Raw genomic sequence first — 57,671 nt, forward strand, 5'->3', positions numbered from 1 at the left:
CCGGAACCGCCGCCGTCCTCGGGTCGGGCATCGCACACGCCGACGAATGGCCTGTTCAGCAGCCCAACAGCCCCATCCAGGTATCGGAGGTCAAGTTCCTGACCGCCGACGACCCCAACTTCTGGAACCCCTTCGACATGCGCAGTCGGTTGAGCTCGCCGTACGGCAACAGCACCCGCGTCGTGTGCACCAGCTTCCACGGCAAGACCATGGAGTGCTTCCAGGCCGATCAGGACGGCAACCCGCACAAGCTCAAGGCGCTGCCGTTCAACTTCCCGAACATCACCGGGTTCGGCAATATCGCCGGTGGCACGCACTACGTGTACCCGGGCTTCATTCCCGGGCTGAGCTGAAGCCGGTAGGTCAGATCGGGGCCTGCTGCCACCAGGAATCGAGCAGGTCCCGGCCGGTGGTTCCGCCGTTCGCGTGAATCCAGCAGGACTCCTTGGCCGGTGCGTCGAATTCGATCAGCAGGACACCTTCCGTGGTTCCGATGGCCGGGCGGTCACCCCAGCGCAGGGTGCCGGACTCCGTACCGCGCTGCCAGACCTCATCGGCCCGGATGGTCGTATCGGATTCGGGTTCGGCGGCGGCATCGGCGGCGTCGGTACGGCAGGCCACCACGAATCGGTCCAGCGGGTCCCGGTTGCCCAGGCATCGGATTCGCGCGATGTCCGGAACGGAATCGGTGGCTGGGAGGTCATTTCCGGCGGCGTCGACCGGTCCACACCGGACACCGCCGTGGCCGCTGCGCACCGGGCTCGACGGCAGCAGATCCGGGAACCGTTGCACCACAGAGGCGTAGGCGCCCCAGGTGAGCCGGCCGGTCACCGGTACGCCCGTTACCGTCGTCGTGTCAGGTGCCACGTGCAGGCTGTCCGGCGGCGATTTCCTTTCCAGGACAACGGCTGCCGCGATCATCGCGAGAGTGAGACCGATGACCACGCAGGCCGCGAGAATTCGCTTCGACGCACGATGCGGGCCGGGATCCGCTCGCGTCGGTGCCGCGTCCTCGAGCGCGGCCGCGGCCGCCGACGCGAATTCACCGCAGCCGGAATAGCGTTCGGATGGATCCTTGGCCGTCGCGCGCGCAATCACCTCATCGATGGCCACAGGCAGATCCGGATTGAAGTCGGTCGCCTTCGGCAGGGGTTCATGGAGATGCGCCCACACCACCGATGCCGCCGCCGGATAAGGAAATGGCCTACTGCCGGTGAGTAATTCGAAGAATGTGCATCCGAGGGCGTAAACGTCCGCGGCCCGGTCCAACGGCAGATCCGAGACCTGTTCCGGGGCGGCATAGGCCAGTGTCGCCAGAACCGCGCCGGTCTCGGTGAGCGCGGTCGTCTCCGTTATGGGCCGGGCGATGCCGAAATCGGAGACGTAGACCCGAGGGCGGCTGCCGGAACGCGTCTCGAGCAGGATGTTCGCGGGTTTGACATCCCGGTGCAGAATGCCGAGCGCGTGCGCCGCGTCCAGCCCGTGCGCCGCTTCGGTGAGAATGTGCAACGCGACCGGCGCGGGCAGGCCGGACGGATTGCGCCGTATGAGCGCGGCGGCATCGGTGCCGTCGACCAATTCCATGGCGATCCAGAAGAATCCGCCCTCGAACCCGCGATCACGCACCGCAACCACATTCGGATGATCGAGCCGCGCAACCAGTTCCGCTTCCCGCGCGAAACGGGCACGGCGCTCCCGATCCAATCCGTGCTGCAGCGGCAGCACCTTCAATGCCTCGTGCCGGGGCAGACGTGGATGTTTGGCCAGGTACACCGCGCCCATTCCGCCGACGCCCAGCACCCGATCGATCCGGTACCCGGCGAAGACCTGTCCGGGGCCTGGTTCCGCCATCGATCACGCACCCGCGTTGACCAGAATTCCGTACTGCGCGGCGGCTTTTCGCCGCGCGGTCACGATATCGCCTGCCTTGATGTACGCGACATATCGGCCGACCAGCACGCGACAGCTCGAGCCGAGCGCGATGGTGGTGCTGTTCGGATCGACGGCACAGGTCGAATCCGCCACTCCCGCAGGGCCGTCCACCATTCGAATGGCGTCGTTGGCCGCTTCGACGCGATTCGAGTGGATGTAGGCCCTGCGGGCCGCCACCGCATCGACGTAGCGGAAAAGCACCACCGACCCGGTGATCGCGGTCCGCTCAGGGTGATTCTCCACCTCCGGTTCCCCCAGCCACAGCCAGCCGCCGCGCTCCCGGAACACCACCCCGATGACGTCGGCGGACGCGGCCCACCCGGCGTTGCGGTCAGCGGTGTTTATCGGAATCGCGGGATAGGACCAGCGATTCGGCGCATCCGGCACAGTTCGCCCCAGCATGCCGTCCGGATCGAGGGGCAGCGCCGCGAGCTGATCCCGGGGTGTGGGCGCGAAATCCGCCAGGCGGGGCAGCTGCCGGTCGAACGCGCCGGCCGCGAGTTCGGTCAGGGCGGACAGGTCGGTGGAGGGCACGGCAGCCAGCACGCTCACCACATAGCTGTCCCGGGCGATCGTGGCGGCCATCGTGGGCACGTTCGGACGCCAATGTGCTTGTGCCGCAGGGTATTGCGCGATCGGGACGGCGACGTTGTCGGAGTTGACCGCGGCATCCACCGCATCGATATCGCGCGCGGCCCGTTCCGCCGCCGCCGCATCAGGGAATCGCAATACGACCACCGTCAGCGTGGTCGCCGTTCCCACCACCGGACCGTCGACCGCATGCGGCCGGTCCGTGCGGCTGACCAGGGTTCCGGCCAGCATCTGCTCACGCTCCAGTACCGCGCGGACCGGCTCGGCCAGGAACATGGCCACCTTCACCGGGGTGGGCACTGGCACCACGCCCCAGTTCATGGTCGCGAAGACGAGACTCGGGTCCACCTCGACCGGGTCGACGGTCACCTCCGCCATCCGCACCGATTCCAGGACCCGGCCATAGGACTCGGTGCTGGTGTCCGGCGGGTCCAGCGGCCACACACTGTAGGCGCCGACATCGAGGGTGGCGGGATCCGCGTATTCCGGGCTCGGTGAGCCGGGTACGGTACAGCCCAGCGTGACGGCCATGACGGCGAGTACCGGAGCGAGCCTGTGACCGATATCAGAGCGGTGCATCGTTCCACCAGAGCCTGACCAGATCCTCGGGAGCCGAGACGACGCCCCACACCGAGATCCAACAGAAATTGCGTTCGGGATCGTCGAAGTACACATTCAACACGCCCATCCGCTGGCCGTACTTACTGCCGGCGGCGCCGACGATTTCGCTGCCCCAGAACAGGTTTCCGCTGCCCGTGGGCCTGGTCCACTGCAGGTTCCCCTCGATTCGGGTCAGGGGGCTGCTGGGCAGAATCGGCGTGCGATCGGGGTTGCATTCGATCATCACTGTCCAGGCAGGATCCGAGTTCCCGCTACAGAACAGCATATTCGTGGATTCCTCGGAGTCGGAGAAGGCATCGCACATGGAGAGCTCCTGGTAGCCCGCGGCCCAGGGGATGCCGGGCAGCAGGGTCGCGAAGGCTTCGGCGATATAGGCCAGCTCACCCCACTCCGCTGACTCGATGGTTCCGGTCACGGGCGGATTGGAGGTGGCGGCGACCGGTTGCGCCGCCCAGCGAAATCCGTTCCCGTCGAACAGCACAGCGGCAGCGATCGCCAGGGCGGCCACCAGCATCGCGACCGCCATCCGGTAGCCGAGCCGCCTCGATCCCGCTCGGCCGGTGCGGTTTCCGTGTAGCGCGGCCGCCGCTGCCGCCGCGAGCTCACCGCAACTCGAATAGCGATTCTCGCGACGCTTGGCCATGGCTTTCGCGATGACGGCATCGAATTCCGCGGGGATCGAAGGATTTCGGGCCGACGGCCGCGGCGGGGTCTCGTGCACGTGGGCGTGCACCACGGCCGCCGAATTGCTGTGCGGGAACGGCACCGAACCCGTCAGCATCTGGTAGAGGGTGCATCCCAGGGAGTAGGCGTCGGCCCGCTGGTCGATATGCTCGCCGAGGACCACCTCCGGCGCGGTGTAGGCGAGGGTTCCGGCGAAACCGCCCGCACCGGTCCGGTCGGTGGATTCGTCCGCCGGTCGCGCGATTCCGAAGTCGGTGACCAGCACACGATCCGGCTTACCGGGCTGCTCGGCGATCAGGATATTGGCGGGCTTCACATCGCGATGCACCAGTCCGGCCGCGTGGATCTCGTCCAGCCCCCGAGCCGCCTCGGTGAGAATGTGGATCGCACGGGGTGGATCCAGATCGTCCGGGCCGCGTGCGATCAGCGCGCGCACGTCGATGCCGTCCACATATTGCATGGCGATCCACAGGTGTTCACCCGTCTCGCCCCTGTCGTGGACCGTGATCAGATTCGGATGATGCAGGCGGGCGGCGAATTCCGCCTCGCGCAGGAAGCGCCGCCGGAATTCACCGCCGCGCACCGAATCGCCGGACAGCACCTTGAGCGCGTCACTGCGTGGCAGGCGCGGGTGCCGGGCCAGGTAGACCGTTCCCATCCCACCGGACCCGAGCCGGCGTTCGATCCGATACCCCGCGAAGAGTGTGCCTTCGGTCAGCTCCACGGCTCTCCCCCAGATCGGCCGCTTGTTCAGAACACGATACGCCGTCAGGCGGCAACCGGTGCGGTATCCCGAACGAGGAGATCAGCGTAGAAACCCTTGCGGGACAGTAGTTCTTCGTGCGTGCCGCGTTCGGCAACCCGGCCGCGATCGAGGACGATGATCTGGTCGGCGTCGCGGATGGTGGACAGGCGGTGGGCGATGGTGATCGTGGTGCGGCCGACGGCGAGTGCGTCGATGGCTGCCTGCACTTCCCGTTCGGTGCGGGTGTCCAGGGCGCTGGTGGCCTCGTCGAGGATCAGGACCGGGGGGTTGCGGAGGATGGCTCGGGCTACGGCGAGGCGTTGTTTCTCGCCGCCGGAGAAGCGGTAGCCGCGTTCGCCGACGAGGGTGTCGTAGCCGTCGGGGAGGCTCATGATGTGGTCGTGGATCTGGGCGGCGCGGGCGGCGGCGTGGAGATCCGCGTCGGTGGCATCGGGGTGGGCGAAGCGGAGGTTGTCGGCTACGGAGGCGTGGAAGAGGTAGGTCTCCTGGGAGACGACGCCCACCGTTGCCGCCAGGTCGGCGAAACTCAGGTCGCGGACGTCGATTCCGTCGATGGTGACGCGGCCGGCGGTGACATCGTAGAGGCGGGCGGCCAGGTAGCCGAGAGTGGTTTTGCCGGAACCGGTCTCGCCGACGATGGCCAGGCTGGTGCCCGCGGGGACGATGATGTCGATGTCGCGCAGCACCTTCCGGTCGGCGTCGTAACCGAAGCTCACGTGGTCGAAGCGCACCGCGCCGGGCGCGCGGGCGGGCAGCGCGACGGGCTGCGCCGGTTCGGCGATATCCGGTCGCAGATCGAGATATTCGAAGATGCGGGTGAACAACGCCAGGGAGCTCTGCACCTCGACGCCGGTGGACAGCAGCATGACGGCGGGGCGCAGCAGACCGGCCTGCAAGGTGGTGAAGGCCACCAGTGTGCCGATGGATACCAGTGGAGTGCCTGCGGCACTGGTCAATCCGGCAACCCAGTAGACGACGGCGGGCATGGCCGCCATGACGATGCCGATGGTGGACTGCCGCCAGCGGCCGGCCATATTGGCGCGGATCTCCAGGTCCACCAGGCCGCGTGACTCGTGCGCGAAATCATCGACGAGCGCGGGTGAACGGCCCATGGTGCGACCCAACAGGATTCCGCTCACCGACAGCGATTCCTCGACGATCGCGGACATGGACGCCAGCTGCTGCTGCCGCGCGCCGGTGATCCGGCGGCGTTCGGAGCCGACCCGGCGGCTGATCCACACGAACAGCGGCAGCATGGCCAGCGATACCAGGGTGAGCCGCCAATCCAGCGCGAACATGGCGATCACCGCCGCGAAGACGGAGGTGAAATTGGCGATCAGCGAGGTGGCCGTCGAGGTGACGGTGGACTGCATGCCGCCGATGTCATTGGCGATGCGCGACTGCACCTCGCCGGTGCGGGTCGCGGTGAAGAAGGCCAGCGGCATGGACTGCAGTCGCGCGTACACGGCGGTCCGCAGATCGTGCATGACCTCCTGCCCGACCGCCGTCGACATATAGGTCTGCCACACGCCGAACACCGCGGTGAGCGCGGCGACGGCGACCATGCCCAGCGCCAGCAGCGTCAGCAATCCGGTGCGGCCGTGCGGCAGCGCGTCGTCGAGCACGGCGCGCAGCATGAACGGCGACGCCAGCCCCACCAGTGAGGACAGACCCACGAGCAGACCCACCACGGCGAGCCGCCCGCGATACGGATGAAAGAGCCGGAGTATCCGGCGAAGTTCGGATCGGGCCACCATAGGCGCCCTCCTTCCTGCGAGAACACAGGCTGTAACTGAGCTTGCCTCATTATTGTTCCATCAAACAATGATCTAAGCTCAGAAATATGACGGACGCCTCGGACAGCGACCTCCCCGACCTCTTCTTCCGCACGGCCCGCCGCATCCGCCGGACCCAGCAGTCCGGCCTCGCCCCCCTGGGCCTCACCCCCGCCCAGGCCCGCGCCCTGCGCATCCTCGGCCACACCCCCGACCCGCTGCGCATGTCCGCCCTCGCCGACCGCCTCGGCATCGTCCCCCGCTCCGCCACCACCGTCGTCGACGCCCTCGAAGCCGCGGGCCTGGCCACCCGCACCCCCGACCCCGCCAACCGCCGCGCCGTGCTGGTCACCCTCACCGAGCAGGGTCGCACCGCGCTGAACCGGATGGCCGAGGCACGCCGCACCGCGGCCCGGGACCTCTTCGCCACCCTCTCCCCCGCCCGCCGCCGAACCCTCTACGAGATCCTCGCCGAACTCGACGCCTCGGATCAGGCAGGCGCGGAGGCCCACCAATCGACCAGCTGACGGCCGCTCGCGCCGCCGGAAACGTAGAGCTGGCAGAAGTTTCGCGCGGGATCCTCGAATCCGATCTGCAGGATGCCACTGGGCGCGCCGTTGAATGTGCCTACCGCCCAATACATCCGGCCGCGTTCGTTCCCGCGCTGCCAGTCTCCTTCGCCCTCGGGGGTGACCTCGGTGTCGCGCGTCAACATCGACGGACTGCGATCGGCGTTGCACAGAACGAGTGCCTGGCGCACCGGATTCGAATCACCCCGGCACCACAGGTGGGTGAGCGCGGGCGGCGGATCGGCAGGCGCCAGGGCATCCAGTTTCGCATCGACCGTCGCACACCGCAGCCCCTGATACCCGGACGTGAACGGGCCGGACGGCAGCAGCGCCGGAAACGCCTGCGCCATAAAGTCATACGAGCCCCAGGTGACGGGCGTGACCGGCGCGGTCGTCGTGGTACCGGAGGTCGGGGGAACCGAACTCTCCTGCGCGGCAACCACTCTCAGCCCGAACACCCCCGCCGTCACGACGGCGACGAGCGCCACGACCGCCGAGAGCAGTGCGCGCACGGACCGTGGCCGCGGTGCAGGCGCACCGGACGTCCCCATGCCGGTCGAGCGGTCACCGGGACGGTCGTCACCGGTACGGAGTCCACCGGGCACACTCGGATCCTCTTCCCCGGCAACCACTTCGCCGGGATGACACGCGGCCCGCGCCCCGCGCGCCAGCGCACCACAGGAGGCGTACCGCCGCGCCGGATCCTTGTCCAGCGCTCGAGCGATGACGGTATCCAGTTCCACGGGCAGATCCGCGCGCCGGGAGGTGGCCGTCGGCGCCGGGGCCAGCAGATGTGCCGTCATCACCTCCGCGTTCGAGGAGCGTGGGAAGGGCGGGCTGCCGGTCAGCAGTTCGTAGAAGGTGCAGCCGAGGGCGTACACATCGGTGCGCTGATCCAGGACGTCGGCCTCGATCTGCTCCGGCGCGGCGTAGGCGAGGGTCGCCATCACCATGCCGGGCGCGGTCAGCATCGCGGATTCGTTGGCTGCCTTGGCGATTCCGAAGTCCGAGACGTAGACCCGCTCCGCGCGGCCGGCGCGGCGCTCGAGCAGGATGTTCGCCGGTTTCACATCGCGGTGCAGCAGGCCCGCGCGGTGCGCGGCATCCAGGCCGTGTGCGGCCGCGTCGAGGATGCGCAGGGCGGTATCCACCTCGAGGCCCGCGGGATGGGCCTCGAGCAGGGTGTCGGCGTCCAGGCCGTCCACGTACTGCATGGCGATCCAGAGCCGCCCCTCCTCCACGCCGCGATCCCAGACCGCCACCACGTTCGGATGGTCGAGTCGTGCCGCGAGTTCGGCCTCCCGGTGGAAGCGGGCGCTGTATTCCGGATCCGCGCTGAGATCCGGGGACAGGATCTTGAGCGCGTCGTCGCGCGCCATCCGCGGATGCCGGGCCAGATACACCGTGCCCATCCCGCCCCGGCCGAGTATCCGCAGGATCCGATATCCGGCGAACACCGTTCCGGGCCGCAGGTCGAAGATCCGGCTCATACGCTGTTGATCAGCAACCCGTACTGGGCCGCCGCCTTCTCCAGCACCGCCGGCTCCTCGCGCGAGACCACGATGGCGTAGTACCGCCCGTGCTGCACCCGGCAGGTGAACCGCGGAGTGTCCCCGGTGCGGCTCTGGTCCTCGACACAGTGGATATCCGGTATGTCATTGGGCGCGTCCACTATTCGCGCGCCGGTCCCCGCAGCGTCCCGCTGCGACGCGAACAGGAACGCCCGGCGCGCCACCACCGCGCTCGGATAGCGGTAGAGCGTGTTGAGCACATTCACGGCAATGAGTTCCACCTCGTCGAAGACCGTACTGCGATTTCCCCACAGCTGCGCCCCGCGCCGCCCGAATACCAGGCCCACGCTCATGATCCTGGCGTCCCAACCGGCAGTGCGGGCGCCGGTGCTCGACACCACGGCGGGATACAGCCACCGTCCGGGCGCGGGCGGCACCATACGCCCGATCATGCCCTCCGGATCCAGCGGCAGCGCGGACAGCCGGTCAACCGGTGTGGGCTCGAACTCGCGCAGGCGTGGTAGCTGGGCGTCGAAGGTCTTGCGCGCCAGCGTGGTCATGGCGACGGTATCCGCGGCGGTGTGCCCGATCAGCAGGGTCACCACGAAGACACCGTCGGCCACCGTGGCCGCCATACTCGGCACGCCGGGCCGCCAATGTGCGTACGCCCCAGGATATTCCGTGATGCTCAGCGCCGCGTTCTCGGTGCTGACCGCCGCGTCCACCGCGTCGATATCGCGAGCCGCGCGGGCGGCCGCCGCCGCGTCCGGGAAGCGGAGCGCGATCACCGTCAGAACCTGCGCGGCGCCCACACCGGGACGCTTGCTGCCGAAATCGCGATCGGCGCCGTTGGAGGCGCAGCCGGCCACCATGCCCTCCCGCTCCAGCACCGCGCGTACCGGTTCGGCCAGCAGCATGCGCACCTTGCCGGGGGTCGGCAGCGGCGTGACCCCGTAGGTATTGGCCGCGAACTGCAGGCCGGGGTCGACCTCGACGGGGTCGACGATCGCGTCGGCCATACGGGCGGACTCCAGGACCCGGCCGTGCTCCACGTCGCCGGCGGGCGCGGCCAGTGGCTCGACACTGTAGGCACCAACCGGAAGCTCGGCCGGATCCCCATAGTCGGGTATCGGATTCCCCTGCACCACACAGCCTGTCGCGGTCAGCAGCACCGCGATCGGCACCAGCGCCCGCCACCGGGCACGACCGATCATCGATTTCGTCATGGGCCGCCCTTCCTACACCGGCGCGTTCAGCCACCAGCGGCTGCGCAGCTCGCTTCCGCTGACCAGATCGCCGAAAACCCGCATCCGGCAGAAGTTCCGGCCCGGATCGTCGAAGTACACGTCGAGGATCGCCGCCATCTTCCCGCCTATCGCGGCCACGTTGTCGGGGAAGACGTCCTTGCCCCAGAACAGGTTTCCGGTCCCCGACGCCCGGCTCCAGGTCTCGTGCCCTTCCACACCGGCGAGCAGTTCGTCGGGCAGGATCGGCGTGCGATCGGCGTTGCACGCGATCGTCACCACCCAGACGGGATTCAGATCTCCCATGCAGTACAGGTGATTCACCGACTGTTGTTTCGTGTCCAGGTAGACCTTCTCCTGGTCCTCTCCGACGGCGAAACAGCCGCTCAGATCCTGGTATCCGGCCCCGGTCGGGGTCGGCGGCAGCAGATCCGGGAAGACCGAGGCGATATAGCCGAGCTCACCCCATTCCCTGGCGTCGATCGTGCCGGTGACCGGAGTATTCGCGCTCGCGACCGCACCGGATGTCCCGCGCTCGCCCACCCCGAGGGCGATGCCCGCGCTCACCAGCGTGATGATCGCCGCCACCACCGCCACGCCCACCGCGACCCGACGCCGTCGCGGAACCCGCTGCCCAGCAGCCGGTTCCGCATTCCGCCGGGGACCGGCATTCGGCACCGATCGCCTACCGGAGCCGGATTCGAGCACCGCCCGCGCGGCTGCCGCCAGTTCCCCGCAGCTCGCGTACCGGTCCGCCGGATCCTTCGCCATGGCCTTGGCCACCACCGCGTCGAGGCCGTGCGGCACAACGGGATTGCGCTCCGATGGTCGCGGCGGCGACTCGTGCAGCTGCGCGTACAGGATGGCCGCGGTACTTCCGCGCGGAAACGGCACAGCGCCGGTGAGCGCGTGAAACAGCGTGCAGCCCAGCGCGTAGACGTCGGCGAGGTGGTCGAGTGTCTCCCCGCGGATCTGTTCCGGAGCCGCGTAGGCCAGCGTCCCGGCGATGTCGGGCGCATCCTGGTGCGCGAGTTCCGCCACGGCCCGGGCAATGCCGAAATCGGTGACATACACCCGATCCGGACCGCCCGGCTGTGCGGCGACCAGAATATTGGCGGGCTTCACGTCACGGTGCAGCAGTCCCGCGCCGTGGATCTCGTCGATGCCGTGCGCGGCCTGCTCGAGGACGGCCACCGCGCGGGCCGGATCCAGTCCACCGCCGCAGTGCCGGATCAGGGCCGCCAAATCGGGCCCGTCCACGTACTGCATGGCGATCCACAGTCGCCCCTGTTCGAAACCTCTGTCGCGCACGGCGACCAGGTTGGGATGGTGCAGGCGGGCGGCGAGATCGGCTTCGCGCAGGAACTTTCCGGGCAGGTCGGCGATCAGGCCGGAGCCCTCGGCGAGAATCTTGAGGGCGTCCTTGCGCGGGAGACGGGGATGCTGTGCGAGGTAGACCGCGCCCGAGCTGCCCGCCCCCAGTTTGCGTTCTATCGTGTAGCCCGCGAACGTCATGCCCCCGGCGAGTTCCATGAAACACCCTCCCCGACACACCGTTACCCGGGACTCAGCCTACGACACGAATCTCGCTGTGCCCCAACTACGGCGAGAGCCGCGCTTGACAGGCAAGCGCGGCTCCCACGGGATCGGCGATGGTTACAGGTACTGGCCGGTATTGGACTCGGTGTCGATCGCCCGGCTGGCCGAGGCGTTCTTGCCGGTGACGAGCGTGCGGATGTAGACGATCCGCTCGCCCTTCTTCCCGGAGATGCGGGCCCAGTCATCGGGATTCGTGGTGTTGGGCAGGTCCTCGTTCTCGGAGAACTCGTCCACGATGGAATCGAACAGATGCTGGATGCGCAGACCCGGGTTACCGGTTTCGAGCACCGACTTGATGGCGTACTTCTTGGCCCGGTCCACGATGTTCTGGATCATGGCGCCGGAGTTGAAGTCCTTGAAGTACAGGACCTCCTTGTCACCGTTGGCGTAGGTGACCTCCAGGAAGCGGTTGTCCTCGCTTTCGGCGTACATGCGCTCCACGACCTTCTCGATCATGGCCTGCACGCATTTGGCGTGGTCGCCGTCGAATTCGCCGAGATCCTCCGAGTGCAGGGGCAGCGTCTCGATCAGGTACTTCGAGAAGATGTCCTGTGCGGCTTCGGCATCCGGGCGCTCGATCTTGATCTTCACGTCCAGGCGGCCGGGCCGCAGGATGGCCGGGTCGATCATGTCCTCACGGTTGGAGGCGCCGATGACGATGACGTTCTCCAGGCCCTCGACACCGTCGATCTCCGAAAGCAGCTGCGGCACAACGGTGGTCTCCACATCGGAGGAGACGCCGGAACCACGGGTGCGGAAGATCGAGTCCATCTCGTCGAAGAACACGATCACCGGGGTGCCCTCGGACGCCTTCTCGCGAGCCCGCTGGAAGATGATCCGGATGTGGCGCTCGGTCTCACCCACGAACTTGTTGAGCAGCTCGGGGCCCTTGATGTTGAGGAAGAACGACTTGGCTTCCTTGGCATCCTCACCGCGCGCCTCGGCGATCTTCTTGGCGAGCGAGTTGGCCACGGCCTTGGCGATCAGCGTCTTACCGCAACCGGGAGGGCCGTAGAGCAGCACGCCCTTGGGCGGGCGCAGCGCGTACTCGCGGAACAGATCCTTGTGCAGGAACGGCAGTTCCACCGCGTCGCGGATCTGCTCGATCTGCCGGGAGAGACCACCGATGTCGTGGTAGTCGACGTCGGGCACCTCCTCCAGCACCAGATCTTCCACCTCGGCCTTGGGAATGCGCTCGAAGGCGAATCCGGCCTTGGTGTCGACGAGCAGCGAATCACCCGGTCGCAGTTTGCGAATCGGCTGGTCGGGATCGTCCATGATGTCGGCGTCGACGAGGTCGGCCAGCGGGCCGGCCAGCCAGACCACGCGCTCCTCGTCGGCGTGGCCGACCACCAGGGCGCGGCGTCCGTCGTCGAGAATCTCACGCAGCGTGCCGATCTCACCGATCTGGTCGAACAGCCCGGCCTCCACGACGGTCAGCGCCTCGTTGAGACGCACGGTCTGGCCGTAGGTGAGCGTGGTGGTGTCGATATTCGGCGAACAGGTCAACCGCATTTTGCGCCCGGAAGTGAACACGTCGACCGTCTGATCGTCATAGACACCGATCAGAACACCGTAACCCGAGGGTGGCTGGCCGAGGCGATCCACTTCCTCGCGGAGCGCGACCAATTGCTGGCGCGCTTCCTTCAAGGTGTCCATCAACTTGGTGTTGCGAATTGTCAGCGAATCGATGCGCGCTTCCAATTCCCTTGACCGATCCGGCGAGTCGGCGAGTTGCCTCCGGAGTGCAGCCGCCTCGGCACGTACCGCCTCGAGTTCCCTCCAGGCTGCCGAATCCGAATGTTCGATGGGGCTCATGATGCTGCTCCTCCCAGTCCCGGTCTATCAACGCTACCGGGCTCCAACCGTTCCCGCTTTCCGACATGGTTTCGTCGTGATCACATCTAGGCTGCGGCAGGCAGGCCACGCGGGCATGTTAGCCTGCCCTAACCTGTATCCGGCGAGTTAATCGCCGGCCGAGCCGAAAGGGTGCTGTCGATGCTCCTTCCCGGAAGTCGTACCCGTGTATCGGGCAACGTCACGCGGACGCTTCGTGTTTCCGTGGCTACCGTCGCCGCCGCGCTCGCCGTTACCGCCGCCCTGGCGGGCTGCGGTTCCGATGACAAGACAAGCTCTACCACCACGTCGGCCGGTACGACCACCACTTCACAAGATCGCGCGGCCGCGCCGGCGCCCACCAAGGAGCAGCTGCAAGCGCTGCTGACCAAGTTCGCCGACCCGTCGGTACCTGCCGCCGAGAAGACGAAACTCGTGGTGGACGGCGAAAAGCGCACAACCCTCATCGACACCATGAACAAGGGCCTGGCCAATTACACGGTCACGTTCACGGTCGGCGAAATCACCGCCGACGGCGCCGACAAGGCCACCGCCAAGGTCGCCGTCGCCTCCCCGCACGGCACCATGCCCGATGTGCCGATGGCCTTCCAGTACTCCGGCGGCGAGTGGAAACTCTCCGACGCCGGGGCCTGCACCATCCTCGGCATGGCGCGCGCCGCCTGCCAGCCGTAGTCCGCAGTACCGAACGACGAAAGGCACGTTCCCCCATGCTCGCTCGCTCCGCCCGCTTCACCCTGGCCGCCGCCGGCGTGGCCGTCGCACTGACCTCGTTCGCGGGTCCGGCGGTCGCCGCGCCCACGCCCTCGGCCGAGGAACTGCAGTCGACCCTGACCCGCTTCACCGACCCGAACGTGCCGTCGGCGGAGAAGCAGACGCTCATGGTCGGCGGCGACCGGCGCGCGAGCAATATCGACACCATGACCGGCAAGCTGGCCAACTACGGGACCATCGGCTGGGGCGTGTCGGGCGTGCAGGTCGACGGTGAGAGCGCCAACGCGTCGGTGGCCATCTCCTCGCCGCACGGCACCATGCCGGGCGTGCCGATGACCTGGGAATACGCCGACGGCAGCTGGAAGCTGTCGGAGGGCACCGCGTGCACCATCCTGGCCATGGGCAAGGCGGCCTGCTGAGTCGCGGTCCCGCGTCGAACCCTCGAACCCCCTCCGGTGCGCCGGAGGGGGTTCGGTCGTTTCCGGGGAGGAATCCGCGTCGACAGGGTAAGCAACTTGAGTTGACTAACCGCGATTTAGTCAACTACGGTTGCTTACATGCCCGCCCTGGAGATTCCCGATTCCACCGATCCGGCCGGACGGCTCGCGGCCGTTGTCGCCCTGCGGCGCTTGGCCGATCGACTCGAGGACGTCGCCGTCGAAGAGGCCATGCGCACCGGCTGGAGCTGGCCGCAGGTGGCCGAAGCCCTCGGCATCACCCGGCAGGCGGTGCACAAGAAACACGCCAAGCGGCTCATCGCCGCGGGCGTCACATTGAGGAGACGCTGACATGCAGTTGTTCGCCACCAAGGATTTCGACAGATACCTGCACGCCGTACTCGTCGACGCCGGACACGAAGCCCAGCAGGACGGTTCGGCCACCATCGAAGCCCAGCACCTGCTGCTGGCCCTCGCCGCACAGGACGGCACCGAGCCGCAGCGCATCCTGACCGCGGCCGGACTCGACCAGCCGGCCGTCCGCGCGGCCCTCGAGCACGAGTTCATCCAGAGCCTGGCACTCGCGGGCGTCACCACCACACCCGCCGACCTGCCGAAACCCAGTCCACGCCGGGGCCGCTTCCCCGGCCTGGGCGCCAGCGCCAAACTCGCCATCGACCGGATGGCAGGCGCCACCGCGAAAAACGAACTGCGCCCGGCACATCTGCTGGCGGCCGTTCTCGCCGCCGAGGTGGGCACCGTACCGCGCGCCCTGACAGCCGCCGGAGTGGACCGCACCGCCCTGCTCACCCGGGTGCGGTCCGCACTGGACGAGCCGAAATGAGCACCGGCATGGGATCGAGCAATTCCGCCCGCACCCCCGTCATGGCGGTCTCCGTCGTGTCCGACAACGTGGGATTCTGGAATTCTCTGAAACAGGCCCACGGACGGCTCCCGCGCGGCGCACGCTGGACACTCGCCGTGGCCGCCGCCGACGGCACCCGGGCCGTGAATGTCATCGAGGCCGAATCGGTCGACGCGGTCGCGGCATTTCTCGACGAATTCGCCGGACCCTACGCCCGCACCGACTATTTCGAGGCGGACGCCGCCAATGCGGTGGGTTTGCCGAAATGACAGTCGATATCGAGGCCGCGCGACAGCGGGTGGCCGAACTTCTCACGGAGTACCGGATTCCGAGCGCCGCGGTGGGCATCCGGCACGGCGGGCGGATCACCGAATTCGCCGTCGGCGTCCGGGATGTGACCACCGGCGCGCCCGCCACCGTCGACACCATCTACCAGTGCGGTTCCATGACCAAGACGTGGACGGCGCTGGCGTTCCTGCGGATGTGCGAACTGGGTCCGGTCGCGCTCGACGAGCCGGTGCGCACCTGGCTTCCCGAATTCACGCTCGCCGATTCGCGGGTGGCGGCGGCTCTCACGCCCCGGCAGCTGCTCAACCACACCAGCGGGATCGAGGAGTCCTTCGGCGATCCGGGCGAGGGCGAGGACGTCTACGCCCGCATGGTCGCGAACATCGCCGACGCGCCGCAGGTGTTCCCGCTCGGGCACACGCACGGGTACAGCCCCGCGCTCGGCTACGCGATCCTCGCGCGGATCATGGAGGTGGCCGGCGGCGCGCCGTGGCACGACATCCTGCGGCGGCTGGTGTTCGAACCACTCGGGCAGCGCGACACCACCTGCCTGCCGTGGGAGGTGGATCGCGAACGCGCCGCCACCGGACACGTGGTCATGTCACCGGAGCAGGGGCCGGTCCCCTCGCCCGTCGAGTACCTGCCGCGCGCGTACGGTCCCGGCGGCTGGGTGAATTCGACGGTGCGCGATGTGCTCGCGCTGGCCGGGGTATTCCTCGGCACGGGCGGCAGCACGACCGGGGCGGCGGCGCGGGCCGGGCGGGGGCCGGGGGCGCTACTCGCACCGGCTTCGGTTCGGGAGATGATGGATTCCCGTGTCCCCGTGCCTGATCCGTACCTGTTCGGGCCGGAATGGGCACTGGGGCTCATTGTCTGCGACTGGCAGGGGCACACCGTCTTCGCCAGCGACGGCAGCACCATCGGCCACAACGCGCGACTGCGGATCTTCCCGGAGCACGATCTCGCGATCACGGTGCTGACCAACGGTGGACCACGAGAGTCGTTCGCCGCCAGGGCATTCGACGCGATCCTCGCCGGTCTGGACGCGCCCCGGCCGCCGGAGCCGCCGAAACCCGATCCGGCACTGCGCCTGGACCCCGCCCGCTACGTGGGCGAATACAGCCGTCCCGGAACACGATTCGAGGTGACGGCGCGGGGCGATCGGCTGCGGCTGGCGTTGCTCCCTGATCCGGTGCACGCCCGGATCCTGGGCGGCACCGATCGGCTGGAATACGATCTGCTGCCGATCAGCGAGACGCATTTTCTCGTCCCGCCCAGCCACCCGGACGAGGATCCGCAGACCCTCGCCCTCTACGACTTCGGCGAGGGGACCGCGCGGTACCTGCACATCAACTGCCGAGTGCATCCGCGCGGCCCGGCCTGACCGCCGTTCAGCCCTTGGACGGGCGGCGCTGCGGTTTGGGGGCGGTGACGCCGTCGGCGAGGCGGCGGGCGCTCACCAGGAAGGCCGTGTGGCCCTGCATGCGATGTTCGGGGCGCACGGCCAGGCCGACCACGTGCCAGCCGCGGACCATGGATTCCCAGGCGCGCGGTTCGGTCCAGCAGCCCTGGCGGCGCAGGTGTTCGGTGACCTCGGACATCTGGGTGGTGGTGGCCACGTAGACCATGAGCACGCCGCCGGGGATGAGGGCCTTGGAGACGGCGTCGAGGGTGTCCCACGGCTTGAGCATGTCGAGGATGACGCGGTCGACCTGTTCACCGGAGTATTCGGCGACGTCGCCGAGGGTGAGTTCCCAGTTGTCGGGGCGTTCGCCGAAGAAGCGTTCGACGTTCTTGACCGCGTGTTCGGCGTGGTCCTCGCGGATCTCCCAGGAGATGACCTTGCCCTCGGGGCCGACCGCGCGCAGCAGCGAGCAGGTGAGCGCGCCCGAGCCCGCACCGGCCTCGAGCACCTTCGCGCCGGGGAAGATATCGCCCTCGTGCACGATCTGGGCGGCGTCCTTGGGGTAGATGACCGCCGCGCCGCGCGGCATGGACAGCACGTAGTCGGTCAGCAGCGGCCGCAGGGCCAGATACGGCGTGCCTTTGGCGGAGGTGACCACACAGCCCTCGTCCGCGCCGATCAGATCGTCGTGCGCGATATGCCCGGCGTGGGTGTGGAATTCCTTGCCCGCCTCGAGGATGACCGTGAACTTGCGCGCCTTGGCGTCGGTCAGCTGTACCCGGTCACCGATCTGGAAAGGGCCGGTCCGTCTGGCCGTCATGGATCTCCGTCCTGTGTTGTCTGTTTCGCCGCGTAGTTGCCGCTGAAATGTGGGCACACCTTGTCGGTGCCACCGTTTAGCTTGTCAGGTATGTCGGTACCAGCGATCACTACCGTTGCGTGAGCCTCAGTGTTTGTCAGCGCTGAGGCTCTTCCTGCGTCATTGACCAACGCCCGACCCCCAGAGGGAGTCGTGGTCTTACTTGGTCTCGGCCAGGCGTTTCACGTCTCCAGGGAACTTCCCGGCGAAGACCACATCGCCCAAAGCGAAATCGGACAACATGGCATCGAGCAGATTACCGGCCGCGTTGTGGTCACGATCATGGAGGACACCACAACCCGCGCATGTCCAGACACGATCAGCCAGTACCAGGCCGTGGTGGATCCGACCGCATGGCCGACACGTCTTCGACGACGCGAACCATCGATCGGCCTTCCACAAACGCGACCCATACCAGGCTGTCTTGTACTCGAGTTGTCGCACGAACTCGGCGAACCCAGCATCAGTAACCGCCCGTGCCAACCTCCGGTTGACGGCCATACCCCTTACGTTCAGTGTTTCCACCGCGATCGCCGACTTGGTTCTCGCCAACCTCGTGGTGAGCTTGTGCAGAAAATCGGTGCGTCTAGCCGAGATCCGCAGATGCAACTCGGCAACCCGTGCCTTGGCTTTGTGCCAGTTCTTCGATCCTTCCTGGCAGCGCGCGAGTTTCTGATTGGCACGCCGCAGCGTTCGCAGCGCGCGTCTCAGAGGTTTGGGCGCGGGGATCTCCTCAACGTTGCCGTCCCCATCGCGGATTGTCGCAAAGGTCTTGAGCCCCAGATCGATTCCGGATTGCGGAGCGTTGCCGGGCACTCGGCGGCGCTCGTTGAGCTCCGCGCGGTCGACTTCGAGTTGGAAGGACACCCACCAGCGACCCGATCGTTCGCGCACCGTCGCTCCCAGAATCCGGGCGGTTCCATCAACCAGGCGGTCGGTAAGCCACGCCATGTCCTCGCGCGTAGCGATCGTCCCTACGCCCGGCAACCAAACAGCCCTGGTACCGAGAGGTTTTGCACGGTCAGCGTCGTAACGGAACCGATTTTCGTGCTTGCGTGTGCGCCATTTCGGGAACCCTACCCGGGCACCCACCAGTTTTCCGGACCTGGATTTGAGGAAATTACTGAATCCAGCCGCGCGTACCCGACAGGCTTCTTTGGGCACCCGCGAAGACAGCTTCGCCGCTCCGAACCACGGAAAACGTTCGGGATGGGCTGCGCGCCACTCCCTTTCCAGTGCAGGCGCGGTCCATGGAACCTGGGTCAGCTGGTCGCCGGTGAATCCATAGGACTCCTCAGCTTTGCGCTGGGCCCACTTTTTTTGAACCGTTTCAAGACAGAAGTTCTCGACTACTCGCGACAGCCCGGCATGGCTTCCCATCGACTCCCGCTGCTGCAAGTCAGGTGCCAGTTCGTACCGCACCCCCTGTTTGTGGCGCACCCCGATCCCCCTGTCACCGCTTCGGAACTACCGAATCGAACACACAGACGATAGCCGATCAACACCAACTGACACACAGAGATGAGCCAGCATTTGCATACCCCAGAGTCTGCGGGCACCGCGCCGCGCAAGCTCGCGCTGTCCCCTTCTCGGGCAATCGATTTCAAGCAGTGCCCGTTGAAGTACCGGCTGCGTGCCATCGATCGGATTCCGGAGCCGCCGTCGCGGGCCGCGGTGCGGGGCACACTGGTGCACGCCGTTCTGGAGGATCTGTTCGGCCTGCCCGCGAGCGACCGCGACTTCGACCGGGCCGTCACCCTGATCGCACCGGCGTGGGCACGGCTGCTGGCCTCGCGCGCGGAGCTGACCGATCTGATCGCCCCCGAGGAGCTCGAGGGATTTCTCACCGAGGCGCGCGATCTGGTGAGCATCTACTTCCGGCTCGAGGACCCGTCGGCCTTCGATCCGGAATCCTGTGAGGCCTTCATCGAAGCCGAACTGCCCGAAGGGGTTCCGCTGCGCGGCTTCGTGGATCGGCTCGACCGCTCCCCCGCCGGAGACCTCCATGTCATCGACTACAAGACCGGCCGCGCGCCGGGCCCGGACCACGAGATGCGGGCCATGTTCCAGCTCAAGTTCTACGCGCTGGTCCTGTTGCACAGCCTGGGCACCCCGCCCGCCCAATTGCGCCTGCTCTATCTGACCGACGGCCAGACCCTCACCTATGAACCGGACGCCGACGAACTACGCCGCTTCGAGCGCGTCGTCGCCGCACTCTGGACGGCCATCAGCACCGCCGCGCACACCGGCGACTTCCCGCCCAGCCGCAGCTGGATGTGCCAGTACTGCGATTTCAAGGCCCTGTGCCCGGAGTTCGGCGGCACCCCGCCGCCCTACCCGGCCGATGGGGCCGACCGTGCGGTGCAGCTCTCCCTGGTGGTCGAACATCCGTGACGCATCCAGCGGCCGCGATGAGTTCCGCCGCCAGGGACCGTCCAACCGGGTGACCACAGCATTCGGAGGATGTCATGAACCTGGACCACCTGTCTCGCGCTCTCGATCAGATCGGCGCGCTCGTCGCCGGGGTGCGATCCGATCAGGCCGATGAGCCGACGCCCTGCGCCGCATGGCTGAGCCCATTGCGAAACGAAACCGCTTCACACAGTACCGATTTGGGCTAGCCTTCCCCTCGTTCGCACCCTCGCGGGTGTTCGAGGGGAAGGAAACCTCATGCGCAGACTCGTGCTCACCGCCGCCGTCGTACTCTCCATCGGATTCATCGCGGCTCCCGCCAGCGCGGCACCGCTCGACCCGCGTCCCGGCACGAGTCCGGCCGCGGCCGGACTCCAGGACATCGGCACCGGCTCCAGCACGGTGGACAACCTGCTGTGCTACCTGACCGGTCAGCACGCCGGGTCCTCCGCCAAGTACGTGCCGTGCGATCTCGGCTTCGGGTCGTCGCAGAGCGGCGATATCGGGGCGACGCCGCAGCCCGTCGGCACCCTGGTGCCCGAGACCGGGTCGTCGGGTGCGCTCAACGGGATCGTCTGTGCGCTGCAGAGCATTTCGGCGGCGCTGCCCTGCCTGAACACCTAGGCCGTTGCACAGCGAAACGCCCGGACCGTATTCACGGTCCGGGCGTTTCGGCGTGCTGCGGTTCAGAAGGCGCGGCAGGAGCGGATATCGGTGGCCAGGATGGCCTTCGCGCCGAGGTCGGCGAGCTGGTCCATGAGCTCGTTGCCGTTCTTGCGCGGCACCAGGGCGCGGATGGCGACCCAGCCGGGATCGGTGAGCGGGGAGACGGTCGGCGACTCCAGGCCGGGAGTGATCTTGATGGCGGCCTCGAGGAGTTCCTTGGGGCAGTCGTAGTCCAGCATCAGGTACTGCTGGGCGAAGACGACACCTTGGACACGGGCGACCAGCTGGTTGCGGGCCTTGTCGGTCTGGTCGGCGCCCTTGGCCTCGATGAGGACTCCCTCGCTGTCGCACAGGGATTCGCCGAAGGCGACCAGATTGTGCTGGCGCAGCGTGCGACCCGAGCCGACCACGTCGGCGATGGCGTCGGCCACGCCGAGCTGGATGGAGATCTCGACCGCGCCGTCGAGGCGGATGACCTCGGCCTCGATGCCGCGCGCGGCCAGATCGCTCAGCACCAGGTTCGGGTAGGAGGTGGCGATGCGCTTGTCGTAGAGGTCCTCGACCTTCCATTCGCGCCCGGCGGGCGCGGCGTAGCGGAAGGTGGAGCGGCCGAAGCCGAGCGAGAGGCGTTCCTGTACGGGCGCACCGGAATCCAGTGCGAGGTCGCGGCCGGTGATGCCGAGATCCAGTTCGCCGGAGCCGACGTAGATGGCGATGTCCTTGGGCCGCAGGAAGAAGAACTCCACCTGGTTGGCCGGATCGAGGACGCTCAGATCGCGGGAGTCCTTGCGGCCGCGGTAGCCGGCCTCGGACAGGATGTTGACGGCGGCCTCGGAGAGCGCGCCCTTATTGGGTACGGCGACGCGGAGCATAGGGTGTCCTTTCGGGACGGGATGGGGGGCGTGCGGACGACAGCGGTGGACGGGACGGGGCGGGCCGCACGGGTTGTGCGGTACAGCGTCGTTTCGTCACAGATGTCGGTACACGTCCTCGAGCCGCAGTCCGCGGCCCACCATCAGCACCTGCACCCAATACAGCAGCTGGGAGATTTCCTCGGCGAGGGATTCGTCGCTCTCGTGTTCGGCGGCCAGCCATACTTCGCCGGCCTCTTCGAGCACCTTCTTGCCCTGCGCATGCACACCGGCGTCCAGGGCGGCGACGGTACCGGACCCCTCGGGTCGGTTGACGGCACGATCCTGCAGCTCGGCGAACAGGGCCTCGAAAGATTTCACGGTGACTGATTCTCGCAGACCCGCGCACACCTACCGCAACTGCCCGGTATCGTGCGCGGGTTCGAACGCTTCGAGAAGTGACTCAGGCCATGGCGAAGCGCAGGAGTGCCTGCATATCGCCCTGCTTGATCTTGCCCTTGCGGTCGAGCACCTCGAGCTGCCAGTTGGGCCCGTTGCGGAAAGCGCGGGCGATGGCATTGGCGTTGTCGGCGCCCAGCAGCGACGGCCAGATGTCGGCGACCTGTGAGCTGCTGCCGCCGCTGGCGTCGTAGACCTTGAAGGAGATGTTGTTGGCCTTCTCGAAGGAGGTGCCCTTCTTGAACGCCGCGGCCACGAAGATGATGGCGTCGATGGCGGTGGGCACATTCCCGAAGGTGACGTGCACGGTCTCGTCGTCGCCGGTGGCCGCGCCCGTCTGCTCGTCGCCGGTGTGCACGACCGACCCGTTGCCCAGCGGATCGAGGGAATCGAGTCCCGCGAACCGGACCGGCTCGGCACCCTGCATGAGGATGGCGACCAGATCCAGGTCGACGCCTTTCTTCCGGCGGGCGATGCCGAGCAACCCGCCGCTGGTCCCCGCCGACGGATCCCAGCTGACCCCGACGCTCAATTTGCTGATGCCCGCGAGATCGGCTGCGCCGTCTTCCTTTCGAAGCGTAATCACGCGGTTCAGCGTACCGAGAATCGCCGGAGCCGGTCGGCCGCAGAGTAATTCATTATTCGCATAACTCCCGCTGTCCGGTGCGGCGACCGGACAGCGGGACCAACGGCTACTCCGCTGCGAGCAGAGCGGCGAGCTCCTCGGTCACGGTGCGCAGGTTGGCGGCGAAGGTGTGCATTTCGGCAGCAACCGATTTCGGGGTGGCGAGGTAGAGATTCCAGCGATCGGGCAACAGCACGTAGGCGATGCCGATGCATTTCGGGCTGGTGCAGCCGAAACCGAAGTACTGGATGTTCACCGACGGCGCGGAACTGGTGGACAGGTAGTCGTCGCGGGCGATGGTCCAGCCGGGACTGTCGAAGAACGGCATGGGCTCGGTGGCCCCGAGCTGCGCGCCGCGCCGGCGCTGGATCCACTGCAGTTCCCAGAGGTGCTGTTCCGGGGCTTCGCCGCGCTGGCATTCCTGCGCTCGGCGGACGTGAGCCTCGGCGGCGGTGCGGACGGCGGCCAGCTTCCGCGCGTCGTCGGCGGCCGGATCCTCCATGGTGGCAACGAAATCCAGGATTTCGGGGGTCACCACGCGCATGGCCTCGGTGCGGCCGTTGCGGAACTGGCGGGTGGCGATGGATTCGTAGGTCGCGCCCGTCAGGCCCTTCGAACGCCGGTGGGCCAGTTGGTAACTCAGCTGGGCGAAGGCGTCCGGGGAGATCTTCAGCTGTTTGGCCCGCTGGGTGCCGAAGTCGAAGGACACGGTGCTGGTGGCATTGTCGGCGGCGAACTGGGCGAAAGCCGCTGCCGCACCGGCGACTACGGACTTCTGGGCGGTGTCGAGGGTGAACTCCACCGGTTCGGTGGCGGGCAGGCCCTGCGGCTGCGCGCCCGCCTGCGCGGCGTGCGCGTCGACGGGCGCTTCCAGGAGGGCGTCCACGAAGGACAGGATCGTGGTGCCGTCCAGGCCGCAGTGTTCGACATTGATACCGGCCTGGCCGTCGGCGAACACGATGAACGAGACGGCCTTGTCGAACCAGCGGTTGCCGCTGTCGCCGTGCAGCAGTTGATCACACGCGTGCAGGGTGTCGCGCGGGGCGAAATCCTCCAGGCAGAGGCAGAACAGCGCGGTTTCGATGGTCTCGAAGGCGGCCGCGTTGGTCTCGTGCAGCTGTTCGTAGACCGGCGCCCACTCGACGCGGGCCAGGGTGGTGAGGTGGCCGGGCGAGGCGTTGGTGGCCGCGCGGCGCGCACCCGCCTTCATGACCGAGCGCAGTCCGGCGGCGAGATCCTCGGGCGTGTACGGCACGCCCTCGGGGCCGAGCACGTCCATCCGGAACATGTTGCCGCGGAAGAACACCAGGATGTGACGGGCCTCGGAGTGACCGGGCCAGTCCTCGCTGTAGGGCACCCGCACGGTGTCCTGCGGAATGCCGGGGATACGGGTCTCGGAGAACAGAAACTTGTTCTGCGCCATAGCGAGTCGCGTGCCGCGCTGGGTGGCCGGGGGGATCTCCTCGGCGTCCAGGCGCAGCTTGTAGTTCACCGAGGCGGCGACCAGCGCGGCGGCCCGTTCGGCCTGATCCGAGGTGGTGGACGCGGCCAGCGCCGTGTCGTCGCGGAAGAGGAAGAAGAAGTTGGCGTTCAACGCGATTCGGTCGCGGCGGCCGAGGTAGCGCGAGGGCCAGAACTCATCCAGCCAGCTCCCCACGCCGGGTTCGGCGTTGTAGCGCTCGAGATCCGCGTGCAAGGTGCGCGCCGGTCCGTCCGGGCGCAGCAGATCCTCGACGGCCGCGGCGGTGGCGGCGTACTCGTCGTCGGACAGCAGCGGTGCGCACCAGTGCAGGAAGCGGGTTCCGCTTTCCTCCAGGGTGGGCAGGGGAACGCGAGGGAGCTGATCGTCGTAGGCGAAGGTCCGTTCGCTCAAGGGATGTCCTCGTGATCGGTGGGTAGATTCAGGGCGGGGCGGGACAGGTAGAGCTGGGCGTACAGCCAGCCGTCGGATTCGCGACCGGCGGTGTCGATGCCGTTGGCTTCCAGAGTATTCAGCACCTGCGACTGTTCCGCAGGAGATGCGAAACGCCGCTGCCGGAAGGCGCCGGGCAGTCGCTGCGTACGGTAGCCGAGGGCGCGCAGCTCGGTGGCGATGGGTTCGAAGGAGAACATGCGCAGCACGAAATGCGCCATCCAGGGCGGGTTTTCGGCGCTGCGGGCGACGCGCAGCAGGGTGGAGCCGGTGACGTAGCCGACGCAGCCGGTGGAGATGACCAGGTCGGCGTCGGCGAGGACGCGCCGCTGCGCCTCGGTGGGGTCGGCGGCTTCCAGGTCGGCGTGCACGGTGTCGTGTAGGAGCCCGGCGGCGCGGGCGTAGTCGAGGGCGGGACGCGAGGCATCCATTCCGACGAACCGGACACCCGGCAGTTTGTCCCCAGCGGCCAGCCGGGACCGGTCTCGGGCGATGAGATCGCCTGTGTGCGAACGGTAGTGGTCGGCGAGATCACGAATCCCGGTGTCCCAGCGCAGCAGTGCCGCGTTCACCCCGTAGGAGCAGCCGATGTCGAGCACGGTCAATCCGGTGCCGCCCCGATCCTCCTGGCATTCGCGAATGAACCGCTGGAAGTAGGGTTTCGCCAATTCCGGTATGCGGTAATCCAATTCGCTCATGCGCGCATAGTATTCGCGCGGATCAGGTCGTTCGTAGATCTCGTCGAACGAGGCTTTTCCGGTGCTGTGCAAAGAAACCGGCACGTACATCCCCTCTCAATCCAGCGGTCGCGCTGCGCACCGTGGGGTCGCGTCGCCGGCCACCGAGGCGCACGCGTGTACCCAGCCCCCGGTCGCAGTACAGCGACCATTCTGACCAGGATGCGACGGGATTGCTCGGTTTCGTGGAGATTCACAACGAAGCAGCGCAACGTTGCTTTACTGCGCTACAACAGAATTCATGCGAGTTCGGGATCGACGTCGAGGGCCTTGGCGACCTCGTCGGCGGTCAGGTAGTCCGAGGTTCGCTCGAAACCGCCGATGGTCTGGGTCGGGTAGTCGGAGTAGCCGATGCGCATGAAGTCGTCGCCGGTGATCCCGTGCATCCCCCAGTCGAACATGGTCCGCGTCCGCGCCGCGAAGGTGCGCAGCGCGAACAGGTGGTAGCCGCGCGCCACGAATTGCGCTGGCGCACCGCTCAATCCGATGCCGAGCGGGCGGGCCAGCGCATCCCAGCGGCCGAGGTCGACCACCATGCCGAGATCGGGATGCTTATAGGGTTTGCGGGGTTTGCCGCGCAGGGCGGCCACCAGATTCTTGCCGAGGTGGCGTCCCTGCCGGATGGCGTGCTGCGCGGTGGGCGCGCACTTCACCTCACCGCCCTTGGTCAGATCGGGCACGGCGGCCGCGTCACCGCACGCCCAGACGCCCTCCAGCCCGGGCACGGTCAGATCGGTATCGGCCACGATCCGCCCCTTGACGGTATCCGCACCCAGATGCCCCGCGAGCGGGCTGGGCGCGACGCCGGCCGTCCAGATCACCGTGCGGGTCGGGATCACCTCACCGTTGGTGAGCGTCACACTGCGCGCGGTGACCTGGGCGGCCGACAGCCCCGGCACGAATTCGACGCCGCGCTTGGCCAGGATCTCCTTGGCGTCCGCGCCCAGGCGCTCACCCAGTTCGGGCATGAGCCGGTCACCGTGCGTGACCAGACGCCAGCGCACATGACTCGGGTCCAGTCGCGGGAAGTACCGTTTCGCCGCCGCCCGGGTGAGCCGGTTCAGCACGGCCGCGGTCTCGGTGCCCGCGTAGCCCGCGCCGATGGTGACGAAGCTGAGCCGCTCCCGGTCCTCCTCCTCGTCCCCGCGCACGGCCGCCACATCCAGCTGCCGCAGCACGTGGTCGCGCAGGTACAGGGCCTCGGCGAGGGTCTTCATGCCGAAGCCGTGCTCCTGCAGCCCGGGAACGTCGAGGATGCGGGTGATGCTGCCGGGCGTGAGCACGAGGTGGTCGTATTCGAGCGCGAGTTCCACCCCGGAGGCCCGGCGCACCACGCACTGGCGCGTCTTCGGGTCGACGCCCACGACCATGCCGGGCACGAATTCGGTGCGTTTGAGCACCCGGCGGGTGGAGACGGTGACCGCGCGCGGGCTGAGCACGCCGGAGGACACCTGCGGCAGCAGCGGTAGATAGAGCAGGCTGGAGCTGGGCGCGACCAGCTGTACGAAGGCCTCGTCCGGATGGAGTTTGCGCTCGAGCATGCGCGCGCATTCCACTCCGGCGAAACCACCACCGACGATGACAATCTTCGCTGGCCCCATCAGCCCACCGTAGCAATCGGATCGAGGCCCGCGGGTCGATGCGCGCGCACTTTCCGGGCGAAATCAGGCGGGTCCGCCGGTGCCGCCGCAGGTTTCGCCGAGGGCGCAGGCCGACAGCGCGGCCAGCGCCGGATCGTCGGCGGCGTGCCCGGCGGCGTCCATCGCCAGCAGGGCGTTGAGCAGCATGCCGCCGGCGATGAACTGCTGTGCGCGCTCGGGCGGGCAGCCGGTGCGCTCGACCAGCAGTGAGAACAGCGCCGACACGAAATGGCGTGCGGCGGCGGCGATCTGGGGGTGCGCGGCGGCGGCGCTGAAACCCTGCAGCAGGATCACCAGTACATCCCGGTCCTCGACGAAGCCGTTGTAGACGGCGGTGAGGCGTTCCCAGACGGCCGGATCCCCGGCCGTGCCCGGCTCGTCGAGTTCGGCGGTGAAGGCGGCCAGCAGTTCGGTGACGGCGCGGTCGAACACCTCTTGGAAGAGATCGGATTTGCTGCCGAACATGCGCACCACGTACGGCTGCGAGACTCCGGCTTCGAGGGCGACCATATCGGTGCTGGTCCCCGCGTAACCGCCGCGCGAGAAGGCTCGTTCCGCGGCCTCGAGGATCTTCTCCCGGCGTTCCGCCGCGCTCAGCCTGACCATGCCGACAAGCTATCACGCTGCACCGATTGACAAGTAATCGTTTGATTACTACGGTCTGGAATTGCGAAGTAATCGTTTGATTACTTACGCGAAAGATTACATTCCCGGCGATACGGAGGGGGCTCGCCGATGGCTGAGCACCGGTTCGACGACACACTCCCGCACAGCAGATCCGGCAGCGCCGTATGGACGCTGGTGGTGGTCTCGCTGTCCACCTTCATGCTCATGCTCGACCTGACGGTCGTGAACGTGGCCCTGCCCGACATCCGGCGGGCCTTCGACTCCACTTTCTCTGCCCTGCAATGGATTCTGGATGCCTACGCGCTCGGGCTGGCGGCCGTGCTGCTGGCGGCGGGGTCGCTGGCGGATCGGCTCGGGCGCAAACGCGTCTTCGATGTGGGCCTGATCGTCTTCGTGCTGGCCTCACTGGCCTGCGGGCTGGCGGTGAACGACCTCATGCTGATCCTGGCCCGGTTCGCGCAGGGGCTCGGCGGCGCAATACTTTTCGCGGTCGGCCCGGCGCTGATCGGGCACGAGTTCCGCGGCAGGGATCGCGGGATGGCCTTCGGCGTGTTCGGCGCGGTGGCCGGACTGGCCATCGCCTTCGGGCCGCTGATCGGCGGCGGGCTCACCGAGACGGCCGGATGGCGCTGGATCTTCCTCGTCAATGTGCCGGTGACGATCGCCGCGCTGGTGGTGGGCTATCGGAAGATCCGCGAATCCCGCAGCGACACACCGCCTCCGGTGGATTGGGCGGGGATGACGGCCTTCTCGGCGGGCCTGTTCTTCCTGGTGCTCGGCTTCCTGCGTGGCGAGGCCGACGGCTGGTCCAGCGCGCGCATCATCGGATACTTCGCGCTGGCGGGGGTCTGCCTCGCGGTCTTCACGATGCTCCAGATCACCCGTCCCGAGCGCGCGCTGTTCGATCTCACGCTGTTCCGCAACCGCACGTTCAACGGCCTCTCGGCCGTCACCACGCTCGGCCCGTTCGCGGTCATGTCCGCCATCTTCCTGCTGATCTCGTATGTGCAGAACGCGCTGGGGCATTCGGCGTTCGCCAGCGGACTGCGGTTCCTGCCGCTCACCCTCATGCTGTTCGTCGCCGCGGCGGCCACCGGCGCGCTGGTGGCCAAGGTCGCGCCCGCGCTGCTCATGGGCGCGTCGCAATTCCTGGTCGCGGCAGGCTTTCTCGCCATCCTGCTGGTCGACGCCGAATCCACGTGGACGGCGCTCATTCCGGCCATGGTGCTGATCGGGCTGGGCATGGGCATGTTCAATCCGCCCCGGGCCGCCTTCTCCATCGCGGTCACCACACCCGACCGGGCCGGGATGGCCTCGGGTGTCAACGAGACCTTCCAGCAGGCGGGTATGGCCATCGGCATCGCGGCGGTCGGCGCGTTCTTCCAGAACCGGGTCACCGCGGCCTTCGAGGAATCCGAGGTGGCCCGAACCGTGTTCGCGGACAGGACATCCGAGGCGGGCGAGGCGGTCGCGGCGGGCGGCCCGGCCGCGCTCACCGCCGAGCTACCCGCGGCGGTCGGCGCGGCGGTGCACGATGCCGCACAGGCCGCGTTCGTGAGCGGGCTGCACAGTGCCATGGTGCTGGCGGCGGTGGTCGCGACGATCGCCGGTGTGATCGCCCTGGCCACCATGCGCCGCGGCGATCTCGACGCGGCCGCCCTCACCACGCCCGGCGTTCCGGTCGACGAGCCGTCAGTCCAGCAGCCGGTCGCCACGCAGTGATTGCGCGGCATGGTGTTCGGGCAGCGTGCGGCCGAACAGCTGGCGGGTGCGCTCCGGGGTGCCGATGAGGCCGGGGGTGTCGGTGTAGGCGAAGATCGCGGAGTGGCGCTGGATGGTGCCGCCCACCGGCGCCACCCGGTGCAGCGAGAAGCGGCCCTGGAACAGTTGCAGGTCACCGGGTTTCAGGTCGAGGCGGCGGATCAGATGGTCGCCGTGGTCGGTGAGGACGGCGTTCACGTCGGCGAAGTTCTCGGCGGTGCGGCTGCGGATGTTCGGGCAGTACTCGAAGACGCCGCCGCACTCGGGCTCCTGGGTGAGCATGCTGACGGTGAATTCGTTGGTGTCGAAATGCCAGGGGTGCGACATGCCCGGGGCGACCACGTTCAGGGTGAGTCCGGCCAGCGGGTCCGGATATTCGTGGAGGGCGGGCAGATCGAAGCAGTCGGCCACGAAACGCTGGAAGTGCCGGTCGGTGTAGAGACGATGGATGATCGCCTCGGCGGGGATGAGATCCCGTGCCACGAAGGCGTTTCCGCGCCGCAGCACGTGGCGGCCGGGATGATCGGCGGGGAGTTCGGTGTCGAGCGGAATGTTGTAGGCGTTGACGCGCTCGACCGTGTAGTAGGCGTGCGGGGCCAGGGCGACACCCTCGGTGCGCAGGGTGTGCACGTACTCGGGGCGGATGAAGCCGCGTAGGACGGTACAGCCGTCGGTGGCGAGATCCGCGCGGGCCGCTGCCACGGCGGCGGCCCATCCGTCGCCGCCGGGCGCGTCCAGCGGATATCGGGCGGTATCCACCCAGGGTGCGGGGTCGCCCTGTCCCCCATCGTCATTCGCATCGCGTACGTCCAACCACACCCCGGTTTCAGCCATGCCGAACATTCTGGCGGCAGCATCGCCCGACACGCCCGGGATGAATCGTGAAATCGAGGTTCACGAATCCGGTTCCGCCGAGGTTTCGGCGAGAGCCGCCGCGCGCAGGCGATTTTCCAGCCGGGCCCGCACCTCCGGCCAGTCCTCGGCGATGATCGAGAACATCACGCTGTCGCGCACGGTGCCGTCGGCCCGCCGGAACTGACGGCGCAGGGTGCCCTCATAGCGTGCGCCCAGCCGGGCGATTGCCTGCTGGGAGCGCTGATTTCGAGTATCGGTCTTGAGCTGGACCCGGCCGGCACGCAGGGTGTCGAAGGCGTAGCCGAGCAGCAGCAGTTTGGCTTCCGGGTTGACCACACCGCCCCAGACCGACGGCGTGTAGAGGGTCGCGCCGATCTCGAGCCCGGCATCGTGCGGGCGCGCGTCCAGGTAGCTGGTGTAGCCGAGGATCGCGCCGGCGGGGCGGTCGCCGATTGCCCTGCGGGACCGCACGATCCACACGTGCCAGCCGGGATCGGCGGTCCGGGCCGCGAGGATCTGTTCGAGCTCGCCCGCATCGGCGGGGCGGCCCGGAACGTGCGCCCACACCCGATCGTCGTCGATGGCGGCGAACAGTCCGGCGGCGTCCGCCGCGGGATCGGCGGTGCGCAACTCCACCGAATCACCGGTCAGCACTGCGTCTTTCGGCACCGGCCACACCATGTCCGGCCAGACTTCGTCGTTCGGGCGGGGATCCGGCACCGGCTGGAAACGTTCCAGCTCCTCGATCTGCTGCACAACCGGACTATACGGTCTGCCCACCGTGACCCAGGTGATGCGCGGCGACCGTTTGACAGCGCCGTCAATCGGGGTACACCGGAAGGGAGAGGATCGAACATGAGTACGAATCGTTCCTGGGACACCATCACCCGCGCACTCACCCGCATCTCCGGTCCCGGCCGCCGCGGCGGCGACTGGACCACCTACCTGTGCCCCGTCCACGAGGCCGACGGCCGCCGCCATCACCCCTCCCTCGGCGTCGTCTACAACCATCAGAAGCAGCGCACGGTCATCAAATGCTTCGCGGGCTGCTCCGACGAAGCCGTACTGGACAGCCTCGGCCTGCACATCCGCGACCTGTTCGACCGCCCGCCGCCGGATCGCCGCAGTACTCCCCGTCACCACGGCCCCGCGCCGGAACTCGCCCTCGCGGATCAGGCGCTGCTGGCCGCCGGGCTCACCCTGGAGGCGCACAAACAGGATCGCGGCCGCCCGGTGGCGCGCTCACGCCAGGTGGCCGCCTACATCTACCGCTGGCCCGACGGCCGCCCCGCCGGCAAGGTCATCCGCTACCGCACCCCCTGCGAGTACGGCTACACCAAATCCTTCAGCCAGGCCCGCCCCACCGAATCCGGCTGGGAGCCGGGCGGTTTCCCCCGCCTGCCCTTCCGCCTCCCCGAAGTCCTACTGGCCGTGCGCCAGGCCCGCGACATCTATATCTGCGAGGGCGAATCCGATGTCCTCACCGCCGCCCACGCCGGTCTCACCGCCACCTGCAATGCGGGCGGGGCCACCAACTGGCATCCCGACCACGCCGCCTGGCTCGACGGCGCGATCCGAGTCTGGATCGTCGCCGACCGCGACGCCCCCGGCTACCGCCACGCCGCCAAAGTCGCCCACTCCCTCCGCAATTCGGTGACACAGCTGCGCGTGGTCCAGGCCCGCGACGGCAAGGACCTCACCGACCACTGCAATGCGGGCCACCACATCACCGAACTCGACCCGGTCCCCCTGCTGGACAGCTACTACCGCTCCCCCGCGCTCGAATCCAATTCCGCCACCAGACGTTTCAGCGCCACGGACCGATAGGCGTCCTCGATGATCTCCCCCACTTCGCCCCAGTCCACGGCCACATCCAGATAGACCCCCAGCCACCCCCGGTGCCCCACATACGGCGGGCGGAAGAACCGCCCGGGTTCGGCCGCCACCAGTTCCTCCTGCACGCCCGCCGGTGCCGCACACCAGAATCCGACCCGATCGTCGTGATGATGATCGGCGAACATGACGAACAGCTTCTTCCCGGCGAACCAGGCCGGTTCCCCGTGGCTGATCTTCTCCGTCACCTGCGGCAGCGCGGTGCACAGCGCCCGCACCGATTCGACCACGTCATCCATACCGGGAACGCTAGGTGATCGCCACGCACACCGCTTGGACGAATGAGAACCCCCGAATTCCGGGGGCCGGTCCGGACCTCAACCGTGCAGGCGGGCGAGGGCGAGCTGATGCAGATCGGGGATCGCCAGACCGACGAGGGACTCACGAAAGCCACGCCCGGGGGCTGCGGGGACGGGAATCTCGCAGGGGACGCACAGCACCACGCAGCCCGCGGTTTCGGCGGCCAGCACCCCCGTGGGTGAATCCTCGATGGCGACACAGTGTTCCGGCGATACGCCGAGCAGTTCGGCGGCGCGCAGGTAGATGTCGGGGGCCGGTTTGCCGTGTGGGACCTCGTCACCGCAGACGGTGGTCGTGAAGTAGTCGCGGCCCAGGGTGTTCAGGGCGAATTCGGTCAGCGAACGCTTGGTGTTGGTGACCAGCGCCATGGGCAGGCCCGCCTCCCGGACCGCGTCGAGGGCCTGCTGCGCGCCGGGCCGCCACGGGATCGGGCCGTGGAACAGGTCGGTCACGCGGTCTTCGAGCCACGCGCCGGCCTGCGCGATGGCCTGCGGGGCCGGGTCCAGGGCCAGGCCCTCGAACATGATGCGCAGGGCGTTGGGGCCGGACGCGCCGATGAGGGCGTGGCGGATCTCGTCGGTCATCTCGCGGCCGAGTTCGGCGGCCAGTTCGCGGACCGCGATATCCCACAGCTTCTCGGAGTCGAGCAGCGTGCCGTCCATATCCCAGAGCACCGCATCCACGCGTGTCACCGGATCCACATCTCCCTTCCGAACAACGACAGCGGGTCCGCCCGCGAAGGCGAACCCGCTGTCGAGGATAGTGCGGGGACCTCAGCCGATCTGTGAGTCGGTGATCACCAGGTGGCCGTTCTGGTTGCCGACGCGGAACCAGCGCCGCTCGGATTCGGTGCGGCCGTTCTTGTAGACGTAGGTGACGGTGCCCACCACCGTGTCGCCGTTCTGGGTGAGCCCGGAGACCGACACCGCGCTGAACTGACCGAAGAAGCTGGAGTAGCTGCCGAACCCGCCCGCGGCGGCCTGGTAGCTCGGCGACAGCATGGACCACGCGCCGTTCACATTGCTCGGGAGCATGCCGTAGTAGCCCTGCACGAACGAGGCCTGCGAGGCCGCGTTGGGCGGGGTGGTGGTCGTGGTCGTCGTCGTGGTGGTCGTGGTGGACGGCTGACCCGAGGTCGTGGTGGGCGGCGCGGTGGTGGTGGCCGCGGGCGTCTGGGTGACCTGGCCCGCCGCGGTGCGGGTGGGCTGGTTGTTGTTGCCGCCGTTGACCCCCGGGCCGACATCCTCGGGTTCGGCCGGACCGCTGGGCGCGATCCCGGGGACGGTGACCGTGCTGGTCTCGATGGCCACCCGCGTGTTCCCGTTGTCGTCGCGGCCGATCACCTGCGCTATCAGGACCGCCAGCAGCAGCACGCCCACGATGCCCACGGCGACCAGCGCCAGCTGGCGGCGATTGCCCTCGCCCCCAGCGGGTTTCGAGTTGAACGGCACCATGGGCTGCAGACCCGGCGGTGTGCTCGCGTCGCGCGGCGGCCTGCGGTCGGACATGTCGATGTGCTCGGTGGCGTCGTGCGCGTTACCGGTGGACGCGCCCGAGCGGGCGGTCGACAGCACCGTGGTGGCCTCCGAAGCGTCCACGCCCGCATCGGTTTTCACCAGCGGGACGGGCGTCACGGCGGGCATCACCTTGGTCGGCTGATGCGGCGCCGGGACGCGACCCTCGGCGACGGCCTGCAGTCGATCGGCCGCCTGATCCATGGTCGGGCGGTCGTCGGCCTCGGCGGCCAGCAGATCCATGAGCACCGGGGCCAGGGCGGCGGCATGGGTGGCCTGCGGTACCTTCGCCCGCGCCACCGAATGCAGGACCGCCAGCGGATTGTCGCCCTCACCGAACGGCGGCTGCCCCTCCACCGCCGCGTACAGCGTTGAGCCCAGGGCGAATACGTCGGAGGCCGGTTCCGGATTCTCGCCCCGCGCCACCTCCGGGGAGAGGTAGGCGGGCGTACCCGCGAGGAATCCGGTGGAGGTGACCGTGACATCGCCGATGGCCCGCGAGATGCCGAAGTCGGTGATCTTCACCGTGCCGTCGTCGGCGACCAGGATATTGGCGGGCTTCACATCCCGGTGCACGATCCCGGCCTTGTGCGCCGCAGCAAGGGCCGCAGCGACTTTCGCGCCGATGCGGGCCACCTCGGCGGGCGCCAGGCGACCGTTCTCGCGCATGAGCGCCGCCAGACTCGGGGCGTTCACGTACTCCATGACCAGCCAGGGCTGGCCGTCCTCCTCGGCGACGTCGAACACCGTGACGGCGTTCGGATGATGCAGCCGTGCGGCGATGCGCCCCTCCCGCATCGCCCGCATCTTGGCCTCCAGCGCCTGGGACCGGGACAGGCCCGGCCCCAGCAGCAACTGCTTCACGGCCACGGTGCGCCGCAGCCGCACATCGGTCGCGCGCCACACGACCCCCATCGCACCGGTGCCGATCGGATCCGTAAGTCGGTACCGCCCCGCAATCAGCCGGTCTGCCGTCATGTGGTTGTGCCCCTCCTGCTGGCTTTCGCCGAGCCACCCTGCAACTCTGCGCGAAAGCCCGGAAAACTCTTGAAAAGACTAAGCGTTGAAGTACTTGGCTTCCGGGTGCAGCAGAACGAACGCATCCGTCGACTGCTCCGGATGCAGTTGCAACTCCTCCGACAGCATCACTCCGATCCGGCCCGCATCCAGCAGGTCAACGAGTTTCGCACGATCCTCCAGATCGGGGCATGCCCCGTAACCGAACGAGTACCGTGCGCCACGGTATCCGAGTTTGAAGTAGTCCAGCACGTCGGAAGGGTCGTCTTCGGCGACGGCGTGACCCTCCACCGTGAGTTCTTCCCGGATTCGCCGGTGCCAAAACTCCGCCAGGGCCTCGGTCAGCTGGACGCCGATGCCGTGCACCTCGAGGTAGTCGCGGTAATTGTTCTCCGCGAACAGCACATTGGCGAAGTCGGCAATGGGCTGACCCATGGTGACCAGCTGGAACGGCAGGACGTCCACCTGACCGGTCTGCTCGGCGAGTTCGCGGGAGCGGATGAAATCGGCGATGCAGAGGAACCGGTCGCGTTGCTGACGCGGGAAAGTGAACCGATACCGTTCCGGCGCATCGGGTTTCGGCTCGGTGAGAACAATCACATCGTCGCCCTCGGAGACCGCCGGGAAGTAGCCGTACACCACGGCGGCATGCTGGAGCACGCCCTCGGCGGTGAGCCGGTCCAGCCAATACCGCAGGCGCGGACGGCCTTCGGTCTCCACCAGCTCCTCATAGGACGGGCCGTCACCGCCGCGCTGACCGCGCAGCCCCCACTGGCCCAGGAACAACGCCCGCTCGTCCAGGGTCACCGAGTACTCGTTGACGGACAGGCCCTTCACGATGCGGGTCCCCCAGAACGGCGGGATCGCGACCGGCAGATCCGCGGCCACATCCGAGCGCTCCGGCACCTCGACCGGCGTCTCGGCGGCCTTGCGCTGCTCGGCGATTCGCTTGGAGCGCTCACGCCTGGCCTTACGTTCGGCGGCCTTCTCGCGTTCGGCGATGGCCTCGGGCGAATCCGGATCCGCGCCGCCGCCGCGCTTGCGGGTCATGATCTCGTCCATGAGCCGCAGGCCCTCGAAGGCGTCGCGCGCGTAGTGCACGTCACCGTCGTAGACGGCGGTCAGATCGTCCTCCACGTACGCGCGGGTGAGCGCCGCGCCACCGAGGAGCACCGGGAACTGTTGCGCGACACCGCGCGTGTTCATCTCCTCGAGGTTCTCCTTCATGATGACCGTGGACTTCACCAGCAGGCCGGACATGCCGACCACATCGGCCTTCTTGTCGGTGGCGGCGTCGAGGATGGCCGAGATCGGCTGCTTGATACCGATATTGACGACCTCGTAGCCGTTGTTGGACAGAATGATGTCCACCAGGTTCTTGCCGATGTCGTGCACATCGCCCTTGACGGTGGCCAGCACGATCCGGCCCTTGCCGGAATCGTCGGTGGCTTCCATATGCGGTTCCAGGTGCGCCACAGCGGTTTTCATGACCTCGGCCGACTGCAGCACGAAGGGCAGCTGCATCTGGCCGGAGCCGAACAGCTCGCCGACGGTCTTCATGCCCGACAGCAGCGTCTCGTTGATGATCTGCAGCGGCGGAACCTCCCGCATGGCCTCGTCGAGATCGACGTCCAGGCCGTTGCGGTCACCGTCGACGATGCGGCGCTCCAGCCGCTCGAACAGCGGCAGCGCCGCCAGCTCCTCGGCGCGCGAGGCCTTGGACGAGGCCGCGGACACGCCCTCGAACAGTTCCATGAGCTTGGCCAGCGGGTCGTAATCCTCGGTGCGGCGGTCGTAGACCAGATCGAGGGCGACCTCGCGCTGCTCCTCCGGAATCCGCGACATGGGCAGGATTTTCGAGGCGTGCACAATGGCCGAATCCAGACCGGCCTGCACGCACTCGTGCATGAACACCGAGTTCAGCACCTGGCGCGCGGCGGCGTTCAGACCGAAGGAGATATTCGACAGACCCAGTGTGGTCTGCACCTCGGGATGTTTGCGCTTGAGCAGCCGGATGGCCTCGATGGTTTCGATGCCGTCCTTGCGCGACTCCTCCTGACCGGTACCGAGGGTGAAGGTCAGGGTGTCGATGATGATGTCGGACTCCTGCAGGCCCCAGTTGCCGGTGATATCGGCGATGAGACGCTCGGCGATCTCCACCTTCTTCTCGGCGGTGCGCGCCTGGCCCTCCTCGTCGATGGTCAGGGCCACCACGGCCGCACCGTGTTCGGCGACCAGCGCCATGGTCTGCTGGTAGCGCGATTCCGGGCCGTCGCCGTCCTCGAAGTTCACCGAGTTGATGGCGCAGCGACCGCCCAGATGCTCCAAACCGGCCTTCAGCACCGGGGTTTCGGTGGAGTCGAGCATGATCGGCAGGGTGGAGGCGGTGGCCAGGCGCGCGGCCAGCTCGGCCATATCGGCGGTGCCGTCGCGGCCCACGTAGTCCACGCACAGGTCGAGCATGTGCGCGCCGTCGCGGGTCTGGTCCTTGGCGATGTCGACGCACTTCTGCCAGTCGCCGGCCAGCATGGCATCACGGAAAGCCTTGGAGCCGTTGGCATTCGTGCGCTCGCCGATCATCATGATCGAGGCGTCCTGCTCGAACGGGACCGAGGTGTAGATCGACGACACGCTCGGCTCGTGGGCGGGCTCGCGCACGGCCGGAGTGACCTCGCGCACCGCCTCGGCCACCTGGCGGATGTGCTCGGGGGTGGTGCCGCAGCAGCCGCCGACCAGGGCCAGTCCGAACTCGGAGACGAACTGCACCATGGACACCGCCAATTCCTCGGCGGTGAGCGGGTATTCGGCCCCGTTCGCGCCCAGGATGGGCAGACCGGCGTTGGGCATGACCGACACCGGCAGCGTGGCGTGCTTGGACAGATGACGCAGATGCTCGCTCATCTCGTCCGGGCCGGTGGCGCAGTTCAGCCCGATCATGTCGATGCCGAGGTTCTCCAGCGCGGTGAGCGCCGCGCCGATCTCGGAGCCGACCAGCATGGTGCCGGTGGTCTCCATGGTCACGTGCGTGATGATCGGAATGCGGCGACCGGCCTGGACCATGGCGTGGTGGCTGCCGACGACGGCGGCTTTCACCTGGAGCAGGTCCTGGCAGGTCTCCACCAGAATCGCGTCCGCGCCGCCGTCGAGCATGCCGAGCGCGGCCTCGGTGTAGGCGTCGCGCAGGGAGTGATACGGCGCGTGACCGAGGGTCGGCAGCTTGGTGCCGGGACCCATCGACCCCAGTACATAGCGCGGGGTGCCGTCGGCGGACGGCCCCATCTCGTCGGCGACCTCACGCGCCAGACGAGTGCCGCGCTCGGACAGATCGCGGATCCGGTCCTGGATGTCGTAGTCGGCGAGGTTGGGCAGATTGCAGCCGAAGGTATTGGTCTCGACCGCGTCCGCACCCGCCTCGAAGTACGCGCGGTGAATATGTCGCAGCACGTCAGGGCGGGTTTCATTGAGAATCTCATTGCAGCCCTCGAGGCCGCGGAAATCGTCGAGAGTCAGATCCGCGGCCTGCAACATGGTGCCCATCGCACCGTCCCCGATCACAACACGCCGTCTGAGCGTGTCCATTAGGGTGGTGTCGAATTCGGCGCGGCTGCGTACTGACATGTACTCAAGAGTAAAGGGAGCAGCGGACAATCCACGCCCCGGTCCAGCGCACCGGCCCCACAGTCACCACACCCTCCGGTTCAACCACCGCGGCCTCGGCCCACAGCCACCACACCCTCATGGTTCGCGGCCGTCTCGATTCTGGACCGACGGAGCGGGGGAGCGAAGCGGAGGAGCGGAGGAGGGAAGAATCGAGACCTCAGGGCCGCGAACCCGCCCGGAGCGAAGCGCAGGGCAATCGGATACAGTGCGTCGCTGGCGCGTCAATCGACGGCACACCGTAGGCTGACCGGGTGAACGCCAGTGAATCCCCGGTGCCACCCGATTCGGACCTGCCTACGCTGCGGGATCCGGTGCTCGTCGCCGCCTTCGAGGGGTGGAACGACGCGGCCGACGCGGCCAGTGGCGCGGTCGAACATCTGGAGCTGATCTGGGACTCGCAGCCGCTGGCGGAGCTGGACTCCGAGGACTACTACGACTATCAGGTGAACCGGCCCACCGTGCGCCAGGTGGACGGGGTCACGCGCGAGATCCAGTGGCCGTCGACCATGCTCTCGGTGTGCTCGCCCCCCGGCAGTGATCGCGATGTGGTGCTGCTGCGCGGGGTCGAACCGAATATGCGGTGGCGCAGCTTCTGCAACGACCTGCTCGAATTCGTGGAGCAGCTCGGGGTGTCCACCGTGGTCATCCTGGGTGCGCTGCTCGCCGACACCCCGCACACCCGGCCGGTGCCGGTGACGGGCACCGCCTACAGCAAGGAAGCCGCCGAGCGGTTCAACCTCGAGCAGACCCGCTACGAGGGGCCGACCGGCATCACCGGCGTACTCCAGGACGCCTGCGTGCGCGCCGGGGTGCCCGCTATCTCCTTCTGGGCCGCCGTGCCGCACTACGTGTCGCAGCCGCCGAACCCGAAGGCGGTCATCGCGCTGCTGCACCGCGTGGAAGATGTGCTCGATGTCGAGGTTCCGCTGGGCGGCCTGCCCGAACAGGCCGAGGAGTGGGAGGCCACGGTCAACGAGATGACCACCGGTGATGAGGAGATCGCGGAGTACGTGCGCTCGCTGGAGGAGCGCGGCGACGCCGAGATCGATCTCAACGACGCCATGGCCAAGATCGACGGCGACGCCATCGCGGCGGAATTCGAGAAGTACCTGCGCCGGCGCGGGCGCGGCGGCTTCGGCCTCTGATACACCGGTCGCGCAATCGCGCAGTCTCCGATCACCATTCGGCCATGGCGGCGGTCACAGTGAGAGCTGATCGCCGCCATGGATCGAATGACCTCGCCACGGATCGTCGAGCATCTGCGCGGATTCGGCGACCAACCGGCGGTCCGGACGAACCGGGGCAATCGCCGGGCCGCCCGTCCGCCGCCTGGTGGCGCCGGCCGCCCGCAACGACATCGGTTCGCTCGTAGCGTATCTCGGCGCGTTGGAGGCAGAATGCGTCGTGCCGCTGGCGAATTCACTCGGCGACGAGCTCGTGCGCGTCCACGACCCGGATATCGCCCTCGAGGCCCGCGTGGACGGCGCGACACCCGAGCCGCGGGTGCGCCGCGACGGCTCGGCACACACCCTGCACCCGGAACTGCAGTCCCATACACCTTCGAGCTGCTCGAGCGCATAGGTTTCGAGCGAATGTCCTTACCCTCTTCGAGGTACATCACCCAGGCCGGCGGCAGACTCGCCCCCGAGCGGGTTCGCCACCACGCCCGGCTCGCCGCCCGAATGGCCTACCTCGATACCTCGACGCTGCTGCGGGCGGTGGCCATCCTCGCCGTACTCGGCTCGCGCATCGGGCTTTTCGTGCCGTGGGGCGGGGCGCATGTGCTGCCGGCGGTGGTGGGGTACAACTTCGCGCGTTTCGCGGTGACCAGTGCGCCCGCGGTGCGGCGAATGCGCACCACCGCACGGACTCTCGCGCTCATCGCGGTGCCGACCGCCGTCTGGGTGCTGCTGACGCTGCCGTTCAGCGACTATTACGGCTGGCAGAATGTGCTGCTGCTCAACAAGATTCTGTATCTGCTGCACTGGCAGGTGTATCCGCTGTTCGGCGAGCAGCACGTGGCCGCGCTGGTGGTGTCGCCGGCGGCCGGGGTCACGGCCGCGCGACTGGTGGCGCTGACACGGAATGCTGCTGTGGCGCGGAGTGTCAGGAGCGGAAAACCGGGGTCCAGCCGGTGGATGCTCCTTCGACCGGACCGGTCGGTGGTCTCTCGACCGGACCGGTCAGTGTTCCACGGCCCAGATCTGGGCCGCCGCCTCGTGCGCCAGTTTCGCGATCAGCAGATCGCGCGGAATCGTCTGGCCGGCAAGGTGATCGAGTGACGGGACCACGACGTGGTGCGCATCGGCACGCTTGAGTTCGGCGGTCAGCTCCGCAAACGCGGTGCCATCGCCAGGGGTCGACTCATGGAACGTGGCGGCGAAGCACAATCCTGCCGATTGGGCCAGGCTGGTCATGGCGTTCTCCAGCTCTTCGCTGCGGCCATCGGCCAGATCGTCACGCACGTACCCATAGATCAACGCTTCCACCCGAACCTCCGTTGGATTGGGGATCGCTGTTCTGAAGTGTGCCCGTCTCGAGTGTGGCGTACTCGTAAATGCAATTGCAGATGTCAACCCACTGACATCCAGGTGCCCTATCCGGGTCCATCGATCGTTAACTGGTGAGATACTACAGAGCGTGTCCGCTGGTGATGATCGACCTGTCTGGGCTGTCCGAATGCGCGCTGAACGCGATGCTCGGGGGTGGTCACAAGCCGACGCGGTGCGCGCGATGCGCGGGAAATCCACCCACAATCTCCCCACCGACAGCACACTGCTGCGCAATTGGCGGCGCTGGGAATCCGGCGAATCCCGCCCGGACGACTTCTACGCGCCGATCATCGCGGCGGCATTCGACACGGTCACGGCCGCCTTTTTCCCCAAGGCCCGGCCCAACCGCGACGATGAGCTGCTCTCGGCCACGGGGATGGACACCCTGGAGTTCATCGGCAGGCTGCGCATGTCCGATGTGTCCTCGGCGACGCTGGACGCCATCCGCATCACCGCCGATCGGCTCTGTTCGGAGTACCCCTGCTGCGACCCGCACGAGCTGCATGCCGAGGGCACGGCGTGGCTGCGCCGCATCACGTCCCTACTGGACGGACGACTGACACTCGCCCAGCATCGTGAAGTTCTCGTACTGGCCGGTTGGGTCGCACTCCTGGTCGGCTGCGTCGACTACGACCTGGGCTGGCGCACCGCCGCCGAGGCCACCCGCCGGGCCGCCCTGTCCCTGGGCCAGGAGGCCGAGCACGCCGAAATCATCGGCTGGGGTGCGGAAATGGCCGCTTGGTTCGCTCTGACCCAGGCGAACTATCGCGGGGCCATCGAAACGGCCGAGGGCTCGTTCGCCGCCACCGGGAATCTCGGCGTCGGCGTCCAGCTGGCCGCCCAGCGCGCCAAGGCGTGGGCGCGCCTCGGCGACCGCCGCGAGGTGGAAAAGGCGCTCGCCCAAGGCCGTTCGATCTTGGATAAATTGGACCATCCTGCCAATGTGGACAATCATTTCGTGGTCGATCCGCAGAAGTTCGACTTCTACGCCATGGACTGCTGCCGGGTTGCCGGAGATGATCGTGAAGCGGAAAGTTATGCCCGCCAAGTAATTCTGAGTTCAACCCGACCGGACGGAACTATTCGCAAACCCATGCGCGTCTCCGAAGCCCATCTCACCCTCGCGGTGGTAGCCGTCCGCGATCGCAATCTCGAGCTCGCACTCGACGAGGGCATGCGCGCATTTGCCGGAAAGCGCCGCTCCCTTCCCTCACTCATGTGGATAGCCGGTGAAACCGCGCGCGAAATGATCGAACGCTTCCCCGGCGACCCCCGCACCCGCACCTACCTCGACCAGCTGCGCGCCCTGGCCGCCGGATAACGGACACGCCAGCTACTCTCCAGCACATGGACTTCAGTCTGTGGAAGTGCGCGCTCTCCGGCCACGAGACCTACGCCCCGGACGAACCCGAACTCGCCGCCCGGCTGCATGTCACCACCCCGGCCGGGGGCACCTGGCGCTGTCTGCGCTGCGGCGACTTCGTCCTCGGCGAGCCGCGCGGGCACGGCCCCGCCGACAGCGCCCCCGAGGTCCCGCGCGGCCGGCTGCTGCGCGACCGCTTCATCATGCGACTGCTGGCCGCCGAGCGCCTGCTGCGCGCCCTGGTCCTGATCCTGCTCGGCCTGGGCGTGCTGAAGCTGCGCGGCTCCCAGGACCGCTGGAAAGGCAAGTGGGAGGAGGAGTTCCCGCTCATCGAACAGCTCGCCGACCAGATCGGCTGGAACCCCGACCATTCCAAGATCGTCGGATGGATCGACCGCGCCTTCAGCTTCACCCCGAAAACCCTCGCCTGGGTCGCGGTGGCCCTGTTCGCCTACGCCGCAATCCAAATCATCGAGGCGGTCGGCCTCTGGCTGGTGAAACGCTGGGGCGAATACTTCGCCGTCATCGCCACCAGCATCTTCCTTCCCCTCGAGATCTACGAGCTCACCGAGAAGGTCACCGTTCTGCGCGTCGGCGCGCTGGTGGTGAACCTGGCCGCGGTCACCTGGCTGCTCTGGTCCAAGCGTCTGTTCGGCCTCAACGGCGGCGCACGCTCCTACTACGCCGAGCACCACACCGAGAGCCTCCTCACCGTGGAACGCGCCGCCGCGGCCGCCGAAGCTCCCGCACCCCACCGGAATTCATGATCGAGGAACGCTGCGGGTGGTGACGGCGGCCGCGAGGGTGAGGGTGGGCCAGGTGCGGACGTCGCGGCGGAGTTGGCGGTCGTGCGTGGCGATCACCACGGCGGCTCGCGTCGCGCCCAGCGCCTCGGTGAGCTCGTCCACCAGGGTGATGGACAGGTGGTTGGTGGGCTCGTCGAGCAGGAGGGCGTGCGGGCGGGCCGCCAGGGCGCAGGCGAGGTCCAGGCGGCGCTGCTGACCCATGGAGAGGTCACCGACTGGTTTGTTCTGTTCACGGGAGCTCAGCAGGCCCAGGGCGGACAGGCCGAGGACCTCGTCCGCACGGAGCAGGCCCGCCGTCACCAGCCGCGCGGTGTGCGCGGCGTAGACGTCACGGGCGCGGCGGTGTAGCGGGTGCCGGGATTCTTGCTGTAGCAAGTGGATTCGCGCCTTGCGCGCCCGATGCAGCTGTCCCGCAGTCGGTTCCAGCGTGCCCGCGAGCACGGCCAGCAGGGTGGACTTGCCGGTACCGTTGTCGCCGGTGATCACCAGACGATCGCCCGAATCCAGGGACAGATCGACCGGGTCGGTGAGACGCCCGTCGACCTGAACCTGATCCGTGCGGACCAGGGTCACGCCCGGCGCCGCGGGCAATTCGGGCATGGTGAAGCGTTGCGGCGGGGTCGGCGCGGTGATCCGATGGCGATCCAGCTCGTCCTGGCGGCGGTGCACCGCGCGGGCCAGCGAGCCGGCGCGGGTGGCCCGCGCATGCTTACCGGTGCCCTTCTCGGGACGCCAGCCGGAGACCAAACGGTTCTGCGCTTCGGACAGATCCTGGGCGAGCCTGGTCTGTTCGGACTGCTGCTGTGCGTATTCGTGCTCCCAGCGGTCCCTTTCGGCCGCGCGGCCCTCGCGGTATCCGGCGTAGCCGCCGCCGTACACGCGCGGCAGACCGTCCCGGGTCGGATCCAGGTCGAGGAGGGTGTCGGCCACGTCGGACAGCAGGGCCCGATCGTGGCTGACGATCACCACCGCGCCGGGATACGCCCGCAGGCGGCTCGTCAGGAATTCCAGGGCGGACAGGTCGAGATGATTGGTCGGCTCGTCCAGGAGCAGGAAATCGTCGCCCGCGGAGAGCAGGACGGCGAGGCGTACGCGATAGCGCTGCCCCACCGACAGCGTCGCGAGCGGACGGGTGCGATCGGTCTGTGCTCCCAGGCCCTCGAGCGCCACATCGACGCGCCGGTCGGCATCCCAGGCGTCCAGGATCTGCACGAGATCCAGTGCGGCGCTGTATTTCTCGTCGGAACCGGGCACGCCGTCCGCGAGTTCGGCTGTGGCGTCGTCGAGTTCGCGCAGGGCAGCGCGCGCGGCGGCGAGGTGCCCGTCGATGACGTCGCCGACGGTGCGCTCGTCCTGGTCGGGCATTTCCTGGGTGGCCAGGGCCAGCGAGCCGATGCGTTGCACGCGGCCTTCGTCCGAGGTGAGCAGTCCGGCCAGGACCTGCAGCAGCGTGGATTTGCCGCGGCCGTTCTCGCCGACGATCGCCCACCGGGAACCCGGGGAGACGGTCAGGTCGACGCCGTCGAGCACGACGGTCTCGCCGCGCTGCACGCGGACCGCGGAACAGGTCAATTGCGCCCGGGAACGGGCAGGGTGATTGTGCGTCATGGTCTTCCTCCGGGCACCCGTCATCCACGAGAGGTGGGAAGGGGTGTGCCGTCGTCGATGAGGCGCGCCGCGGGCGCGCGAGGACATCGAGGCGGGCCAGTACCCGTCCGCAGGGCGGACGTGGGCCCGGAGGGATCAGCCGAAGTAGAGATATTGCACGAGCGGACCCTAGCAAGGTCGCGTCGCGCACCCAAGTCATTTATGGGGGTTTCGGTGCCGTGGGCCACACCCGACCTGCATTCATGTCGGATTCGCGTGAAAGATCGGGATCTGGCACGCCGACACCCGGCGCAATTCCGAACCGGTCGGCAGGCAGTACTACTCTTCGTCCGGTGACCGAGTCCGCTGACGAATTGCTGCCCGACCCCACCGGGGCCGGCGGTGAGGAGATCCCGCATGCCGACCGGCTGCGGCTGTTCTCGTTCGCCACGGCCGAGAAACGGGGGGACTACCTGTGGGTGCTGCGGGCCTTCGATACCGCGCGGGCCGCGTACGTGGTGCTGCTGCACGCATCCGACGTGGTGGAGACGCTCAATCGTTGCCCGGGTGCGCCGACGCTGACGCCCACCGAGGTGGGACCGCTGCTGGAACAGCTGCATCAGTGGGGGGTGCTCGAGCGCAGCTATGACGGGACGCGGGCGGCGACGCTGGCCGAGTACCGCAACCGGCACTTCGTGTATCAGTTCTCGCAGGCCGGATATCAGGCGTACCGGGCGGTCTCGGATGTGCTGGAGGCACGGCTGGATGAGGCCGCGCTGTCGCGGCTGGTGCTGCCGGAACTGCTGGCGGATCTGCACACCCTGGCCGAGGCGAACCGGACCGGGGACGCGCCGCGCGTGTACCGGGTGCTGAACCGGCTCGACCGGGCGCTGTCGGATCTTGCGGAGCGGGCCGCGCACTTCTATCTGACGCTGGGCGATCTGGTGCGCACCACCGAGACGACGCCGGAAGCCTTTCTCGCGCACAAGGATGCGCTGCTGGCGCATATGCGCGAGTTCTCCATGGATCTGGCGCGGTTCGCGCCGCGACTGGCCACGGCGATTCTCGAGGTCGAGGACACCGGGGTGGACGATCTGATCGACCGGGCCGCGCGGGTCGACGAACGGGTGCTGCTCAATCACGCTGAGCGGGAAGCGGATTGGCGGGCCCGCTGGCACGGGCTGCGGGCCTGGTTCGTGGCCGACGGCGAGACCGGGCTCACCGAGTGCGAGCGGCTGCGCGAGGCCACCATGAGCGCCATCGCGGCCGTGCTGTCGCTGCTGCGCCGCGTCACCGAAACCCGCAAGGGCGGGGTGAGCCGCGAATCCGCGCTGCGGCACCTGGCCGGCTGGTTCACCGCCGCGCCGACCGCCGATGCCGCGCACGCCCTCTACGACGCCGTCTTCGGCCTCGGCAGACCCCGGCACCTGGCCATGCAGCATCCCGACGCGGATGTCATTCCCGCGATCCGATCCTGGTGGGACGCACCGCCTTTGGAGATCGCCCGCACGCTCGCCGAAACCGGCCGCCCGCCCACCCCCGGCGCGCCGGCCCGCCTGCAGCGCAATGACGCGGGCATCCGCCGCCTGCGCCAGGCCCAGCTGGACGTGCAGCGCGCCCGCGCCGAGGCCGCCCGCTCCCTGGCCTCCGCCGACGTGCACGACCGCGTCCTCAACGAGGGCGAGACCGAGGTCCTGCTCAAACTCATCGACGCCGCCTCCACCGCCTGGGTCCCCGTCAACGGCCGCGTCCCGGGCACCACCGGCACCGACAACGGCGTCACCCTCACCGTCTCCGAATGCGAGGGCTCCACCGTCATCCACACCTCCCGCGGCCTGCTCCACCTCAACGGCCGCCGCCTCACCGTGCGCGAGAACACTTCCGCGCGAAGGAATTCCGCGACCCGAGCAGCAGGCGATGCGCCCCCGCGAAAGCCGAAAGCCCCGACCGGGCACGCCGAAGCGCTCGCGGCCGACTCCGCAGCGACAGCAGCCGAGGCGACAGCGGTAGCGGCGGCAGCCGAGGCGTCGGAGGTCGCAGCGGCGGGGGCGGTCGGCGGCGGCGACGTCGGGGTGGTGGGCTGATGCACGCGCGGAGTATCGATTCGCTGGCGCTGGACAGTTATCAGCGGGCGGCGCGGGTGGTGCTCGCGAATCATCTGATCACGCGGACGTATCCGGATCGGATCGCGCTGCCGTTGATTCGGCGGTGGGCGACGGAGTTGCGGGAGGATCTGGCCGAGCTGTTCGGGTATCGGCTGGAGGTCACCGAGACCACCGCGCGGCTGTTCCCGGTGCTGGATCGGCTGGAGTCGGGGCGGCCCGCGCGGACCACCGGGGATCGGGTGTTCGATCGGCGGCGGTACGCGTACCTGGCGCTGGCGCTGGCGGCGCTGGGGCGGGCCGGGGATCAGATCACGTTGTCGGAGTTGGCCGATCAGGTGGCCGCGTACACCGAGCGGGTGGACGGGCTGGAGCTGGCCTCGGACAAGGCCGCCGATCGGGATGCGTTCGTGGATGCCATCGGCTGGCTGGCGGCGCGCGGCGCGGTGACCCTCGCCGATGGTGACGCGGGTGGCTGGGCGAGCGATCCGGAGGCCGGGGAGGCGCTCTATGACATCGATCGGTCGGTGGTGTTCGCGCTGTTCCGGCCGCCGCGGGCGCTGCAGCATCTGAACAGCGTCGCCGGACTGCTCGGGGAGGAGGCGGGCGGAGCCGATACCCGCTCCCCCGCACTGGCTCTGGCGGCGCGCAAGGTGCGCCGCGCGCTGGTGGAGCAGCCGGTGGTGTACGCCGACGAGCTCGAGGGCGCGGAACGGGAACTGCTGGCGCAGGAGAAGTTCGTGACCGAGGTCGAGCTGCTGACCGGGCTGCGGGCCGAGCGGCGCGCGGAGGGCGTGGCGCTCATCGACAGTTCGGGGCGGCTCACCGATGTGCGGTTCCCGGGCACCGGGACGCTCGCGCAGGTGGCGCTGCTGCTGGCCGGTGAGATCGCCGATCTGGTGCTGGATCTCGACAATCCGGTCGCGCGGCGGGTGCGACCGGAGCGGCCGCTCACCGATCTCGTGGAGCAGCTCGACAGCGCGATTCCCTCCGGCACGGTGTTCACGCCGCTCGCCGATCCGCTGGATTTCTTCGCCCCGCACGAGGATTCGGCGGACGACGACGCGGAGGAACCGGAGATTCCGGACTTCCCGTTCATCGAATCCTCCTGGATCCGCGACACCGTGCAGATGCTCACCGGCCGCTACGGCAATACCTTCGCCGCCCAGTGGCAGGCCGATGTGCCCGGCCTCACCGCCGAGGTGGTGTCGCTGCTGGAGAAGCTGCGGCTGGTGGAACTGGTGGACGGCGGGTTACTGATCCTGCCCGCGCTGGCCCGCTATCGCGGGGCCATCGTCACCATCCGCACCCGCGCGGAAACCGAATTGTTCGTCTCACCAACGGAAATCGGCGGCGTCGCCGAGGACGCGAGCTCCGCGGAGAAGGGATCGGGGAACTGATGACCGACGTCATTCACGGTGGAGTCCGGTTCGTCCCGACCCGCGCGGGCATCGTCAACCTGTGGGACTACCGCGATCAGGAGTTCTGCTTCGGCGACGGCCGGCTGGTGCTGCGCGGCCCCAACGGCTCCGGCAAGACCAAGGCGCTCGAGGTGCTGTTCCCGTTCGTGCTGGACGGCCGCATCGAGCCGCGCCGGCTCAACCCGTTCGCGGGTGAAGAACGCACCATGAAGTCGAATCTGCTGTACCGCAAGCAGGAATCGGCGTACTCGTACGTGTGGATGGAGTTCGCACGCGGCAGCTGGAGCGATCCGGAGACGGTGACCATCGGCATCGGCATGCGCGCCACCCGCTCCTCCGACAAGGTGACCCGCTGGTACTTCGTGGCGGACGGCCGTGTGGGCGTGGACTTCTCGCTGCTCGGCCCCGACGACCGCCCGCTGACCCGCAAGCAGCTGGCCGAGCAGATCGGCGGCGACGCCATCGTGGACCGGCCGGTGGAGTACCGCAACGCCATCGACGCCCGCATGTTCGGGCTCGGCCAGCAGCGCTACGACCAGCTCATCAATCTGATCCTCACGCTGCGCCGCCCGCAGCTGGCCAAGAACCTGGACCCGCGCGGACTCTCGCAGGCCCTGACCGACGGCCTGCGCCCGCTCGACGAGCAGCTCATCCTGGACGCGGCCCGCTCCTTCAGCGATATGGAGGAGGTCGGCCGCACCCTGGAGGGCCTGGTCCAGGCCGACTCCGCCACCCGCGCCTTCGTCGGGGTCTACCGCAAATACCTTGCCGTGCAGGCGAAAACCGATGTCGATCAGGTGCGCACCCGTCTGGACGCGGTGACGCACGCCGGCACCGCCCTGCACGCCGCCGCGGCCCTGCGCAAACGCCGCGACACCGAGCGCGCCGCCGCCGAAACCCGCGCGGAGGACGCCGACCGCGCCTACGAGCAGGCCCTGTCCGACCGCGAAACCCTGCAGCGCTCCAGCGCTTACGAGGGCAAACAGCAACTCGACGATCTCGCCGACGCCGTGCGCCGTCTGGAAGCCTCCGCCGCGGTCCACCGCGACAAGGCCACCAAGGCCGGCCAGACCGTCGACCAGCGCGCCGAGGAATCCGAACGCGCGCAGGCCACCATCCAGCACGCCGCCTCCGCCCTCGCCCGCGGCGAGGACGAACTCCGCTCCGCCGCGGAGGAAGCCGGTATCAACTGGTCCGCCCTGCCCGAACAGGCCCGCGCCGACCAGCTCACCACCACGGTCCGCTCGCACGCCGAGGAACGCGACGCCGATGTCCGCGCGGTCCGTCGCGCCCTGACCCTGGTCGACGCCGCCGTCACCGAACGCACCCGCGCCGAACGAGCCACCCAGCGCGCCACCGAACTCCGTGACGCCGCGGCGGCGGATCTGGCGCAGGCCGAAGCGGCCGTCACCCTGGCCCGCTCGGATTCGGCTGCCGCCCTGCGCGACTGGTGGGAGACCAACCGCGAGGTCTACTCCCCCATTCGCGATGGCCTGTTCGAGGCCCTCGACGCGGCACTGGCCCAGGCCGGCACCGAGCAGCTCGGCGACACTGCCGCAACGAAACCGAAGGGAACCGGGCGGGCCGGCGAGGCCGCCGCCGATCTCGCCACACCCGCGACTCCGGCCGAAGTGCTCGCCGAACGGACCGAACCGCTGACCGAGGAGATCCGGGCACGCAGGCAGGAGGCGCGCGTGGTCGCGACCGCCGCCGCGGCGCGGGCCGAGGAGCTGCGGACCGAGCGGGAGCGGGTGGCTGCCGAACGAGATGACGCGCCACCGGCTTTCGCGGCCCGCATCGGGGATCGCGACGGGTGGGACGGTGCGCCGCTGTGGCGGCTGGTGCGTTTCGCCGACCATGTGACCGCCGCCGAAGCGGCCGGTATCGAAGCCGCGCTGCAGGGTGCGAATCTGCTCGACGCGTGGGTGTGCGCGGGTGAGATTCCGGCGCATGCGTCGGATCAGTTCCTGACACCGCTGCCACCGCGAGCCCGGCCGGCGGGGCGGACGCTGGCCGATGTGCTTGTGGTCGAGGATGATTCCGACGCGCTCACCGTGCCGCGCGAGACCGTCGCCGACATCCTGGCCTCCATCGCGCTGCCGCAGGGACAGGACGGCACCGGCAAGAGCGGCTCGCCGGACTCGGCGGGTGCGCACCGGCTGCCCGTGCCGCTGCTGACGGGCCTGGAATCCGATGCGGGGATCGCCCTCTCGGCGGATGGGCGGTACCGGCAGGGCGTGCAGGTGGGGCGGCATCACAAGGAGGATGCCGAGTTCATCGGGACCACCGCGCGGGCGCGGCGGCGGGAGTTGCGGCTGGCCGAGTTGGCCGCCGCGATCGAGAACGCGGCGGCCTCGGCCGCGCAGGCGCAGGCGGAGGAGCAGGCCGCCACCGAGGAGCTGGCGCGGATTTCGGCTGCCGCCAAGGCGCTTCCGCGCACGACCGCGGTGACCTCGGCTCTGCGGGCGGTGTCCGAGGCGGCGGGCATGCTGCGGTCGCGGTCGGAGGCGGCGGCGCAGGCGGAGCGGGATCTCGATCAGGCGGTCGCCGAATACGGGGCGGCGGACAAGAAGGTGCGGGCCATCGCGGCTGATCACAAAGCGCCGCGGGATCCGGCCGAGTTGGATGCGCTGGCTGCGGCGGTGCGGCATTTCGAGAATGCCGGGACGGCGCTGCTGCGGTTGCGTGGGGATCATCAGCGCGAGCACGAGCGGGCGCGGGAGGCCGGTGACCGGTTGCTCGAGGCCCGGGATCTGGCGGAGGCGTTCGCGGAGGAGGCGGAGGCGGCCAAGTCCGGATACGAAGAGCAGCTGCGGAAATTGGAGACGCTGCGGGAGGCGCTCGGGGCCGGGGCGGCCTATATCGATCGGGAGCTCGAGGCCGCGCGGGAGAAGATCGACGCGGCGCGCGCGGAGCAGAAGGCCGCGCGCAAGGCCGCGCACGAGGCCATCGAGGGGGTGGGCACCGCGGAGGGGGCGCATCGGGCGGCGCATGACACGCTCGGGACCGCGTTGACCGAATTGCTGTCTGATGTGCGGCATTTGGCCCCGTATGCGCGGCCGGATCTGCTCAGTCTGCTGGGCGCGCCGGTGGACAGCCGCTGGCCCAGCAGCGAGGCGGCGTGGTCCACGCCCGAGCAGTTGCTCTACCGCATCGAGAACGCCGAGCCGGAACAGGAGCTGCGCGTGCTGCCCGACGAGGTGGCCGAGCTGTTCGAGAATCTGGCCGCCGCAACGGGTTCGGTGCGGGCGGGTGAGGCGGCGCGCAAGTCGACGCGGACCGCCGTCACCACGGCATTGCAGGAGTTCGATGCCGCACTGGCCGCGGCCCGGCAGGACTACCGCCTGCACTGGGATGCCGCCGACGGGCTGACCGTGGTGCAGGTGCACGATGAGCACGGGCTGTCCGCCGTGGCCGATTTCGCCGAGCGCATCGGCGCGGCGCGCAAGGATCAGGAGCTGCTGCTCACCGATTCCGAGCGCCGCATCCTGGAGGATGCGCTGCTCACCGGCCTGGCCCAGCAGATCTACGAACGCACCTGCGACGCACGCGAACTCATCTCCCGGATGGGTTCGGAGATGAAGCAGCGCCGGATGTCCTCGGGCAACACCATCGGCGTGCACTGGGTGCTCGCCGACACCCTGCCCGAGCCCGCCCGTGCGGTCTGCAAGTTGCTGGACCGCGGCGCATCCGAGCTCTCGCACGACGATTTGTCCACTATTCGCGCGCATTTCGCCGCGGAGATCCGCGCGGCCCGCGCGGCGCATCCGGAGCGCTCCTTCCCGGAGATCCTGGCAACCACGCTGGATTACCGTTCCTGGCGCGTATTCTCGTTCACCATCATCACCGCCGACGGCACGGAGGACCGGCTCACGGTCGCCCGGCACAGCGCCCTGTCCGGTGGCGAGCAGTCGGTGTCGCTGCATCTGCCGTTGTTCGCGGCCGCTCATGTGATGCTGGATTCGGCCGATCCGCAGGCCCCGCGGCTGCTGGCGCTGGACGAGGCGTTCGCCGGCGTCGACGACAACGGGCGAAGCGAACTTCTCGGACTCAGTGTGCAATTCGACCTGGATCTGTTCATGACCGGTTACGACCTGTGGATCACCTACCCGCATGTGCCGGGCTGCGCGCACTACGATCTGGCGCATTCGGCGGCCGAGAACACGGTCAGCGCAACGCTGCTCGTGTGGGATTCCGCGGATTTGCTGGCCGAGCACGACGGTTCGGATCTGACGGCCGCGCTCGGATCGCCCAATCGCCGCCGTCTGCCGCATGGTCTCGAAGGTGCAATCCCCCTGGACGCGGAGCTGGAACTCACGTCGTAGTCGCGTTTCCGGTTAGCTAAATCCGCGTGTCGCGGCGCGACACTCCGTAACGATTGGACCATCGGCAAATGAACAGTTTCGCCGATGGGCCTTCATCGACTAAAAATGTTCTCCGTGCCGATCCGAACCGAGATCACCTGTCAGCCATCGGAACTCCATGGACGGAGGTCCAAGTGACCAACGAACTCGACAACACCCGGGATCGCCCGGTCGAGGATGAAGTGGGTCAGCTGGCGCGGCGGGTCGAGAAGGCCCGTGGCCGGCTGGCGTACCAGTTCGATCCCGCGCTCACCGAAGCGCTGGCCGAACACGAGCTCAAGGCCGAACGCGAGCTAGCCGAACGCATCCGCGAACAGGATCGCGACCAACGCTGGAAACAGGCCGAGGCGGCCGCCGGCGCCGCCGACCGAGCTCGTCAGACCACCGAAGAAATCGAGAAGGCAGACATACGAGACCTCATGGTCGCTCGGAAAGCGATCGCCGCGCAACGGCGAGAATCCAGCCCGCACGCGAAACTCGCGTCGCTGTACAAGCATCGCGCGTGGTCGCAGCGCGCGCTGGCCGGCGTGGTCGCGGCCGGCATGCTCTGGTCCGCTGTCAACGTGCAGCAGAACATCGCGCCCGGCGGCGTGAAGGATCCGCTGTTCTGGTTCAGCTACCTGCTCGAGGGCATGATCTCGGTCTGCCTCGTGATCATCATGATCGGCACCAACAAGGTCGCCGAATGGGGTGTGATCGACAGCCGCCGCCAGGTGGTCGTGGCCGAGTTCGCCCTGCTGAGCCTCACGGTCATCCTGAACACCTACCCGTACCTGCGGGCCGGTGACTGGTACGACGTCGCCGTGCACGCCATCGCGCCGGTCATGATCGGCGTCGCGCTGCTCATCCACAATGCCGCAGCCGGACGCTACGGCCTGGCCATCGTGCGCGCCACCGACCAGATCCGCGATCTGCCGGATCCGGCCGAACAGCTACGCCGCAACATGCAGCCGCCCGTGGTGAGCTGGCCCGCGCGCAATACCGCGCCGGTGCCGACGCCCACCCCGGCACTGCCCGCCGCCCCCACCGAGTCCGAGAAGCTCAAAGAGGCCACGGTGGTCGACAGCGTGCCCGAGCCCACCCACGAGCGCGCCAACGGAGCCGCCGCCGACACCGCGAAAACCGCCGAGAAGGAACGCCGTTCGGCGACCACCAAGTCCCGCAAGGTCACCGAGTTCGAGGACACCGTCGAGAAGTCCCCGCTGGCCGACCTGACCGACCCGGTGCCCCCGCTCAACGTCTACGACACTGGCCAGTTCCGCATCGCCGAAACCCTCGAGCAGGAACTCGCCGAACTCCAGGCCGCCCGCCGCCGCGCCCGCGCGGCCTCGCGCGCCCGCAACGGCGCGACCGTCGACTGAGGCGCTCCCCCAGCCCCTTCCGGCCGAACCCGAAGCCCCGGCGCGTATCACCGCACCGGGGCTTCGGCCGTCACACCCCCGCGGGCGCACCGGCCTCCGTCTCGAGTGCCATCAGCCCCACCGCCATCATCCCGATGGCCAGCATCTCGGCCACGGTCAGGATCCGCGTGGCGAATTCCGGCCGCACACCGGCACTCTCGAGCGCACCGGCCAGATGCCGTGCCGTGCGATCGAAATGCGCGCGGGTGATATCCCGGTCCTCGCACACCCGCCGCAGCGGCGCCCCCGTATACACGGCCGGCCCACCCAGCACCTTCGAAAAGAACTCCACCTGAAGCCTTTTCACCCGCTCCCCATCGCTCCCGGCGAAAAACTCCGCCAGCTCCCCATCCGCCAGCACCCGCCGGTAGAAGTCCTCCACCACCTCGGTGACGGCCGGTCCGCCACCGATCTGCGCGTAGATACTCGACATGAGCCTCCCTCTCGTCCGTAGTACCGGATGAGGCCCTCCCCTCGATGGCTTCCGCCGGGTCCCATCCGGTACGCCACAAACGCTAGGCAGCACCCGGCCCGGTCGACACCGGCACACCCGCAGACACCCCTGTTTCCCCTGCTCCCGGCCGATCTCGGGTTTTCCGGACCGGAACTTCACAGGGCACACGCGACCCGCTCAGGCGGCACCCGGGGCCAAGCTGCCCAGCAGAGCCGTAGCGGCGGCGAGCTCCGGCGCGCCGATCCGCTCGTAGAGCCGCACCGCCGCCCGCAGATCCCCGGCTGCGGCATCATGGTCCCCGAGTCGGATACGGCAGCGCGCCATCCCGTCGAGTGCCCACGCCTGCTGGTGGTGACTGCGAATCTCCCGAGCCAGGCGCAGCGCCTCCTGATGGGTCGTGAGCGCCAGTGCGACATCCGATTCGGTGTGCAGCGCGCCGAGCCGGTTGAGGGTTTCGGCTTCGCCCGAATGGTGTCCGATGTCCCGATACAGAGTGAGGCTCTCCCGAAGGAGATCTTCCGCCTCCCCGTGTCGGCCACTCAGATGACGGATCCGGCCCAAGATACCGAGTGCGTCAGCCCGCCCGATCGAATTGGCGAGGCGATCGTAGATGTCGAGCGCTTCCAGGGCGCAGTCCGCGGCTGGGCCGTATTCGCCTGTGCTGCAGTGGATCCGGCCGAGTACACACAGCGCGGACGCCTCGCCGGCGGGATTGCCCAGCGCGCGGTAGAGCACTCCGGCCTGCTGTGCCAGCCGTTCGGCGGCCGGGTATTCGCCGGCGATGAACTGCAGGAAGGACGAATTGGTCAGCACAAACGCCTCCGCGGACCGATTTCCGAGCTCGTGATACATCACCCGGACCTGCTCCAGGAGAGTCCTGGAGCTCACATAGTCGGCGTTCAGATGGTGGAACCAGGCCATCAGGCTGAGATTGAACGCCTCCTGGGAGCGGTCGCCGAGCGCCCGGTTGGCGGCGATCGCCTCGTTCATGAGATCCATTGCCGCAGACCGATTGTCGGCAAGATTCTCGATCCAGCCCAGACCGCCCAGGAGGGACGCCTCGGCCACCCGATCCCCCAGTGCGCGATGCAGGGTCAGCGACTCGCGGAGCGCCGCGGCCGCGGGCGTGTAATCACCGACGAGGTGGTACGCCCATCCGAGATTCTCGAGCGCCTTCGCCTCACCGTGACGGTCGTCGGCGGCACGGCAGATATCGCGGGCGCGCTCCAGGTAGCCGATGGCCGCCCGGAAATCACCGTTGAGCAGCGAGACCCGGGCCAGGGTGCGGACGGCCGTCGCGATCGACGACGGATGTTCCTCGGGCGAGGCACTTTTCAACGCGGAGGCCAGCAGCTCGGCGATCGTCGTGTAGTCCTCCGCGAGGTATCCCGCCGCGCCCAGATCCTTCAGGGCCAGAGTTTCGGCATTGTGCATCTCGATGGTGTCACCCGCGACGGACATCCGCCGGTGCATGGCCACCGCCTGCTGCCAGGCGCTGTGCAGCCGGACCTCGCCCACCAGCGCCGTGGTGAGGCCGACCGCGCGACCCAGGTGGCCGCCGTGGGCGGCGCTCGCCAAGCACGCGAGCATGTTCGCGCGTTCCACCCGGATCCACGCCAGGGCGGTGTCGTAATCGGCGAGGTCCGGCCTTTCCCGGCTCTGCATCGTTCCGGCGGGGCCGCACCCGCGGTTGATCGCCAGCAGGGCCGTCCGATGGTAGTGATCCAGTGTTCGCTCCAGGGCCGCGGCACGTTCCGCGGGTTCCTGTGCGATCAACTCCTGGGTGTAGGCACGCACCAGGTCGTGCAGGCGATAGCGGCCGAACGAGGTCTCGTCGATGAGATGCTCGACGTAGAGCGCCTCCAGGTTGCGGCGGGCCTGGGAGACGGTCGTGTCGTCGAGTGCCGCAACGGCATACGCGTCGATATCCGGACCGGGGTGGACGCCGAGGCGGCGGAACAGGCGCTGGCGAGCGGGCGGCAGCCGTTCGTACGAGGTGGTGAACGCGGCGCGCACGGCACGATCGCCGGTCTCCAGCTCGTCCAATCGGGCACGGGTGGCGGCGAATTCGACGGCGACCTCGGCGAGGGTCCAGGTGGGATGGTGCGCCAGCCGACCGGCCAGCAGCGAAATGGCCAGCGGCAGATAACCGCACAGCGCCACGATGCGCTCGGTGTCGGAGGTGGCCGGACGTCCGGCCAGCGCGGAGAAGAGTGCTACGGCGGCGGCCGGAGCCAGGACGTCGAGGGTTACCGGGCTCGCACCGTCCAGGGCGATCAGCCGGCGGCGACTCGTGACGAGGGTGAGGCAGCCGTCGGAGCCGGGCAGCAGGGCTTCGATCTGGGCGTGGTCACGAGCGTCGTCCAGCACCAGCAGGACGCGTTTGCCCGCGAGGTGGTCGCGCCACATATTCCGGCGTGCGGCAAGGGATTCGGGCAGTACTCGGGGATCGACTCCCACATCGGCCAACAGTGTGCCCAGCACATCCGCCGGATCGGCCACCGGCTGGCCGGGCGTATGGGCGTGGAGTTCCACGAAGTACCGGCCGTCCGGAAACTGCTCGGCCAGCAGATGCGCGGCACGGGTCACCAGCGCGGTCTTGCCGATCCCGGGCATGCCGTCGACGGTGTGAATGGAGACCACCCGCCCCGGCTGCGCCATCTCGAGAATCCGGCGCATCTCGCCGTCGCGGCCGATGAAGGTGCCGAGGTCTCGACGCAGAGTGTTCACCACGGCAGGCCGGGGCGCGCCCTCCCCCGGTGCGGCCGTCTCCCCTTGCGCAGCCGTCCACAGTCGCCGCCACGCCGTCACGTCCGCAACCTCGGCGGGCACCGATCCGCCTGCGCCACGGACGAGTTCGAGCAGCGTCACCAGTACCGGCTGAAAGGTCTCGAACCGCGACGGCAGATTTCGTCCCGCCCGCCAGTCACTGATGCGCGGAACCAGATTGGCGGGCTTGTGGTTGGCGCCCCGGGCGGG

General features: G+C 68.4%; 48 protein-coding genes (2 of these 48 cut by a window edge). 20 read left to right on the top strand and 28 right to left on the bottom strand.

Annotated elements, in window-relative coordinates; genetic code table 11:
* A protein-coding gene (locus JK358_RS05705) for a hypothetical protein (protein WP_201944480.1) crosses the window boundary here: on the top strand, window positions 1-353 show its 3' portion. 52 nt of this gene lie to the left of the window's left edge; only the last 353 of its 405 coding nucleotides appear in the window; the start codon falls outside the window, past its left edge; it ends in the stop codon at window positions 351-353.
* Between the two features lie 10 nt (window positions 354-363).
* Here JK358_RS05705 and JK358_RS05710 read toward each other — a convergent pair whose 3' ends face one another.
* From JK358_RS05710 to JK358_RS05725, 4 genes are read right to left on the bottom strand one after another with little or no spacing between them, the layout of a single operon-like run.
* Window positions 364-1,851 (bottom strand): serine/threonine-protein kinase, encoded by a 1,488-nt coding sequence (locus JK358_RS05710; protein WP_201944482.1) that lies wholly within the window; start codon window positions 1,849-1,851, stop codon window positions 364-366.
* Window positions 1,852-1,854: 3 nt separating this feature from the next.
* Window positions 1,855-3,102, bottom strand: coding sequence for a DUF7373 family lipoprotein (locus JK358_RS05715; RefSeq protein WP_201944484.1), 1,248 nt, complete (start codon window positions 3,100-3,102; stop codon window positions 1,855-1,857).
* Window positions 3,089-4,552: a serine/threonine-protein kinase gene (locus JK358_RS05720; protein ID WP_201944487.1), complete on the bottom strand. Its 1,464-nt coding sequence runs from the start codon at window positions 4,550-4,552 to the stop codon at window positions 3,089-3,091. The genes JK358_RS05715 and JK358_RS05720 overlap by 14 nt, the downstream gene beginning before the upstream one ends.
* Before the next feature lie 44 nt (window positions 4,553-4,596).
* Window positions 4,597-6,351, bottom strand: coding sequence for an ABC transporter ATP-binding protein (locus tag JK358_RS05725; RefSeq protein WP_201944489.1), 1,755 nt, complete (start codon window positions 6,349-6,351; stop codon window positions 4,597-4,599).
* Between the two features lie 86 nt (window positions 6,352-6,437).
* On the opposite strand from JK358_RS05725, the gene JK358_RS05730 reads away from it, so the two are divergent.
* Entirely contained in the window at window positions 6,438-6,896 is a 459-nt protein-coding gene (locus JK358_RS05730) for a MarR family winged helix-turn-helix transcriptional regulator (RefSeq protein ID WP_201944491.1), read from the top strand.
* On the opposite strand, the gene JK358_RS05735 is transcribed toward JK358_RS05730, so the two are convergent.
* The 4 genes from JK358_RS05735 to arc all read right to left on the bottom strand — a co-directional run bounded on the left by JK358_RS05735 (window position 6,860) and on the right by arc (window position 13,110).
* The gene (locus JK358_RS05735) at window positions 6,860-8,428 is read right to left on the bottom strand and encodes a serine/threonine-protein kinase (RefSeq protein ID WP_232850814.1); all 1,569 of its coding nucleotides are present in this window, start codon (window positions 8,426-8,428) and stop codon (window positions 6,860-6,862) included. The genes JK358_RS05730 and JK358_RS05735 overlap by 37 nt on opposite strands.
* Window positions 8,425-9,675, bottom strand: coding sequence for a DUF7373 family lipoprotein (locus tag JK358_RS05740; RefSeq protein WP_201944492.1), 1,251 nt, complete (start codon window positions 9,673-9,675; stop codon window positions 8,425-8,427). The genes JK358_RS05735 and JK358_RS05740 overlap by 4 nt, the downstream gene beginning before the upstream one ends.
* 12 nt (window positions 9,676-9,687) lie before the next feature.
* On the bottom strand, window positions 9,688-11,226 hold the full coding sequence (locus JK358_RS05745) for a serine/threonine-protein kinase (RefSeq protein WP_201944494.1): 1,539 nt from the start codon (window positions 11,224-11,226) through the stop codon (window positions 9,688-9,690).
* A 123-nt stretch (window positions 11,227-11,349) separates the two neighbouring features.
* A complete protein-coding gene (gene arc, locus JK358_RS05750; protein ID WP_201944502.1) occupies window positions 11,350-13,110 on the bottom strand; it encodes a proteasome ATPase in 1,761 nt (586 codons plus the stop codon).
* Window positions 13,111-13,353: 243 nt separating this feature from the next.
* Here arc and JK358_RS05755 point away from each other — a divergent pair, with 243 nt between their 5' ends.
* The 6 genes from JK358_RS05755 (at window position 13,354) to JK358_RS05780 (ending at window position 16,834) form a co-directional block, all read left to right on the top strand.
* Complete coding sequence (locus tag JK358_RS05755) at window positions 13,354-13,821, top strand: WKL family lipoprotein (protein WP_307817323.1); 468 nt, start codon at window positions 13,354-13,356, stop codon at window positions 13,819-13,821.
* Between the two features lie 35 nt (window positions 13,822-13,856).
* Window positions 13,857-14,279, top strand: a complete 423-nt coding sequence (locus JK358_RS05760; RefSeq protein WP_201944505.1) for an MTB12 C-terminal domain-containing protein — start codon at window positions 13,857-13,859, stop codon at window positions 14,277-14,279.
* 138 nt (window positions 14,280-14,417) lie between these two features.
* A complete protein-coding gene (locus JK358_RS05765) occupies window positions 14,418-14,648 on the top strand; it encodes a hypothetical protein (RefSeq protein ID WP_201944507.1) in 231 nt (76 codons plus the stop codon).
* A gap of 1 nt (window position 14,649) precedes the next feature.
* Window positions 14,650-15,141: a Clp protease N-terminal domain-containing protein gene (locus tag JK358_RS05770; RefSeq protein ID WP_201944509.1), complete on the top strand. Its 492-nt coding sequence runs from the start codon at window positions 14,650-14,652 to the stop codon at window positions 15,139-15,141.
* 8 nt (window positions 15,142-15,149) lie between these two features.
* Window positions 15,150-15,431: a hypothetical protein gene (locus tag JK358_RS05775; RefSeq protein ID WP_201944511.1), complete on the top strand. Its 282-nt coding sequence runs from the start codon at window positions 15,150-15,152 to the stop codon at window positions 15,429-15,431.
* The gene (locus tag JK358_RS05780; RefSeq protein WP_201944513.1) at window positions 15,428-16,834 is read left to right on the top strand and encodes a serine hydrolase domain-containing protein; all 1,407 of its coding nucleotides are present in this window, start codon (window positions 15,428-15,430) and stop codon (window positions 16,832-16,834) included. The genes JK358_RS05775 and JK358_RS05780 overlap by 4 nt, the downstream gene beginning before the upstream one ends.
* 7 nt (window positions 16,835-16,841) lie before the next feature.
* Here JK358_RS05780 and JK358_RS05785 read toward each other — a convergent pair whose 3' ends face one another.
* Together JK358_RS05785 and JK358_RS05790 are read right to left on the bottom strand one after the other, a co-directional pair.
* Window positions 16,842-17,675, bottom strand: coding sequence for a tRNA (adenine-N1)-methyltransferase (locus JK358_RS05785; protein ID WP_181579056.1), 834 nt, complete (start codon window positions 17,673-17,675; stop codon window positions 16,842-16,844).
* 198 nt (window positions 17,676-17,873) lie between these two features.
* Window positions 17,874-19,136, bottom strand: coding sequence for an RNA-guided endonuclease InsQ/TnpB family protein (locus JK358_RS05790; protein WP_201944515.1), 1,263 nt, complete (start codon window positions 19,134-19,136; stop codon window positions 17,874-17,876).
* A gap of 111 nt (window positions 19,137-19,247) precedes the next feature.
* On the opposite strand from JK358_RS05790, the gene JK358_RS05795 reads away from it, so the two are divergent.
* Together JK358_RS05795 and JK358_RS05800 are read left to right on the top strand one after the other, a co-directional pair.
* Complete coding sequence (locus tag JK358_RS05795) at window positions 19,248-20,108, top strand: RecB family exonuclease (protein ID WP_232850815.1); 861 nt, start codon at window positions 19,248-19,250, stop codon at window positions 20,106-20,108.
* Between the two features lie 276 nt (window positions 20,109-20,384).
* Complete coding sequence (locus tag JK358_RS05800) at window positions 20,385-20,750, top strand: hypothetical protein (RefSeq protein ID WP_201944519.1); 366 nt, start codon at window positions 20,385-20,387, stop codon at window positions 20,748-20,750.
* A 62-nt stretch (window positions 20,751-20,812) separates the two neighbouring features.
* Here JK358_RS05800 and hisG read toward each other — a convergent pair whose 3' ends face one another.
* The 7 genes from hisG to JK358_RS05835 all read right to left on the bottom strand — a co-directional run bounded on the left by hisG (window position 20,813) and on the right by JK358_RS05835 (window position 27,622).
* On the bottom strand, window positions 20,813-21,664 hold the full coding sequence (gene hisG / locus JK358_RS05805) for an ATP phosphoribosyltransferase (RefSeq protein WP_201944521.1): 852 nt from the start codon (window positions 21,662-21,664) through the stop codon (window positions 20,813-20,815).
* 96 nt (window positions 21,665-21,760) lie between these two features.
* Window positions 21,761-22,024 carry a phosphoribosyl-ATP diphosphatase gene (locus JK358_RS05810; protein WP_029923562.1) on the bottom strand — a complete coding sequence of 88 codons (264 nt, stop codon included), beginning with the start codon at window positions 22,022-22,024 and terminating at the stop codon, window positions 21,761-21,763.
* Between the two features lie 82 nt (window positions 22,025-22,106).
* A complete protein-coding gene (locus JK358_RS05815; RefSeq protein ID WP_201944529.1) occupies window positions 22,107-22,688 on the bottom strand; it encodes a TerD family protein in 582 nt (193 codons plus the stop codon).
* 106 nt (window positions 22,689-22,794) lie between these two features.
* On the bottom strand, window positions 22,795-24,600 hold the full coding sequence (locus tag JK358_RS05820; RefSeq protein WP_201944532.1) for a choline/carnitine O-acyltransferase: 1,806 nt from the start codon (window positions 24,598-24,600) through the stop codon (window positions 22,795-22,797).
* Window positions 24,597-25,337, bottom strand: coding sequence for a class I SAM-dependent methyltransferase (locus JK358_RS05825; protein WP_232850816.1), 741 nt, complete (start codon window positions 25,335-25,337; stop codon window positions 24,597-24,599). The genes JK358_RS05820 and JK358_RS05825 overlap by 4 nt, the downstream gene beginning before the upstream one ends.
* A gap of 278 nt (window positions 25,338-25,615) precedes the next feature.
* A complete protein-coding gene (locus tag JK358_RS05830; RefSeq protein ID WP_201944536.1) occupies window positions 25,616-26,977 on the bottom strand; it encodes an NAD(P)/FAD-dependent oxidoreductase in 1,362 nt (453 codons plus the stop codon).
* 63 nt (window positions 26,978-27,040) lie between these two features.
* Window positions 27,041-27,622 (bottom strand): TetR/AcrR family transcriptional regulator, encoded by a 582-nt coding sequence (locus JK358_RS05835; protein WP_201944538.1) that lies wholly within the window; start codon window positions 27,620-27,622, stop codon window positions 27,041-27,043.
* A 129-nt stretch (window positions 27,623-27,751) separates the two neighbouring features.
* Between JK358_RS05835 and JK358_RS05840 the strand changes: the two genes are divergently transcribed.
* Window positions 27,752-29,365: an MFS transporter gene (locus JK358_RS05840; RefSeq protein ID WP_201944545.1), complete on the top strand. Its 1,614-nt coding sequence runs from the start codon at window positions 27,752-27,754 to the stop codon at window positions 29,363-29,365.
* Here JK358_RS05840 and JK358_RS05845 read toward each other — a convergent pair.
* Entirely contained in the window at window positions 29,336-30,238 is a 903-nt protein-coding gene (locus JK358_RS05845; protein WP_232850817.1) for a HalD/BesD family halogenase, read from the bottom strand. The genes JK358_RS05840 and JK358_RS05845 overlap by 30 nt on opposite strands.
* A gap of 60 nt (window positions 30,239-30,298) precedes the next feature.
* Window positions 30,299-31,015 carry a GNAT family N-acetyltransferase gene (locus tag JK358_RS05850; protein ID WP_307817325.1) on the bottom strand — a complete coding sequence of 239 codons (717 nt, stop codon included), beginning with the start codon at window positions 31,013-31,015 and terminating at the stop codon, window positions 30,299-30,301.
* Window positions 31,016-31,114: 99 nt separating this feature from the next.
* Between JK358_RS05850 and JK358_RS05855 the strand changes: the two genes are divergently transcribed.
* Entirely contained in the window at window positions 31,115-32,086 is a 972-nt protein-coding gene (locus JK358_RS05855) for a toprim domain-containing protein (protein WP_201944547.1), read from the top strand.
* On the opposite strand, the gene JK358_RS05860 is transcribed toward JK358_RS05855, so the two are convergent.
* The 4 genes from JK358_RS05860 to metH all read right to left on the bottom strand — a co-directional run bounded on the left by JK358_RS05860 (window position 32,023) and on the right by metH (window position 38,601).
* Window positions 32,023-32,391 (bottom strand): MmcQ/YjbR family DNA-binding protein, encoded by a 369-nt coding sequence (locus JK358_RS05860; RefSeq protein WP_201944548.1) that lies wholly within the window; start codon window positions 32,389-32,391, stop codon window positions 32,023-32,025. The two genes, JK358_RS05855 and JK358_RS05860, sit on opposite strands and share 64 nt — an antisense overlap.
* Window positions 32,392-32,469: 78 nt before the next feature.
* Window positions 32,470-33,144: an HAD family hydrolase gene (locus JK358_RS05865; RefSeq protein ID WP_307817326.1), complete on the bottom strand. Its 675-nt coding sequence runs from the start codon at window positions 33,142-33,144 to the stop codon at window positions 32,470-32,472.
* Window positions 33,145-33,225: 81 nt separating this feature from the next.
* Window positions 33,226-34,944, bottom strand: a complete 1,719-nt coding sequence (locus tag JK358_RS05870; RefSeq protein WP_201944551.1) for a serine/threonine-protein kinase — start codon at window positions 34,942-34,944, stop codon at window positions 33,226-33,228.
* Between the two features lie 78 nt (window positions 34,945-35,022).
* Window positions 35,023-38,601 carry a methionine synthase gene (gene metH / locus JK358_RS05875; protein WP_201944553.1) on the bottom strand — a complete coding sequence of 1,193 codons (3,579 nt, stop codon included), beginning with the start codon at window positions 38,599-38,601 and terminating at the stop codon, window positions 35,023-35,025.
* A gap of 293 nt (window positions 38,602-38,894) precedes the next feature.
* Here metH and JK358_RS05880 point away from each other — a divergent pair, with 293 nt between their 5' ends.
* Complete coding sequence (locus JK358_RS05880) at window positions 38,895-39,788, top strand: PAC2 family protein (RefSeq protein ID WP_201944555.1); 894 nt, start codon at window positions 38,895-38,897, stop codon at window positions 39,786-39,788.
* A gap of 274 nt (window positions 39,789-40,062) precedes the next feature.
* On the opposite strand, the gene JK358_RS39875 is transcribed toward JK358_RS05880, so the two are convergent.
* Window positions 40,063-40,197 carry a hypothetical protein gene (locus JK358_RS39875; RefSeq protein ID WP_269811736.1) on the bottom strand — a complete coding sequence of 45 codons (135 nt, stop codon included), beginning with the start codon at window positions 40,195-40,197 and terminating at the stop codon, window positions 40,063-40,065.
* A gap of 38 nt (window positions 40,198-40,235) precedes the next feature.
* Here JK358_RS39875 and JK358_RS05885 point away from each other — a divergent pair, with 38 nt between their 5' ends.
* Window positions 40,236-40,925 (top strand): hypothetical protein, encoded by a 690-nt coding sequence (locus tag JK358_RS05885; protein ID WP_201944556.1) that lies wholly within the window; start codon window positions 40,236-40,238, stop codon window positions 40,923-40,925.
* Here the strand turns inward: JK358_RS05885 and JK358_RS05890 are convergent.
* The gene (locus JK358_RS05890) at window positions 40,827-41,132 is read right to left on the bottom strand and encodes a hypothetical protein (protein WP_201944559.1); all 306 of its coding nucleotides are present in this window, start codon (window positions 41,130-41,132) and stop codon (window positions 40,827-40,829) included. The two genes, JK358_RS05885 and JK358_RS05890, sit on opposite strands and share 99 nt — an antisense overlap.
* A 244-nt stretch (window positions 41,133-41,376) precedes the next feature.
* Between JK358_RS05890 and JK358_RS05895 the strand changes: the two genes are divergently transcribed.
* Together JK358_RS05895 and JK358_RS05900 are read left to right on the top strand one after the other, a co-directional pair.
* Entirely contained in the window at window positions 41,377-42,516 is a 1,140-nt protein-coding gene (locus JK358_RS05895) for an XRE family transcriptional regulator (RefSeq protein ID WP_232850818.1), read from the top strand.
* Window positions 42,517-42,542: 26 nt separating this feature from the next.
* Window positions 42,543-43,325: a DUF2127 domain-containing protein gene (locus JK358_RS05900; protein WP_201944563.1), complete on the top strand. Its 783-nt coding sequence runs from the start codon at window positions 42,543-42,545 to the stop codon at window positions 43,323-43,325.
* Here JK358_RS05900 and JK358_RS05905 read toward each other — a convergent pair.
* Complete coding sequence (locus JK358_RS05905; protein WP_232850819.1) at window positions 43,320-44,972, bottom strand: ABC-F family ATP-binding cassette domain-containing protein; 1,653 nt, start codon at window positions 44,970-44,972, stop codon at window positions 43,320-43,322. The genes JK358_RS05900 and JK358_RS05905 overlap by 6 nt on opposite strands.
* A 407-nt stretch (window positions 44,973-45,379) precedes the next feature.
* Here JK358_RS05905 and JK358_RS05910 point away from each other — a divergent pair, with 407 nt between their 5' ends.
* The 4 genes from JK358_RS05910 to JK358_RS05925 all read left to right on the top strand — a co-directional run bounded on the left by JK358_RS05910 (window position 45,380) and on the right by JK358_RS05925 (window position 54,199).
* The gene (locus JK358_RS05910) at window positions 45,380-47,035 is read left to right on the top strand and encodes a TIGR02677 family protein (protein WP_307817379.1); all 1,656 of its coding nucleotides are present in this window, start codon (window positions 45,380-45,382) and stop codon (window positions 47,033-47,035) included.
* On the top strand, window positions 47,035-48,453 hold the full coding sequence (locus JK358_RS05915) for a TIGR02678 family protein (protein ID WP_201944566.1): 1,419 nt from the start codon (window positions 47,035-47,037) through the stop codon (window positions 48,451-48,453). Before JK358_RS05910 ends, JK358_RS05915 begins: the two co-directional genes overlap by 1 nt.
* The gene (locus JK358_RS05920) at window positions 48,453-52,799 is read left to right on the top strand and encodes a TIGR02680 family protein (protein WP_201944567.1); all 4,347 of its coding nucleotides are present in this window, start codon (window positions 48,453-48,455) and stop codon (window positions 52,797-52,799) included. Before JK358_RS05915 ends, JK358_RS05920 begins: the two co-directional genes overlap by 1 nt.
* A 173-nt stretch (window positions 52,800-52,972) precedes the next feature.
* Window positions 52,973-54,199, top strand: a complete 1,227-nt coding sequence (locus JK358_RS05925; protein ID WP_201944568.1) for a hypothetical protein — start codon at window positions 52,973-52,975, stop codon at window positions 54,197-54,199.
* A 70-nt stretch (window positions 54,200-54,269) separates the two neighbouring features.
* Here JK358_RS05925 and JK358_RS05930 read toward each other — a convergent pair whose 3' ends face one another.
* Both JK358_RS05930 and JK358_RS05935 read right to left on the bottom strand, forming a co-directional pair.
* Window positions 54,270-54,671, bottom strand: coding sequence for a group I truncated hemoglobin (locus JK358_RS05930; protein ID WP_201944569.1), 402 nt, complete (start codon window positions 54,669-54,671; stop codon window positions 54,270-54,272).
* A 198-nt stretch (window positions 54,672-54,869) separates the two neighbouring features.
* Window positions 54,870-57,671, bottom strand: the 3' portion of a protein-coding gene (locus tag JK358_RS05935; protein WP_201944570.1) for a tetratricopeptide repeat protein. Its footprint extends 177 nt past the window's final position; only the last 2,802 of its 2,979 coding nucleotides appear in the window; the start codon falls outside the window, past its right edge; the stop codon is at window positions 54,870-54,872.

It is taken from the genome of Nocardia acididurans (assembly GCF_016741815.1).
In the GTDB taxonomy this organism is placed as follows: domain Bacteria; phylum Actinomycetota; class Actinomycetes; order Mycobacteriales; family Mycobacteriaceae; genus Nocardia; species Nocardia acididurans.

Excerpts from the sequence above, each read along its gene's own strand:
- JK358_RS05830 (WP_201944536.1), bottom strand. The coding sequence starts at position 26,977 with ATGGGGCCAGCGAAGATTGTCATCGTCGGTGGTGGTTTCGCCGGAGTG.
- JK358_RS05765 (WP_201944507.1), top strand. The coding sequence starts at position 14,418 with ATGCCCGCCCTGGAGATTCCCGATTCCACCGATCCGGCCGGACGGCTC.
- JK358_RS05845 (WP_232850817.1), bottom strand. The coding sequence starts at position 30,238 with ATGGCTGAAACCGGGGTGTGGTTGGACGTACGCGATGCGAATGACGAT.
- JK358_RS05900 (WP_201944563.1), top strand. The coding sequence starts at position 42,543 with ATGGACTTCAGTCTGTGGAAGTGCGCGCTCTCCGGCCACGAGACCTAC.
- JK358_RS05835 (WP_201944538.1), bottom strand. The coding sequence starts at position 27,622 with ATGGTCAGGCTGAGCGCGGCGGAACGCCGGGAGAAGATCCTCGAGGCC.
- JK358_RS05915 (WP_201944566.1), top strand. The coding sequence starts at position 47,035 with ATGCACGCGCGGAGTATCGATTCGCTGGCGCTGGACAGTTATCAGCGG.
- JK358_RS39875 (WP_269811736.1), bottom strand. The coding sequence starts at position 40,197 with ATGGGACTGCAGTTCCGGGTGCAGGGTGTGTGCCGAGCCGTCGCGGCG.
- JK358_RS05715 (WP_201944484.1), bottom strand. The coding sequence starts at position 3,102 with ATGCACCGCTCTGATATCGGTCACAGGCTCGCTCCGGTACTCGCCGTC.
- JK358_RS05825 (WP_232850816.1), bottom strand. The coding sequence starts at position 25,337 with ATGAGCGAATTGGATTACCGCATACCGGAATTGGCGAAACCCTACTTC.
- JK358_RS05745 (WP_201944494.1), bottom strand. The coding sequence starts at position 11,226 with ATGGAACTCGCCGGGGGCATGACGTTCGCGGGCTACACGATAGAACGC.
- JK358_RS05840 (WP_201944545.1), top strand. The coding sequence starts at position 27,752 with ATGGCTGAGCACCGGTTCGACGACACACTCCCGCACAGCAGATCCGGC.
- JK358_RS05855 (WP_201944547.1), top strand. The coding sequence starts at position 31,115 with ATGAGTACGAATCGTTCCTGGGACACCATCACCCGCGCACTCACCCGC.
- JK358_RS05735 (WP_232850814.1), bottom strand. The coding sequence starts at position 8,428 with ATGAGCCGGATCTTCGACCTGCGGCCCGGAACGGTGTTCGCCGGATAT.
- hisG (WP_201944521.1), bottom strand. The coding sequence starts at position 21,664 with ATGCTCCGCGTCGCCGTACCCAATAAGGGCGCGCTCTCCGAGGCCGCC.
- JK358_RS05725 (WP_201944489.1), bottom strand. The coding sequence starts at position 6,351 with ATGGTGGCCCGATCCGAACTTCGCCGGATACTCCGGCTCTTTCATCCG.
- JK358_RS05930 (WP_201944569.1), bottom strand. The coding sequence starts at position 54,671 with ATGTCGAGTATCTACGCGCAGATCGGTGGCGGACCGGCCGTCACCGAG.
- JK358_RS05870 (WP_201944551.1), bottom strand. The coding sequence starts at position 34,944 with ATGACGGCAGACCGGCTGATTGCGGGGCGGTACCGACTTACGGATCCG.
- arc (WP_201944502.1), bottom strand. The coding sequence starts at position 13,110 with ATGAGCCCCATCGAACATTCGGATTCGGCAGCCTGGAGGGAACTCGAG.
- JK358_RS05770 (WP_201944509.1), top strand. The coding sequence starts at position 14,650 with ATGCAGTTGTTCGCCACCAAGGATTTCGACAGATACCTGCACGCCGTA.
- JK358_RS05780 (WP_201944513.1), top strand. The coding sequence starts at position 15,428 with ATGACAGTCGATATCGAGGCCGCGCGACAGCGGGTGGCCGAACTTCTC.
- JK358_RS05760 (WP_201944505.1), top strand. The coding sequence starts at position 13,857 with ATGCTCGCTCGCTCCGCCCGCTTCACCCTGGCCGCCGCCGGCGTGGCC.
- JK358_RS05860 (WP_201944548.1), bottom strand. The coding sequence starts at position 32,391 with ATGGATGACGTGGTCGAATCGGTGCGGGCGCTGTGCACCGCGCTGCCG.
- JK358_RS05920 (WP_201944567.1), top strand. The coding sequence starts at position 48,453 with ATGACCGACGTCATTCACGGTGGAGTCCGGTTCGTCCCGACCCGCGCG.
- JK358_RS05775 (WP_201944511.1), top strand. The coding sequence starts at position 15,150 with ATGGGATCGAGCAATTCCGCCCGCACCCCCGTCATGGCGGTCTCCGTC.
- JK358_RS05885 (WP_201944556.1), top strand. The coding sequence starts at position 40,236 with ATGTCCTTACCCTCTTCGAGGTACATCACCCAGGCCGGCGGCAGACTC.
- JK358_RS05740 (WP_201944492.1), bottom strand. The coding sequence starts at position 9,675 with ATGACGAAATCGATGATCGGTCGTGCCCGGTGGCGGGCGCTGGTGCCG.
- JK358_RS05895 (WP_232850818.1), top strand. The coding sequence starts at position 41,377 with ATGCGCGGGAAATCCACCCACAATCTCCCCACCGACAGCACACTGCTG.
- JK358_RS05710 (WP_201944482.1), bottom strand. The coding sequence starts at position 1,851 with ATGGCGGAACCAGGCCCCGGACAGGTCTTCGCCGGGTACCGGATCGAT.
- JK358_RS05785 (WP_181579056.1), bottom strand. The coding sequence starts at position 17,675 with ATGACGGCCAGACGGACCGGCCCTTTCCAGATCGGTGACCGGGTACAG.
- metH (WP_201944553.1), bottom strand. The coding sequence starts at position 38,601 with ATGTCAGTACGCAGCCGCGCCGAATTCGACACCACCCTAATGGACACG.
- JK358_RS05905 (WP_232850819.1), bottom strand. The coding sequence starts at position 44,972 with ATGACGCACAATCACCCTGCCCGTTCCCGGGCGCAATTGACCTGTTCC.
- JK358_RS05800 (WP_201944519.1), top strand. The coding sequence starts at position 20,385 with ATGCGCAGACTCGTGCTCACCGCCGCCGTCGTACTCTCCATCGGATTC.
- JK358_RS05730 (WP_201944491.1), top strand. The coding sequence starts at position 6,438 with ATGACGGACGCCTCGGACAGCGACCTCCCCGACCTCTTCTTCCGCACG.